This is a genomic window from Denitrobaculum tricleocarpae, assembly GCF_007004665.1.
Taxonomy (GTDB): Bacteria; Pseudomonadota; Alphaproteobacteria; order Kiloniellales; family Kiloniellaceae; genus Denitrobaculum; species Denitrobaculum tricleocarpae.
In genome coordinates this window covers 506,248-563,448 of the sequence record NZ_ML660054.1, presented here as the reverse complement: position 1 = coordinate 563,448, position 57,201 = coordinate 506,248, and the positions used below count along the sequence as shown (strand labels likewise).

Sequence of the window (57,201 nt, the reverse complement as noted above, 5' to 3'; positions counted from 1 at the left end):
ACCGCGATGCGGACTGTCTTTACGTGACCCATGCCTACAAGGCCAAGCGGGAGACGCCGGTGATCCATGCGGCGGCCCTGAAATCCTGGGGGCGGAGCCTGTCCTGGGCCTGGCCCCACGACGGCCTGCAGCACGACAAGGGCAGCGGGCGCATGCTGGCCGAAGTTTACCGGGATCAGGGACTCGCCATGCTGAAGACGCACGCGCAGTTCCCGGACGGATCGAACGGCGTCGAGGCGGGACTGATGATCCTGCTGGAGCGCATGCAGACCGGCCGTCTGAAGGTTTTTGCCCATCTGAACGAATGGTTCAGCGAGTTTAATCTCTATCACCGCAAGGACGGCAAGGTGGTGAAGGAGTTCGACGACCTGATGGCGGCGACCCGCTACGGCCTGATGAGCCTGCGCTTCGCGGTGCCCTCAATCCGGCGTAAGCGCGCGGCACTGGCGCGAAGCGATTACGATCTGTTCGAGTGACATAACTTTATTTGGAGAGTGAACCATGGGTGGACTGATTTCACCGAAAAAACCCAAAGCACCGCCACCACCGCCGCCGCCACCGGAAAAGGACGATAGCGAAGTTCAGGCAGCGGCGGCCGCGGAGCGGGAACGGCAGCGCAAGGCCCGGGGGCGTGCCTCGACGATCCTGACCGGGGGCGAGGGTCTGACCACCAATGCCAGCACGGCGCGCAAGCGGCTGCTCGGAGAATGAGAGGGCGCTGGCGATCAGGCGCGGTCCGGCGGAGTAGGCAACGAAAGGAATAAGCAAGTATGACACTCAATCTGATCACGAATAACGAGAACGCCGGATGGCGGAACTGGAATGGCGGACGCGGCACGTTTTCCGTCACCGGCGCCTTCGGCGGTGCGGCGGTAACCTTACAATACCTGGGGCCCGACGGAGCGACAGCACTGGATGTGGGGAGCGAGGTGACGCTGGGCAGTCCGGGTCTGGCAAATTTTGAGTTGGGCGCCGGGCGGATTCGCGCCGATGTGACAGGCGGGACCCCAGGTGGTCTCTATGCCCGGGTTTCGCAGATCCCATGACGGTCGCTTTCGCAGCGACGACACCCGCGTCTGGCGAGTGCGCCTGGCGCGTTGACGAACGGCCCGGCTATCGCGGCGGCGCGCGGGCGCCTTATGTCGCCGATGCGGTGATACAGACGGAAGCGGGCAGCAATCTGACCACCGAGGCCGGCATGAATTTTACAACGGAGTAAAGCATGACGAAGTTTTCCGAGCTCGCCACGACGAGCGTTCTGGGCGATACGGATTTGATCGCGCTGACCCAGGGCGGTCAGTCCAGAGCTATGACCGGGCAATCCCTGAAGACCGCGATTCCGATCAATCTGGCGGGTCAGAAGGCCGCGGTCAGCTACTTCGAACCCAATCCAGGCGGGGGCGAAGTGACACTGGTTTTCAAAATGCCGGCTGCCGCACGGCTGGATTCCGTCGATTTCGATCTGGCAGCGGGTAACCTGAGCCTGGCGGTCAGGAAAAACGGCGTGGATCTGAGCGGTCTGAATGCAGTGGCGGTGACAACGGCGGGGCAGGCGCCCGCACTGGGAACGGGCAACGACAACGATTTTGCCACAGGCGACAAACTGAGCGTCGCGCTCTCGGCGGTCACCGCAGCCGAAGGCCTGGAGGCCAGCTTCAACTTTACCCGCCTCTGAGAGGTTTCCATCCTATTGCCTTCGTGTTTTCGGTCTCTCCAGGCCGACCGCCGGGCTTCGGGACGTGCGGTTCAGGCGTAGCCCCAAGACGCCGCAGCCACTCCCGGTTTCAAACCAAGACTTCACCGCTTTGACATCACTGGGCAGTGGCATCAGGCGTTGCCGGCCGGCGCGTGCGTTCCGCGCACGGGCGAGGCGTGCCGGTTGCAAGGCTTGCCGTTATCAAATCCAAACCAGATAAGAAAGGAACACAATCATGGTCACACGAATTCCAAATGCCGCTGCGTTGGCGCGCTGCAATGCGCAGGTTGACCGCCTGGATGCCGGCACAGGGCCCGGATACATTGAGCTGCGCAGTGGAACTCAGCCGGCCTTTGGCGACGCGCCGGCGACCGGGATGGTCCTGGTTACGATTCCGCTGCAGACCCCTGCCTTTGGCGACGCCGTCGATCAGAGCCCGGGCGCACGTGCCACCCTCAACGGCGTGCCCAGCGCCAACGCCAGCGCCGCCGGCACCGCCGGCTGGTTCAGAGCTTACGACGGCGACGCTAACCCGGTCCAGGACGGCGCTATTTCAGTCGCCGGCGGAGGCGGCGAGATGGAAATCGACAACCTGGCAATCAGCGCCAACGCCCTGGTGACGATTACCTCGTGGAACGTCGACGAACTTGAATCTGCTTAGGAGTGGGGTGGGATGGCTCTTGAGTTTAATGGTACTTCATCTCGCGTCGTTTACAGCAACGTTGGAAACTTGAACGCTGGTGCAAAATCAATACTTCTAGATTTTTTCTTGCCAGGTAGTGCGTTTCAAATCAACAATGATTTTTTTAGTGCCACCAGAAATAGTGGGCAAGATACCTTCCAAAATTTTCTTCTTCAGCTATCTGATGAAGGCGGTACAAACAATAGTGTTCGCGCCGCTCACTTTGGTGCTGTTACCGGTCAAGCGTATACCGCAAGTGATGTACTAACCGTTGGCCAATGGAATCGAATTGTTTGGACTTGTTCGGACTGTTCAGCGCCTTCTGTGCTAAACACAAAGATTTACGTGAATGGTGTTTCGCAGGCTATTTTTGGTGGTTCAACCGGCTCTAACTTAGGCGCCACTAATGGTGATGTATGTATTGGAAACCGAGCCCATCTTGATAGAGGTATCAATGGACAAATAGCTAGGTTTGCTCTGGTTGATCGCGTTGCAGACGAATCCGAAGTATCTCAGTTTGAGTTAGGATTGCCACCTGATGCAATATTCTCCAACAACGATTTTCTTCTCAAGCCAACTACAACTTACCTCTCCAATTGGAACTCAGTGATAGGCGGCAACACAAATACCGCCAGTCTATCAAATGTAAATCAAGCGCTAGATCCTACCTATGGCTTAGCGTCGACTTCGACTCGTTTGACCTCTTTGAGGCAAACAATATCAGTTACGAACTCCACGCCTTCTGGTCAGAGCGTTCTTTCGGGGCAATCAAGCTTGAGCGTTCCAGCTCAATTGCTGACCTCAACGGTAGTTCCACCAGTTGCTGATGTGGGAGTCAGTGGAGAATTTGACGGCGCGACGCTCGATGCAGGAGCAAGTTCGGTTCAGCTTTCTGGCTTAGATGCCACAGTAACTCTGGTCCCTCGAAAATTCCCATATCGTAACGCCGGAAATGATTGGCTGACGGTGCAGGCGTTAGTCAGTGGTGTTAACAGCGTAAACTCAATTGAGTTCCGATTGTCCGAAACGGACTTCGATTTTGATCAAAAATTTACGCCCGAAACGAAATTATGGTGGCGTCCCGTATTAGGTAGCAAAGAAGAGTGGACTCTCTTCGACAATAACGTGCTAGCGAATGGCACGTTGTCTGCCTCCAATAATTCTAGTTTTAGTACACCGGACATATATGTGGCTGATCAGCCGGGTTATTACTATGGAGATGTTGTTAACGACATAGGTGAGTGGCTGAGCAGTCCATTTGTGACGCCTACGAGCGGGGCCGAAACGGACGGATCGATATCGACTTTGACCTCAATTGAGGATGAAAACGGGCGTATCTCGGGCCCATTGAAGCAACACGCGCTCAGGATTGCAGATGACTCTGTTTTGGTACACCCTAAGATAGGCGCTAAGTTGCGGATACTTGCGTTTGCCAATGTTCATTCTGGTGAAATGGTTGCGAAATGGGCAGTGAAAGGGTTTGTGGATTGGTTGATTGGCTCGAGCAACGAGGCGGCTGACGTCAGGCGAAATTTTGAAGTATTCGTTGTCTGGGTTAATTCGACCGGATTGTTTCTGGGGCATCCAGTTGGTTCGGAGTTCACTGGTACGTTCGCACATAAGAACCTAAATCGTGATTGGGGTGACTTTGATTTAGAGGCGAGTCGCAATGTTAGGAACTGGATTACATCAGATTTGAATAACGAACTCGACTTCATAATCGATTTCCATAACCTGACATGGAGCACGGATGATCGTATCTTTAGAGATCCTACGAGTGTTGCGATTGAGTTCAGCGATGCTGTAGATGCGCGCTACAGCGGAAACATTACACAGCAAGAAAACACTGCACCAAGCGGTTTCACCACGTATTATTATAAGATCAACCATGGTATTGAGGGAGCAACTCTTGAACCGCGTCGCGGCTCTAATAGCTTATCCAACTATCAGCAATTTGGATCGGCGGTGGGTGCGGCATTGCAAGATATGTTAGAAAGTGGCGCGTTTGGCAGGTTTACACGATCAAGCACTCAATTACCTTACCCAGGTATGTTTGGTCGAGTTTCCGTAGTTGGTTTTACAACAGTTCGTAGTGTCATCACTGCCGTTTGGTAAATACCCAGGCATTAGGTTTTTGTTGAGTTGCCTAGTGAAGTTGCTAACCATTTTGCATATGCACTCGTCTGAAAAACAATTCTCGGAGTGATGTAGTCTCCAGAGGAAGGCCCGCGTTCAAAGTAAGATGCCACACTGTCGTTGTTGAAGGAGTTCAAACCCAAAACTTGTTCCGTTTCATCGAGGTTGCCTAAAAAAAGACTTTGCATCTTTAAACGTTGTTCATTTGTCGCCATTCCTCCACTTAACGACCAAATATTCGACGTTCTATAACCAACAATTTTTTGGTAAGTTGGGATAAACGATTTGCGCAATACAGAGTCGATAAGTAACCGTAATTGATTCGACAAACTTGGTGTGATTGGGGCGGTTTCTTCCGAATGGGGAATTTTTGCTAAGTTCGGATACAGCTTCGCCAGTTGTTGGCGTTGCAGATATCGTTCGTCTAGACTAATCCGAGGTAACGAAAACCATATCGACATTAACTTCTCATCGTAGAAAGGCGCAATGACATCATACTTCTGACCGAGCATAGGTAGGTGTCCTGCAATGTATCTGCGCTGCCTGTTTTCGACATCCCACAGGACAGCAGCATGGTATGCCAATCCATCGGATGTCATGTCGTTACGAATTTCGTTGCAGATGGACATGACATCTATATCGGCTCCGACCAGTTCCGATACATATCTGGCATGTGCATCGGACTTTATCATTGAGGATGCCAAGTTGAACGATGCTTGATCGCGGTTCTTCGGTGTGACTCCATTCTTTTGGTCAGAGAATCTAGTGACGGCGACTGCATCGGACATAAATCCGTGTAGCAAAGGCGTACCTGCCGGCGCATTGATACGCATAAGATTTGCGATCTGAACTGAGGTGCTATCCGACTGACCCTCCATTTCAGAAAAAAACAATTCCATTTGATGAAAGTGATTATCTAGAGGATAGGGTAAGATCTTATGCTCAATTCCTAATTCTCTAGAAATTCTTTTTGCTGTCCGGACTTCTCGATGATGCCAATGCCCGTAGGTATAGCCATGTATTGCTTCATTCTGTTTGTGCAGAATGGCAGCTAAAATCCTTGAGTCGAAGCCTCCACTTAACCCAATATTCAATGGGCGAGCAGCGTCCACGGTGTGACGCTTAACACTGTCGGAGATTGCACTATCAATCTCATGAACAGCCTCCAAAAGTCCAGCATCCGATCGTACATCTGCTGAAGGCTTCAGTCGACGTGGCCTTGAACTAGACACTTCTCTTGAGTCTTTTGTCCAACTCAATCGTTCGCCAGTTTCGCTGCGCCTGACCTGAGTGTGGATTGTTCTTGATCTAAATGGATGTCCTGTCAGTATCAGTTGCGCTAGACCAAAACTATCTATGGGTTTGATTAACTCTTCACGTATCCGGAACAAGTCTATTAGTTTTGAAGCAACCAGAGTTCCCTCTTCAAGGGTTGCAACGTAGAATGGCTTTAAACCCAAAATATCAGACTCTATTTCGAGTTTAGTTTTTGAAACTAGTAGTAAATTGTAAAGTTGCGCTTTGTTTGCAGCTTCTCTGTGCCATGAAACCCAGTCGATTCTATCGCTGCAAAACTGGAAATCGCGGGGGGATTTCAGTTTTCCAATGACGGTATCGCAAAGCAAGAAATCTCGAGTTCCTTCAGCTCGCGCTGCGTGATGGGGGGCTTCACATGCGATGAGGTACGGGGCTTTACGCAACACCGTTAGATCTTGATTTCCGCACAAGTCTGTAAACTTGCGAAGAATTTCTGTATCACCTGAGTAGATTTGTGCTGGTACAAATGCCACAAATCTAGTTGTCACAATAGTGCTAATCATCAAAATGTCTCAGTGTTATGACTCATTGACGTGGCAGCCTGTGGTTATGTCCTTCAATTTGCAAAAGGCACGCAAGCAGGTTTGGCTGAAGCCAATCCAAGTCCAATTTGTCTCCAGTAACAAAACTCTTGAGCAGTGAGTAATTCGTTTTCTTTCTATTTAAAACAGTTGGTTTCGTAACGTGCCGTGAGTTATTACGAACCAAATCCAAAGAGAGTTTTCTTAAATATTTTTTATCGATGGTTTGATGTTCTTTCCGAACAAAATATCCAATGTCGCTAAAGTTTTTGTAAGCATTTGATATGACATCTACATGCATGGATGATTCTCGCAGCGAGCTTTTTGGTAAGCCATACACAAAATCGAACAGGTCCAAATCGAGAAAAGGTGTATGAACAGTTGGTATTGAGTTTTGCATTCCGAATGTGAACGTACTTGTTGTCCTTCGAGTGCGGCTCCAGAATTGCGCGGCTGCAACTGGATGAGGACAGTTGGCGTGTATCTTTAACTCCTTGACCAGACGTGCGATCGCGCGTGATCGACAAAAACGTCTGTTTGTCTCGCTTGTGAAGATCACCGAGAACGCGGCTTCAGAGTCTCCAAGTAAATCTGTAGCAAGTGTCTCAAATGCACTCTCCTCGTATAGTCGAGCTCTATGTTCGCTGTACCAAATCGTATTAAAAAAAACATCGAGACCTAGTCCATCAAAACTAGCCTGGGTATTAGCTTTTAGAAAATCGACAAGCGGCACTGCCCAGCCGTGTTCAACTGTACAAAAATTCGTCATGATGTTTTTGCGCTGTTCGTCGGCGATGCCCGGTGGCGGTGGTGGCAGGGTGATGTGGGGGACGCCGACACGGGCGGCGAGTTGGGCGGCGATCTCTCGGTCCTGGTTGGTGAGCGGGGGCGGAAATGAAGCGGTGACGCAGGCTTTAGGCAGAGCGGATTGGCGGTTAAGCTCGAGCAAAATGTGACGGGAGTCTTTGCCGCCGGTCAATGGCAGGTAGAACTCGTCGGTCTGGGGCAAGCGACGGGCAATTGCCTGGGCAAAGAGGTCGATCACGCCGTCGATCATGGCCGAGCGCTTCAAGTGCTGTGGTTTGGGCGCGAAGGCTTTGCCCTCAAGCGTCATGTGGCCGTCTTTCCAGGTCAGCCTTGCGCCCGGCGGTGTCGCGCGGATGTGCTTGAAGGGTGTGTCCTCACCCAGGAACGTCTGCCGGCGAATAAAGACCGCCATGGCGTCGTCATCCCATGCATTGGGAGCACCGAGTTCCAGCAGCTTAGGGATCGAGTTGGAGACGAAAATCTCAGTGTCGCCGCAATAGTAAAAGAGCGGGGACATGCCATAGCGGCAGGTGCCGACTTTCAGCGTGTCGCCGTCCCAAGACCATTCGGAGTATACACCATTGCGGGTGCCGTCGGCCTGTTCGATCGCATTGCCGTGGTAGTAAGTGTGGTCCCCTTCGGCTGTAACACCATCCGGACCCCAGGAAAGCTGAAGAAAGACCGGTTTCATGCACCAATAACACTTCTGAAAATTTCAGATGAAGAACACCAATTGTAGTGTAGCCGCCGAAAAGCAAAGGATTGCCTAAGCTATAAATGTGCATTCGGCAAGCTTTAGCATGACTCGTTTGTGTGCCTCAACACCTCGCTTGCCGTCAGATAAAAGCGAGGTGCTGAATGAGTGCTCGCTTTGTTCGGCAGACGTCATTTTTAAGAGTGTGGGAGGAGGGTGTTATTCACGATTTGAGAGTGTTGGTGGGGTCGAAAGTATCGCTGGCCGCAGAGAACACTCTCTGGTTGGAGTGTGTGACAACAATGGCAGGTGTTGGCGTCAACGGAACCGCTGCACAGCTCATGAGAAGCGGAACTCAGAAACCGCGATAGTCTCGAAGATCAGAGAGTAAAGCGCCCAGGCGCAGGTGCCAGTCTATTTCGCCTGACTAACTACTTTGAGACAGGCAGGGCTTTGATCCACTTGGCATACTCGACAAGCTGAAAGATGAGTCTTGTCGTTTGATAATCACCGTTTTCGGGAGATGACTGGATCAACGCCAGCGTTTCGTCTGAGAGGTTCAACTGAAGATCAAATACCTCTGTCAATAGCTTGCCTCCGTCGCGAATGGAGTCATTCATTTTTTGTATTTGCGATGCGTTGGCCATGCCTTGACCCAGCGACCAGATGGATTCTGGGCGATACCCTTTGACACTGCCGTAGAGCTTTATGAAGGCCTTGCGAGCCAGTGTATCCATAAGGAGCAACAGTTGATTCTTCAGGTTGGGCGTGATCGGGCTTGTCTCCTCATCCCGTGGAATTTTCGCGAGTTCGGGAAACTTGTAAGCCAAATGCTGGCGTTGAAGATATCGCTTGTCGAGGGCGACCCTCGGCATGCTTATCCAGGTCTGTAACATCTCGCGGTCGTAGAAAGGCGCGATGACGTCAAACTTCTGTCCAAGCATCAGCAGATGCGGAGAAATCAATTTCCTTTGCCGGTTCTCGATATCCCACAGTACGGCGGACTGATAGGGTCTCTCCGCAGGACAAAGCTCCGACCGGACCTCGCCCTTGAAGCTGTCCCAGTCAAATTTGAAGTCCAGGATTTTCTGAACGAGTTGAAGTCGTGAATGCGGTGGTGCGAGCGCTCTCACGAGCCGGTCTGCGACCTCGTCCAGACTCTCCAGGTCGTCGTTCGGAAACCAGTCCGTCAGGTGGCTGCCGGCGATGGGGTCGGAGAGGAAACCATGAACAAGGGCCGAGCCCTTGTCCGCCTCGATCTGCAGGAGGTTTGTGATTTGGGTAACTTTGCTCTCGCTCTGTCCCTCAACCGCTGACATAAAGAGAGGCAGTCTCTGGTAATAGTTATCGAGTGGGTAATCCAGGAGTCTGTGCTCGATGCCGATGCTTTTAGCAATCCGCCGGGCTGTTCTCAGCTCGCGATGATGCCACCTGCCATAGGTGAACGCGCGGATAGGATAGTTTTGACTCTTCATGGCCGCCGCAAGTATGCGCGAGTCGAACCCGCCGCTCAGCGCGATGTTGATCGGTTTGCGCGCACCTGAAGAGTGGCGCTCCAAACTTGCGTTTATGGCTCTCTCCACTTGCAACAAAGCGGCATTTAAGTGGATACCGGTCTTGATCTCCTCCGAAACGCTGTAACGCCTCGGTCGTGACAGCTCCAGTCCAGCGGCTCTCGACCATCCAATGCGCTCACCTGTTTCTGTGCGATGCAGGCCCTTGTGAAAACTTCTAGGTCCCAACGCATAGCCCATGAGGAGAAACTGAGCGATGGAATTTCGATCCAAATGCTGTGAGAGTTCCGGAGAAATCGAACAGATGTCCGCAATGCTGCTCGCAACAAGCGTGCCACCTTCTGTCTCAGCTCTGTAGACCGGCTTAATGCCAAGCGGATCAGATTCAAGCGCGAAGCTCTCTTTCTCCGCGTAGATCAGATTGTAGACCTGGGCGTCAGCTTCAGCATGGGCGTGCCACGCATTCCAGTTCGCAGCCGCCTCCTCAAAAGCGAATTCTCGACTGGCGCTAATTTTACCCGGCAGCAAGTCGCAGACGAGGATGGGATGCGCTCTATCGGCAGGCTCCAAAGTTTGGGTCGGATCGCGAGTGAGATCGCAGGCCAGATAATAGTGTTTTGTTTGGAGTGAGGTTAGATTATGGGACGCGCAATAGCGCTCCACTTTGCCCTGCATCCGGCGCGTGCTTGCCATTGAAGCATCTGTTGAGGGGCTATTCACAGGTGACGTGTTTGCAGCGTGGACGGCTGGCAAAAAAACGATAAACCTCGACGTTAATGCGTTGCGGTGCATCTTGTCTCGCTCTGGGTCTGAATTGAGTGCCTGGGCAACTGACAAGAGATGTCAGGTTTCGTATGGCGGTGGGCGCTCGTTGGCTTCGATTCTATTCTATTTTCGTCATCTTTGACCTCCAAGGTGAGACAATTGGGCCCGTAAGCTTTTCCGGGAAACGACATCGCGCTCAACCCGGCATTTCTCTCCATAAAAGGTTCTGCCGTGAACGAATGAGAGTTTCTAATTTGTTGTCTGTGGCGATCCGAACGATTCTATTTGATAAACGCATAGCAACAAATGAGGGTTCAGCCACTCGAGATCGATTTTGTTCCCTGACAGGTAGCTTTTCAAAAGTGAAGGCACTGTGTTTATCCTGTTCAAAACGCTTGGTTGAAAAAAATTGCGCAGACTGTTTCTAAGCAAACCTTGTGAGAAGCTTCGAGGATACCTCTTGTTTACGCGTTGGTCTGCGCCACCGACACTATAGTCAATGTCGTCAAAGTCCTTATATGCGGTTGATATGACATCAATGTGCATGGGCGATTCCCGCAAGGCGCTTTTTGGCAGGCTACTGACAAAATCAAACAGACTGTGATCTAAAAAGGGCGTGTGAACCTGTGGGATCGCGTTTTGCATGCCGAAGGTAAAAGTGCTGGTCGTACGCCGGGTGCGGCTCCAGAACTGAAAGGCTGCGACCGGATGCGGCCTGTCCGGGTGAAGTTTTAACTCGTCAACCAGACGTGCGATAGCACGTTCTCGGCTGAAACGCCCGAAGGATTCACGCGTGAAGATCTTGGAGAAGGCCTCTTCGGAGTTACGCAGCAGGTCGATGGCAAGGGCTTCGAAGGCGCCCTCGTCATAAAGCCGTGCCCTGTGGTCGCTGTACCAGATAGTGTTAAAAAATACGTCCAAGCCCAATCCGTCGTAGCTGACTGGCGCATTGTCAGCAAGAAAGTCGGTAAGCGGGAGCGTCCAGCCATGGTCGAGTGTGCAAAAACTCGTCACGATGTTTTTGCGCTGTTCGTCGGCGATGCCCGGTGGCGGTGGTGGCAGGGTGATGTGGGGGACGCCGACACGGGCGGCGAGTTGGGCGGCGATCTCTCGGTCCTGGTTGGTGAGCGGGGGCGGAAATGAAGCGGTGACGCAGGCTTTAGGCAGAGCGGATTGGCGGTTAAGCTCGAGCAAAATGTGACGGGAGTCTTTGCCGCCGGTCAATGGCAGGTAGAACTCGTCGGTCTGGGGCAAGCGACGGGCAATTGCCTGGGCAAAGAGGTCGATCACGCCGTCGATCATGGCCGAGCGCTTCAAGTGCTGTGGTTTGGGCGCGAAGGCTTTGCCCTCAAGCGTCATGTGGCCGTCTTTCCAGGTCAGCCTTGCGCCCGGCGGTGTCGCGCGGATGTGCTTGAAGGGTGTGTCCTCACCCAGGAACGTCTGCCGGCGAATAAAGACCGCCATGGCGTCGTCATCCCATGCATTGGGAGCACCGAGTTCCAGCAGCTTAGGGATCGAGTTGGAGACGAAAATCTCAGTGTCGCCGCAATAGTAAAAGAGCGGGGACATGCCATAGCGGCAGGTGCCGACTTTCAGCGTGTCGCCGTCCCAAGACCATTCGGAGTATACACCATTGCGGGTGCCGTCGGCCTGTTCGATCGCATTGCCGTGGTAGTAAGTGTGGTCCCCTTCGGCTGTAACACCATCCGGACCCCAGGAAAGTTTTAAATACACAGGTTTCATAAATTCATAGCTACCCTGGGCACGTCAGGCCGTACTTTGGGTGAAATTTAAAATGACTTTAATTTAAAAATACCTGAGTACTAAAACCATTCGACCCAAGCAGCGGTGTGACCAATTTGTGTTCCCTATGCCCCGTGGCAAGCTTATGCAAAAGGAGGCGATCCCAAATCTTTTTTACACGTTAGGGATCAGTTCATTTAAAAGGCAAAAAATATATAGACGTTCGCAGATCAATAAATTTACGCGAAGTCTAGCACCACTGAAACCCTAAAACTATTGTATAGTGAGGGGATTGCGGATTGGGGCCTGCGGGGCGGGGCCCGGGCAGCCTCGAAATCAGGCGGTTTGCCAATCTGCCTGGCGTTTTTCCCTTTGCGGATGGCAGGGGCGCCTTCCGGAGGTCGGGAGAAACTGGGGTGCTCCGGATCGCCGGGTTGAAAATCGACCGGGTAGAGTACAACCTCATGCGGCGGCTTAAGTGGCCTTCAAAGCGCTCCGGAAGGGAAGGATTTTGCCCGTCGCGCTTCGCGCCCGGTTCAGACGTAAGTCGGCGGCGCTGAAACGTGAGGTTAGATCGACCAGTCGGCCGGGAGAATAGTCACAGTCATGGCTGTTTACATTCCTGACGCCATGGTCGCCAAAGGGACGGCGGCCGGGCAGGGGTGGTTTGCGAAAGCCTGCTGGGATTTTTGGTTTTTTCATATCTCGACGGATCTTGATGGTTTTACCGGTTCGAGGCTGAGCGCTGAAAGACCTGTGGCCCGGTCGTTGCCGTTTGTTTTTCCGGCGGGGTTTCCTGGGGCGCTGCGTAGAACATCGGCTCCTGGTCGTCTTCACCTGACTCGGAAGGTCGGCGGATCTTGACGTCGCTTCCCTCGCGCTCCGCACCTTGCTGGGCGGCGTGAAGTTCGCGGGCGGTTTCTTCGGTCCAGGGCAGCACGTAGGATCGTGGCTCGTCGATGCCTGCGACCGCCAGCCAGAGATAGATCGACTCTTCTTCGTCGATCCGCGCGGCCAGCACACTGGCATCCGTCAGATTTTCCGAAGCCCAGTCCATCTCGACCGGTTTCGGTCGGCTGAGCAGAGTCTCGAGACTGATGTAAGCGACCGGCAGGAAAAGAGTCATGGTGACGAGCGCCGTGATCTTGACCCAGAGCCGGCGCGGAGACCAGACGCTGATTTGCGCCAGAATCGCGACCAGGGCCACGGCGATGGGAAAGATAATTCGAATGGTATCCATCAGGATTTCCTTGAGCGTAAAGGCCGCGGAAGGTCGTGCACGCTGCCTGAAATCAGGCGGCCTTTCTCGTCCAGCGAAAAGCGGAAGGCGGTGATTTCCTGACCTTCATGCCGAAGATCGACAGAAGTCGCGAGGATCTGTTTGGCCGGGGCGTCTTCCGAGGGTTTGACGCTGATCACTACGGTGACCGGGATGCTGTCGGCGCCGCTGAGATTCCGGTAGAGGTGAACGTTGACGGTGTATTCCCCATGGGGCACGCCGCGGCTGTAGGACACCTCGTAGTTCATGCGGGTTGCGTCGGCCAGGTTACCGAGATCGTCGCGCAACAGGTTGAAGGAGACGCCGCCCTTGTTGGAGTAACCGACCGGCTTGTCGCCGGGCGCTTCGACCCAGAGATCGACGTCGCTGTTCAGTTCGTCCGGCCAGCGCAGCTCAACGATGACATTGCCGGGGGCGTTCGTCTCGGCTTCCGCCCTGGCCGGAGGATTCAGGTGCGGCAGCAGCAGCAAGACGATCGCGACAAATCCGGCGAGCGCCAGAAAGATGATGTCGCGAAAGACCGTATCGCCGGTGTTGTCGTCGAAGTGATCAAGCCCTTCCATTGCTCTCTCCGAATTCAACCAGCGCGGTGATCAGTTTGACGGTGCCTGCCGCCAGAAGCTGATAGTTGACCATTAGCCAGACGTTCAGGATCGCACCGACGAGTGTGGTATAGAGCGCCGTCGACATGCCCTCGATCAAGGTGGAGACCATGGGGGTGATGGCGCTGACGTCCGAAGCCTGCTCGGGATCGACACCCGAGAGCGCGATTATGAAACCGACCACCGTGCCAATCAGTCCGAGGAGAACGAGGGCATTGGCCACATTGCGAACCACGGCAATGCGATGGGTCAGTTTCATGCGCAGGGACGAAGCCAGGAGCGCCCGGCTGTCGCCTGCACGCCCGCGCAGGCTGGCCAGGTAAGTGGTGGCATGGCTCTGGCGGAGCGGATCGAACGTCTGGACCTGTTCCAGATCGTGGCTGGTTTCCCAGACGCGGCGTGCACAAACGACCAGGCCAGCCAGAAAAACCACAAAGATCGCGACGCTGATGTAGGTCTTGTCGGCGGTCAAAACGCGATCGACCAGACCTTGCTGGTAGGCCGCCCCAAGCAGGCCGACCGCGATGATATTCACCAATGCAAAGCGAAGAATCAGAAGGTGGCTTTTTGAATTGTCGGCTGCGGCTTTGCTCTGCGCAGTGAGCCAGGCGAGTTGCTGCGCGCCGGCTGCATCACCCTGATGTTCAGTGTTTTCAGTAGGTTCGGTATCTAACGAAAAGGGTGATGTTTGCGCGTATGCCATAGTCCATGACTCTCCAGAGTTGACCGTAGTCTTCCAAAGGGCGTGGACAGCTGTTTCGATCTGTTGCGCAGACTTCTCTTAACGACCGGCCTTTTCGCCGCGGACGGCGCCCGACCCTTTATCGAATTCAGCCCGAATCATAGTGCGCGGATGGTTAACATCGGCTTACCAACGAATTTGAATAAAATTTTAGATTTCACTTTTTCCACCGTTGCTCCTACCCAGGCCAAAATAAGGATTCCATCTATGCAAGACAGCAGGGCAGACGAGCTGATTCGTCGCCATCAGGAACTCGCGTCGTCGCGGACGACCTGGGAGAACCACTGGCGTGAGATTGCCGAGCGTATTCTGCCGCGCCAGGATTCCTTCCAGACCAAATGGTCCGAAGGGGCGAAGCGCAACGAAAAGATTTTTGACTCGACCGCGCCCATCGCCCTGGAGCGCTTCGCGGCAGCCATGGAATCCATGCTCACGCCGCGCGCGCAGCGATGGCATCGCTTGCGCGCGACCGACCAGGCGCTGAACGAAGCGGATGGGGTGCGTGACTGGTTCCGGCAGGTCGAGGACATTCTCTTCGCTGCGCGCTACAGTCCCCGCGCCAATTATGCCAGCCAGCAGCACGAGACCTATATGAGCCTCGGCGCTTTTGGCACCGGCGTGCTCTTTGTCGGTGAGGAGGTGGGCAGCGGCCTGCGCTATAAGTCGATCCATCTCTCGGATTGCTGCTTTGCCGAGGACGCCAACGGGCGGATCGATACGGTCTTTCGGAAGTACCGTCTCTCGGCACGCCAGGCTGCGCAACGCTGGCCGGAAAAAGACCTGCCGCGCGGTATCCAACGGGCGCTGGAGAAAGAGCCTGAGCGGCGCTTCGAATTCCTGCATGCGGTTTTGCCGCGTGGAGAGATCAAGCCGGGCAAGGCCGACGCCAAAAACCTGCCCTTTGCCAGCACGCATGTTGCGGTGGAGGACCGGATGATTCTGCAGGAAGGCGGCTTCGAGCAGTTCCCCTATGCGGTCTCGCGCTATGTCACGGCGCCCAATGAAGTCTACGGGCGGTCCCCGGCAATGGCGGTGCTGCCGGACATAAAGATGCTCAACGAAATGAGCCGGACGATCATCCGCGCGGCCCACAAGACCGTCGATCCGCCGGTCCTGATTCACGATGACGGAATCCTGGGCGGCCGTCCCGACCTGCGGCCGAACGCGATCAACTACGGCGGGGTCGACAGTGCCGGCCGCCCCCTGATGCAGCCTTTCCAGAACAACGCCCGGGTCGATATCGGCCTGGACATGATGAACCAGCGCCGAGAGGTCATCAACGACGCCTTCCTGGTCAGCCTCTTCCAGATCCTGGTGCAGGGGCCGGCCATGACCGCGACCGAAGTTCTGGAGCGCGCGCAGGAGAAGGGCGTGCTGCTGGGGCCGACCGTCGGGCGGCAGCAATCGGAATCGCTGGGGCCCATGATCGAGCGTGAGCTCGCGATCCTGGCGCGCGCGGATGCTCTGCCGCCTATGCCGGCGGCTCTGCAAGAGGCGGGTGGTGATTATGAAATCCAGTATGACTCGCCCCTGACCCGGGCGCAGCGGGCGGAAGAGGGATTGGGTGTCATGCGCGCGCTGGAAATCGCCGGGGCGATGGCGGCGGCGGACCCGAGCGTCTTCGACAATTTCGACGCGGACGCAGTGGCCAAGATCGCCGTCGAAGTGCACGGGGTCGAACATATTCTGCGTAAGAAAGAAGAGGTCGAAGCCCTGCGCGGCGAGCGCACACAGCAGGAGGGCCTGAGCCAGACCCTGGCCGCCGGTCCGCAGGTGGCCGACACGGTGAGCAAGCTCTCAAACGTCGAGGGGGGCGGTGCCGGTCTGGAGGCCGTGCTGGAGCAGATCGCAGCCGGAAGTGAAGGCCCGGTTGGCCCAAGTGGTGCAAGGGGCGGACTTCCGCCGGGTGCGGTGCCGCCTCCCGGCAATGGGGAAGGCCTGCCAAATGCGTGAGGTCTTCGCCCGCCTTCTGCGCCGCCGCCGTCTGGCTTACCGGCGCACCTTCGCAAGCCGGGACGGGCAGGCGGTGCTTGCCGATCTGCGCAATTTCTGCTGCGCGACCCGCCCCAGCTTTCAGCCTGGCGATAGCCATGCGACCGCCTTGCGGGAGGGCCGCCGTGAGGTTTGGCTGCGCCTGCAGATGCATCTCAACATGACCGAAAAGCAGATCTGGCAGCTGAGTGATGAGAACGCGCCGGAGTGAGGCCGGGCCCCGGTCTTTCTGCCTAAGAGTAGCCCGAAACTAGATATAGGATGACGCGATGCCGTTAGAGACCACCGAGGGATCGATGCTGCCTGGTGATGATGGCCGGTCCGGAGAAACAAATGGACCTGAAGATATTTCAGACAGTACCCCTGAGCCTGCAAGCGCTGCCGACTGGACCAGCGACTTGAGCGAAGAACAGCGCACACTGTTGGAGACCAAAGGCTGGAAGGGACCGGGCGCGGTGCTGGAGTCCTACCGCCATCTGGAAAAGCTCGTGGGGCGGGACAAGATCGCCATTCCTAAGGCAGGTGACAGCGAGGCCTGGAACGCGGTTTACGACCGTCTGGGTCGACCGGAGTCCGCGGAGGGCTACGAGATTTCCGTCCCGGATGGCGTTCAGCGCGACGCGGCCTTCGAGGAGCAGATGCGCGGGCTCTTCCATTCCGCCGGTCTGACCAAAGCACAGGTGGCGGCACTCTCCGAGGGTTGGCACGGCTATCTGGGCGGTGAAACTGCGCGGGCCGAGCAGGGGCGGATCGAACGCGCCGAGCGGGAAGACGAGGCCTTGCGGTCTGAATGGGGCGGTAGTTTCGACCGCAACATGGAGCAGGCGCGGCGCGCGGCCCGGTCTTTCGGCGATGCCGAGATCATCGACGGCCTGGAAGAGGCCGTAGGCCGCGCCGCCGTCTTCAAGATGTTCGCGCGCATCGGCGCGGCCATGGCCGAGGACAGCCTGGAAGGTGAGGGCGGTGAGAGCTTCTCCCAACCCGGTTCCGTCCGCGCGCAGATCGCATCCCTCAAGGCGGATCCGGCCTTCCGCGAAGCCTGGCTCGAGCATTCCCATCCCGGCCATCAGCAGGCCGTTGCCCGCATGGCCGCCCTGACCGAAAAACTGGAGATCCTGTCGTGAGTGATGTGAAACCTGAAACGCCCGCTGCCGCTTCTGTTCAATCTCGCCATCCGGACTGCGAGATTCAGCGCGAGGATCTGCGGCTGGACTGCCTGCGCCTGGCTGCGCAACGCCAGGGCGCGCGCGATAGCCGCGGCCTGCTGGAGATTGCTGAGGAGTACTACAGCTGGGTGACGGCGGAGAGCGCTCCTGCGAGCGCTGGCGATGACGATCCTCAGGTTGCGCCGGCTGCTGTCGAGTGGACAAGGGTGAGGACAGCGCCCGTCAAGCGTGCTTCGACGCTGTCACTCGGCAAGAAGGCAATCGGTGTCACAACAACGGCCAAACAAGGTGGTCGGAAATCCCGAGCGGCTTCACGTGAATGACCGGAGAGGCGATTGGTTTTGCAAACTGTCGTCGACAGGTGATTTCGATAGCTGATTTTTAACGGACCTCTTCGCGAGGTCTTTTTTTTGCGCCGCGCCGTCCGGATCCACCGGGCCGCGTGGCGTTTTTCGTTTCAGGGCTTTGAGCCCTTCCCAACGTCGCGAGGACCTAGAGCATGTTGCATTTAACTGCAGTCCCAGGCCGATCCGAACGCAGTGTGCTCCGTAAACGCTGCCGCGGATCTGCCCTCGAATACCTCTGTTCCATTGAAAGCGGCAGGCGCTGATATGCCGCGGTTTCCGGTACAGCCGCAGCGGACATCAGCGCCCGCTGCCTTTTCCCGCACGCCCCGCGCCCAGGCCGCCCATTTCGGCGCCGGGATCGGCCGCCATCTCGCCGATCTCGGTGTCGGGGCGGCGGAGCTTGGCCAGGTGATCGAACAGCGGCAATCGCGGCAGGCCGAGCAGCAGATGTCGAACTTCGACCGCGACCTTGCCAAGCGTCGCGCTGAAAGCGACGCGCAAGCACCGCCGGAGGAAGACAGCGAGAGCCGGATCACGCGGCATCAGTCGCTGTTCGAGAGCAGCGCCGATGCAGTGCTGCAACACTACGAAGGTCAGGCTTTGCATGGGCGCTTGAGTGAGGGTATCGAGGCGCGGCGAGATGCTTACCGGCAAAAGCTGTTGGCACGCGAAGCGCATCAACGTTTGCGCACAAGCCTCGACGATACGCAGGCGCTGGTGCAGCAGTGGTCAGAGCGTGTCGCGCAGGATCCGACAGAATTTGCCACTGCGTCCCTGGAACTCTTTGGCGACAAAGCGAGCGGCGAGGCGGGGTTGTTGGCCGGTCTTGGGTTGCGTCCGGAGGCTTTGGCGGCGTGGAAAACCCACAGCCTGAACCAATTGCTGGATGCAAGGGTGACCAGCGACCCGGCGGGTCTGATTGCGGAGTTGGAGACGGGGCGTTGGCAGGATCAGTTGTCGGAGGAGCGGAGGGAGCAGCTACGCGTTGAGGCGGGCGAAGCGCAGCAGCGCCGGGCTTCCGCCGAGGCCATCGAACTCGGGCAGCAGCGTGGCGGCGCAGCGTTGCGGCTTTCCAACGACATCGGTTCCGGCCGTGCCGGGCAGGGAGAGATCCGCCGTGCGGAGGAAGTGGGCACGCTCTCCGCTCCGCAAGCCGAAGCTCTGCGTGCCGAGGTCGAGCGGGCCGAGATCGCGCGTCAAGCGCAACAGGTCGCCGGTGACGAACTGGTCCTGACCTTCAGCACAGGCATCGGGTTCGACCCCGAGAACCCTCAGAACCGCCGGGCGGCGGACGCCTTTTATGAGAAGACCTACAGTCCGGCCCTGCGTGAGGGCGCGGCTGAAGAGGTTGTCGCACAAGTCGTCACGATGGTGGCTAAGACCGGCTACATGCCGCCGCGTCTCGCGAAAGACACCACTGGACTGCTGTTGGGCAGTGACGAAGCGGGTCAGGTTCAGGGCGCCGAACTCTACGGGCGTTTGCGGGAGTTCGCGCCCGAACTTGTTGAGGACAGCATCGATCTCGAGGCGCGCGCCCGGGGTGGGGTGCTCAAGCGGTGGCTCGATGCTGGGTTGGAGCCGGGTGATGCACTTGTCCGGGCCAAAGCGGATCTGATGAGCGAAGGAACCTCCAGTCCGTTTAACCAGGAGAACAAAGAAGCTTTTCGTCAGGATCTGCGCAAGCGCCTGGGCGAACGAATGGGAGGAGTTGTTGCTGCTGAACTCTTGATGCGGCTCGAGAGCAAGTATCTGAAGTTGCTGGGTGAGGGGAGGTCTCCACAAAAAGCAAGAGCGGAGATACAGCGCGATCAGGGCAGGGCCTTCATTCGCCTGGCGCAAACGGATAGCTGGCTGGCGGAGGCCGGCTTCGTCTGGAGCGAGCGGCATGGGGAACGCGTTCTGATCCCGACCGAGCCCCGGCTGCAGAAAATGGCTGTGCCGGCTGTTGTTGGTGCAGGCGCGGCGATTGGATCCGTCATCCTCGTGGCCGCCGCGTACTCCTACACGATCCAGACGGCCAAAGACTGGGGCTTCGAAGTTCCCGAAGTCATGGATGATCTTGATAGCTGGCTCAACGGTCTGTCGGAGGAAACCAGGATCTACGTTTTCGAGACTGTCCCGGACATTGCGGGTTGGCTCGACAAAGCGGTGGTTCGCTTGGGGGACGATCAACCTCGTCTGGCCGATGTCGTCAAGGAAGACGAAGTGACCAACACACGCAGTGTCGCGTTCTTCCTGCCAGGGCATGGCCGCCTGATACTCCACCAGCAGTATGACATCACGGCCGAGCGCTACGACAGTCTCGAAGTCACCTTTTACGACAAAGACAAAAAGCGATGGGTGACCGAGAAGTACGCCAGCAGCCGTTTTAATCAGCCTGCGGGGTCTGTTGGGGGTCAGCCGAAGCCCGGTCGCGGGACGACGGCACCGACTGCAATGGCACCGGACGATTCACGGCAGGAAGGTGGCCAAGCGATTGTCGTTCCATCTGACGAGCATCGCCCGATCATTCAACCCGGACCGTCTGCCGATCCGGTGCCGACATCCCCACTTCCGCCGTCTGAAGCAGGGCCCGGGCGAGAGCTCATGCCCGGTCACACCGGCGGCAATCAGACCGAACTCGGCCCGCGCACTGACCGGATACCAGGCTATCCAGCGCAAGAACAGGAACCGCTGATACTTATAAATCCGGAGCAGAGCGATGAGCTCAACGTTCCTATTGTTTTACTGAGCGAAGACTACACAAAAAACAGCACGCTTACTATTGGGCCATATGCAGGGGAACTTATTCCAGGTTATCGTGGGCGTATCCGAGCGAGAGAGCAGAGGCTCATCGAGCAATTGATGAAGAAGGATGGTTGCCATACTTGTGGTACACACGATCCAGGGACTACAAGCGGAAAAGCAATTGGTGATCATCAACCCTCACAGGCGCTTGAGGAGCCAAAATGGTTTTTACCTCACTGCGTAAATTGTTCTCGACGACAAGGTGGTGAAGTGACGCAAGAAAAGCGTAGACGAAATATGAAAAAAAAGAAGAAAGGTGGAAAATGAACAAGACAATGCTTGTTCCAAACGGCGTAATTTTCTTTTTCGACGACAATCATACAGACGTCATTATTCCAATGCATGATGACGGGTATGTTGTTGATGCCAACGATTCAAGTGTTTCCGTATTCACGAAAATTGATGTTGATGGTGAAGTCTTCATTGAGTTGGCAAATAAGATACCGGGGTCGAAGAAAGAGAATCTGCAGCATGTCTTCGACGGATTAATTGATGCTCCAGGGCGCAAGGTCGCTATGTTCACAAGTGTAGAAGACGTCATCATGGAGGTTGACGTTGCTGACACCAAGGCAAAGCTATCAGTGTGGGTTGATGACTTAGACTCTCCCAATGTCGTTTTGGTCGAGGCGACGTAGCGTTCGATTTTTCGTAAGCGAGATTTAGTGTGTCGTTACTGCGTCTCCCATCGCTATGTCAAAAGAATGCTGTGAAGATCGAGTCGACCGAAGATCGGCGACGGGACTGACGATGAGCCAGTAAAAAGTCCCAAGGTAAAAGTCGTTGGCAATGACTCCCGGAGAAAGTGTTCCGCACCATCAGGATATGAAAACGATGCAGCTTGTGCTGAAGCGGATTCATGATGCTGTGGGGCATAGAGGTGGAATTCTGAATTTCTTTAAGAAGGAAAAAATGTGACCGAGTTGGTCAATAGAGGACCTCACTTGACTAAGGAGAGGCTTGCAGAGTTTGAGACTTCGAACGGTATAAGGCTCCCCTCCGACTATCGAGAATTCCTGCTGACCTACAATGGCGGGCGACCGGTTCCAGATACTTTTCCCTTGGTGGGGCATAAGGAAAGTGAGAGCGGTGTCTCCTTTCTTTACGGCATCGATTACCCGATAGAGTCTCTGGAGCTGCAATGGATGTTCGATTTGAATGATGGATATTTCTCCGATCCGGCATTCAAGAATTTTTTTCAGATCGGAAATGACGGCTTCAATGACAAGATTTGCTTGGACTTGTCCGACGAAAGGTTCGGTGCCGTCATCTTCATCGATATGGTGCCCATGTGGAAAGACCATACAGAAAAAGATATTTATGTCATCGCGGGCAGCTTCACGGAGTTTCTCGAAATGCTCTACGAACCGGAAGATGACGACTGACGGGGGCGTCGGGTCTGATCGTACACCTATGTGTTGAAAAATAGCTGTTGACTCTTCTGCTCTCGTTTTCATAAATGTTCCCTATATGTTCTGTTTGATTGTTGTGAGTTTAGGGGCGAGCAAATTGGCAGAACCTGGGGAGAATTGGCGTGACGGCGTGCGACATCGACATTGACTTCGATTTGGTCTTTCGGGAGGACGATTTTCGACAGAGGTTTCTTAGGGGCGAGGAAGAAAAAAGCGGGTTTGCCGACATTGAAGCGAAGGCTAAAGCCGTTCTTTCCGACGAGCCCTGGTGTCCGCCGACAACAGAGACCTATGTCGCTGCCTATTGTCCGCCGATCGTGGCGGTTTTTCTTTACAGAATTGACACGCAGCACCCGGTCGCGCTCGAAGATGAAGACGGCTTTCTGGAATGGGCCTGGGTTTTGGTTGGTGATTTGCCGCCGCTCTATATTCTGTACATGCCAATCGCGGATGGTCTGGATGCATTACGATGTTACGTTGGCGTATATCAGACTTGGCTTAAGCGATTTGATGCCGGCCTTCCGCTTGAAGAGATTGCGGATCTCAAAGTGCCCCACGATGAGGAACATGCAGAGATGCTTCGCGTTCGCGCAAAGCTTCTTACCGAGTTTTTTCTGGAGAATGAACGTCCACCCTTGTTCCCGGGCTCGCAAGGTTAGTCGGGACAACCGCTCGATTGTCCAGCCCACCGCTGCTGGCTGTTGGCGGTTTGTGACAAGAGCTTTGGGGGAGGAAACGAGAGAATGAATAGAACGCTGTTGGTTCCGCATGGAGTCGTATTCTTTATGGACGATAGTCATCCAGACGTAATTGTTCCAATGCATGACGATGATGGTATTGCAGATGCCAGTTCCTCATGCGTTTCTATCTTTTGCATGATAGATATGGAAGGCGAAGTCTTTGTCGAACTGGCTAATGAAATTGCAGGCTCAAAGAAGGAAAACCTGCAACAAGTGTTCGAGGGCGTGATTGAAGCACCAGGACGCAAGATCGGTATGTCTACCAGCGATGGTGATGTTCTTATGGAAGTGGACGTTGCCGAAACAGAAGCAAGGTTATCAGTCTGGGTCGATCATCCTAAGTGGCCGACAACTGTTTTAGTAGAAGCAAATTGATTATCGCAACATCGCTTAAATCTGGTCCGATATCTGGTTTATCAGAACAGAAACTGGTCGCCTGTTCCATGTTTTGAACCGATTTATAGTGACGGGCTCTTGCAACTTTGCCGAATGACACGTTCGCGTTTCCTTTTGCAACTGACAGCTTTGGCGATCCGATATGCTTTGATTTATCGGAGGAGCGCTATGGTGCTGTGGTTTTTATCGACTTGGTTCCGATGTGGACGGACCACTCTAAGAAGGATCTCTATGTCATTGCGGGCAGCTTCACGGAGTTTCTCGAAATGCTCTACGAACCGGAAGATGACGACTGACGGGGGCGTCCGGTCTGATCGCACACCTATGTGTTGAAAAAAGTGGTTGACTCTTCTTGTCTAGGTTCCTTAAAGGTTCTTTATATGTTCTTTTTTGACTGTTGTGAGTTTACAGTCGAAACAATTCGCGGAACCCAGGGAGAATTGGCGTGACGGCGTGCGACATCGACATTGACTTCGATTTGGTCTTTCGGGAGAACGATTTTCGACAGAGGTTTCTTAGGAGCGAGGAAGAAGAAAGCGGTTTTGCCGACATTGAAGCCAAGGCTCAAGCCGTTCTGTCAGCGGAGCCCTGGTGTCCGCCGACAACAGAGACCTATGTCGCTGCCTATTGTCCGCCGATCGTGGCGGTTTTTCTATACAAGATCGATACACAGCACCCGATCGCACTCGAGGATGAAGACGGCTTTCCGGAGTGGGCCTGGGTTGTGGTTGGTGATTTACCGCCGCTCTACATTCTTTATGTGCCGATTGGGGATGGTGTAGGTGCACTTCGAGTTTACATTGAGATGTATCAGACTTGGCTTAAGCGCTTTGATGCCGGTCTTCCGTTTGAAGAGCTGGATGACCTTGAGATCCCAAAAGATGCAGAGCACGCGGATATGCTCCGTGTTCGCCTAAAACTGCTCACTAAGAATTTTGTAGAGGCCTTGAGGCCTCCATTGTTTCCGGGCCTCCCATTTCAAGTTGAATAAAAGCTTGGTTTTACAGAGCCGCAATGGAGACTTTTGAAGGTAAAATCGAATGGTTCTTTCCATTTGAAGATCTCGTTTGCGAGGTCGCATTTCATGATAACGGCCGTGTCGCTCATACTCATTTATGTGATTGAAACGACGACGACAGGATCGTCAGTTAGGCTTGGCTGTATAATCGGTGCACGGTTCCTGAGGCCGAAAAGTGAGTGAGCATGGAAGAACCTCTACCGCATGCGATGTCCGCAAACTTCACTGAAAACGAAACCGGCTTTTAAACTGCCGGACCGCGCGACCGAGGTTACGGTTTCTTCTTTAACAGCAGATGGATTGCCGCCCTATTTCGCTATCTATTTCGGGGAGGATGATTGGCCTCCTCGATCCCCAGACTCACCCTGGTCGAGCGGCGACTCATTGATAGTCAGAGTCCAGTCACGAGGCTTCTTGGTGACGAGATGCTTTACCTAATCCAATAAGCAATTAGGAGCTAAATCCGATTTTGGTATTTCCCGGTCAGTTGGCAACGCAGGCAAGAACACAAGTGTTTCATTCCTTCTCAGAAGAGACGCAGGTGTTTTCTCGTTTTGAGGTCCTAGATGCTTTCAAGTCATATGACCTGAAAATGGAAATTTGCGCCGTGAGAGTGCTTTGAAGAGCGTGGGGATTGAGTTTGTGAACATGGACTTATCCTCACGATCCAGACAACCGTAACCCTCCGGTCTCTCGGACCTCAGGGTGTCGTTCTGATCCCTAGACATTAACGGACCTCTTCGCGAGGTGTTTTTTATGCGCCGCGCCGTGCGGGTTTTGCCGGGCCGCGTGGCGTTTTTCGTATCTGGCCTTTCAGCCTTTCCCCAACATCGCGAGGAATTTTATGCCGCGGTTTCCGATTTTGCCGCAGCGGACATCTGCGCCCGCTGCCTTTTCCAGCACACCCCGTGCTCAGGCCGCTCATTTCGGTGCTGGGACCGGCCGCCATCTCGCCGATCTCGGTGCCGGGGCGGCGGAGCTTGGCCAGGTGATCGAACAGCGGCAGAAGCGGCAGGCCGAGCAGCAGATGTCGCAGTTCGACCGCGACCTTGCCAAGCGCCGCGCCGAGAGCGATGCGCAAGCACCGCCGGAAGAAGACAGCGAGAGCCGGATCAATCGGTATGAGTCGCTCTTTAAGAGCAGCGCCGATGCGGTGCTGCAACAATATGAAGGCCAGGCTCTGCATGAGCGCTTGAGTGAGGGTATCGAGGCGCGGCGAGATGCTTACCGGCAAAAGCTGTTGGCACGCGAAGCGCAGCAGCGTTTGCGCGCGAGCCTTGATGACACGCAGGCGCTGGTGCAGCAGTGGTCAGAGCGTGTCGCGCAGGATCCAGCAGAATTTATCAATGCGTCCCTGGAACTCTTTGGCGACGAAACCAGCGGCGAAGCGGGGCTGCTGGCCGGTCTCGGCTTGCGCCCGGAGGCTCTCGCTGCCTGGAAAACCCACAGCCTGAACCAATTGCTGGACGCACGAATGACCAGCGACCCGGCGGGTCTGATTGCGGAACTGGAGACCGGGAACTGGCACGACCAGCTGTCGGAGGAGCGCCTCAAGGGCTTACTGGACGACGCACGAGAGGTCCAGCAGCGCCGGGCTTCCGCCGAGGCGCTCGAGCTCGGGCAGCAGAGCGCGGGCACGGCGTTGCAGCTCTCCAACGACATCGGCGCAGGTCGTGCCGGGCAGGCGGAGATCCGCCGCGCGGAGGAAGCGGGCACGCTAAGTGCTTCGCAGGCGAAAGCTCTGCGTGCCGAGGTCGCGCGGGCGGAGATTGCGCGCCAAGCGCAGCAGATCGCCGGTGACGAACTGGCCCTAACCTTAAGCACCGGCATGGGGTTCGACCCTGAGAACCCTCAGAACCGTCGGGCGGTGGACGCCTTTTATGAGAAGGTCTACAGCCAGGCCCTGCGCGCGGGTGCGCCGGAGGAGGTGGTTGCGCAAGTCGTCTCGACGGTGGCCAAGACCGGCTACATGCCGCCCCATCTCGCAAAAGACACAACCGGATTGCTGCACAGCGGCGACGACGAACGACGGCTCGCAGGCGCCACACTCTACGGCGGTTTGCGCGATGCCGCGCCGCTCCTCGCATCCCTGGCCTTTGATCCCGAAACACGCGCACGTGGCGGGATCTTGAAGCGTTGGCTCGACCTTGGCCTTGAGCCGCCGGAAGCTCTGCGCCGCGCCGAAGCGGAATGGCCAGGTGACGGCAACACCCAGATGCTCGAACCCGACGAGATGTTGGCCCTTAAACGCGATCTGGGATCGCTCTTTACCGGTGAGCACTCCGGGCCTCGGGTCGACCAGATCCTGGACCAGCTTGAGCAGAACTATCTGGACGACCTCGGCAAGGGGATGACGCCGCGCCAGGCCCGTCGGCAACTTCGGCGTGATGCCGGTCGGGTGATCGGAAAACTCACCTCAATGAGGGTGAGTGTGGAGGGGAATTTTCCCGACAACGGCCGCTCCCTGCTTTTCGTGCCTGTTCGAGGTGGAGGGGCCAGGCCGCCCGCTCCTGGCGGCGGGAAGAAGTCAGCTTCTCGGCCTGGTGAGTGGTATTTCGGCCCCTTCGGAAACCCTCTGGATGACGAGCTTGCGAACGCCGCCGGCCTTGAGCTTGAGCGTCTGACCCGTGAAGCCGCGGCCTGGATGATCGAGGTCTATCTTTCCCGTTACAGCCTGCCGGGCAGGTTGCGCGCTTCGGTGGCGTCATCCGAAGCAGAAACGGACCTCAGCGGTCCGTCGGTTTCGATCGGCGATGGCGAGAGCATCCCCAGCAAAATTTTAGCAGAGGACAATCACGTCGGGTCACGCACTCTGAAGTTTGAAGACCCAAGGTACGGCGACGTCACCATCCGCCAGTACTACGATCTTGCGACGGGCAGGTACTACAGCGTCGAAGCATACTTCACGGACCCGGAGACCGGGCAAGTCGTCATTGAGACGCTGCCGAGCAGCCGACTGGACCTGAAGGTCGAGGGCAGCAGCGAAGCTGAGCTGCTCTATCGGGCGGATGCGAAAAGAGGGCCCGCGGGCACCTCGGAAGACGCCGGAGAGCGGGGTCAGGCGACCGTCGTTCCATCTGACGAGCATCGTCCGATGATACAACCCGGACCACCTGCCGACCCGGTGCCGACTCTCCCTCTCCCGCCGTCTGAAGCAGGGCCTGGGCAAGAACTCATGCCCAGTCACACCGGCGGCAATCCGACAGATCATGGCCCCCTCCCAGGACAGGCGCCAGGCTTTCCGGCGCAGGAACAGGAGCCGTTGATACTCGCTAGTCCGGATCAGAGTGATGATTTGAGTGGGGTAACCATTCTTCACAGCGAGAGTAGCGACGACGCAAAGAAGAAAGTTCCCAAGCCAGGAGCTGATACCCGCTTAACATCTGGAGTGTCAGAGACTGACACAACAGGCGCACATACGTCGAGAGGTTCGACACAAAGTTCCGATTCGTCCACTGCGGCTTCCGGTTCAGGCACACCGGTTACCTCGACGGAAACGGATCAAGCGAACGCTGATGTTCCTGGAATAAAGCTCACTCGCGGTGGTAAAAGAGAGTTAGGGGCATTGGCTTCGTTGAAAGATACTACGGCACTCGAAGCGGTCAAGATGAGGGGTGGCGGAGCTAAGGAAATTCAGGCTATTCGAACGGACTATCAGCAGAAAACACTAGCTGAACTCGCAAATTTGGCGGCTCTTGATGATGAAGATGCTGATAGAGCTATTAAGATTGTTAAGTCGGCCAAACGCTTGGCGCAGAAAAACCACGGGCAATAAAATCATGAAAAACGACCTGGATAAGGTGATTGGCGAGAGTCGTCGCCTGACACGAGTAACAGCTATTGTAAATGAACACTCACGCAGCAAATACTATGCACTGACTCTCTACTTCGGGGATCTCTGTCTGCATGTCGAAGCGGATCCGGAAAACGATGACATTATCTACAGTGTGAAGAAAGCTGGCGAACCTAATGCAAACTTTTCTCGATTTACGGACGACGAAGATGAAATCGTGGACGTCTCCAACCGGGCGCCATGGACGGAGGTGATTTCGAAGTTCGTTTTGTGGTTTTGGAAGTTGGAAAGCCAGGATGGTGCAAAGGATGCCATTCAGTTCTGGTGGACTGACGGTAGCAAAGGCTCTGACACTATCATTCAGTTTATGGGAATTGCGTCGGCAGTTCGGGTTAGTCGTGTGGAACCGGTAAAGTAAATTGGTACGAAAGCCTTTGCCTTAGGTTGAGGACTCATTCAGATCCACGCAATGATAAGAGCTGCGAGAGCGATTGCGGATAGGTAATTTTGCGCGTGTCGGTCATATCGCGTTGCGATCCGCCGCCAGTTTTTGAGTTTGCAGAACAGACGCTCAATGACATTTCTGCGTCGATAGATTTTTCGATCGAGCGGGTAAGGTGTGCATCGGTTTGCGGTCGGGAAGATGATAATGTCCAGGCCGACAACCCTGATCGGCGTGGAGGTGCCAATACAATCAGTTTGAATGAAGCAAAGGCGACTTTTTCCGCGTACGGTGCAATTTCGCAGTTGTATGTAATGAAGTTAAGAAAGCCACGGCTCGAGGAAATACCGCCGTCTTCTGCATCCGGGATGCCGAACGATAATTGAACGGTAGCGAGACTTTCTAGTTCTCTTGCTTTTTGCGTGAGGTGAAATTGAGCAGGCAGGTCAATGACCGTCATACAAAGGTAGTCTATGACTGACTATAAACGTTATCCCTACCATTGTTGTGGCTACCTCACCATGTGGCATCCTGGGGCCTGCTGCTTCGATATTTGCGCGATCTGTAGATGCGAAGATGACAATGTCCAACTTGGTGACCCCGACTTTACAGGCGGGGCAAATGAAGTCGATCCCGTCGCAGATATCAAGTGGGACTGGGTGCCGAATGAACGTGTCGGGCCGATCAGCTTTGGAGCTCCGATCAATGAGTACATTGCAGATCTTAGTCTTCGCGAGATCCCTGACAAGGAGGCCGCTGACGATTTACAGAAACACTACGAGGTTCCTGGCGCAGGCGTTGATGTATATGTCGTGGATAATCGCGTGGACTGGGTGCGTAGTGAGGAGGTTGTCGAATTTCGGGGTAAAAACCTGATTGGCGCAACCGAGAAGGATGTGGAAGCCTTGTTTGGTGGCAAGGCCGATGAAAGGGAAGAATTCGATTTAAGTGAAGATGATGATGAACCTCCGTATGTCGCATTGGATTACAGTGCTCTGAATGTCCAGGTGTGGATGTTCAAAGGGCGGGTAGAGAGTGTCAGCTGTTCGCATGATGAAAAGGCAAGTGACTGACGATACGCCGAAATCATTCGGCAGTATTCCGCTCGTATGCGAGCCCTCAAAAACTCGGGCGTTTGTGGCATGAATTGAAATTAAACGGGTGGACGGGCTGTAGACCTGGCTGCCCGCCGGATCATCGCAAAGGGTGATTTTGGTTTCTTTCCGCTCACGAGCCTGGATTTTCCACATCGCGGAATGATAACTCGGAAAAGGCCGCAGATCAGTAAACCTGGCGGAATTATAGTTTTTTGCGCCGGTTAATTCCGCAGAAAGCCTGCTCTAAACCGCGCGAGCAACAAGCCGGAGTGGGGTGTTGAAAACACTTTGGTAATCATCCTTGTGCCATTAAGGAGCACAGGCTGACGATCGGAATACCCGGAAATGTTTGTATGTGCGTAAATGCGTGTGGCGCCGGGTGCGATTGTGAGGCTCATCGGCAATATTCCGCTCAGTCGTATCCCGGTCTGGGCGCAGTCGGGTTTTGGGATAAAGGCACGGAGACTGACTTAAATCATTCACGAACGATGTGAATAGCGGTCAGGCTCTTGGCAGGCGTAAAGGGCAAAGGTTGGGATGATGGCAGAGGATGTAAGCACCGAGGAAGTCGATGGCGCGGCTTTCCAGTGGGATTGGGTGCCAAACGAGCGGCTCGGGCCGGTCTCGTTCCGCACACCGATTGCAGACTATACAAAGATGCTCGGCCTGCGGCTTGAGCACTATCCGGAAGTCGCCGGCTACAAGGAAAGCCACTTCAAAGTCAGCGGCGTTGACATCGATATCTACACCCAGGATGGCCTCGTCGATACCATCATTTCGCGCGAAGTCTTTATGTGTAACGACGTCAACGTCATTGAGTCGAGCATGGAAGAGCTGGCCGAGATTCTTGGCGCCGAGCCGGACGAGAATGACGAACTCGACCTCAGCGAAGACGATGAGGCAGCGCCTTACCAGGTGCTTGATTACCACGCTCTGGGCATTCAGGTCTGGCTGCTGGACGGCAAGGTCGAGAGCGTCAGCTGCTCGCATGACGCAGAAGCCGAGGTAGAGCCTGAAGGCGACGAGGCTTAGATTGAGAACGCGTCACGATTTTTACAGCTTGCGGCCAGACTTATCCCCAAGTCGTTGACTTAGAAGTCAGAATTTGCGATTTTTGCGTTGGGCCAATGGGTCCGAATCCCGCAAAGGCATGAGCCCGAGCGGGATTTTTTTATGCCTGATGTTACGCAGTCTGGCGCAATGCGCAGAACGTTCGTGTGTCCTCCTGGACCGCATCACGGCTCCCTCACTTTCCGGCCGATGTGTTTCAGTCGTCTTGGGGACGCTCCAGATCCAGGACGCATAGCTGCCGTGCAGGAAAAACATGTCAGTAATACTGACCTATTAGATATGATTGTTTCCGTTAAGACCATGTTGACGACACAATCATATGATGGGTGAGGAAAATCATGGCAATTATTCCTTTCGACCAGCGTGAAGGCACGATCTGGCTCAACGGGGCTCTGTTGCCCTGGGGCGATGCCAAGGTTCATGTCCTGACCCACGGCCTGCACTACGGCAGCAGCGTATTTGAAGGCGAACGGTTCTACGCTGGCCGGGTCTTTAAGCTGAAGGCCCATGGCGAACGCCTGATCAATTCCTGCCGGATTATGGGCATGGACTGTCCTTACAGCGCCGATGAGCTTGATGAAGCAGCGCAGGAGGTGATCCGGGCGAGCGGGCTTTCCGACGGTTATCTGCGCAGGGTCATCTGGCGGGGCAGCGGAATGATGGGCGTCGCGGCGCAGGACAGCGGACTAAATGTGGCAATGGCGAGTTGGGAGTGGCCGAGCTACTTCACGCCGGATGCCCTGGAAGCCGGCCTTCGTCTGACGATTTCCGACTGGCGCAGGCCGCCTCCCGATTGCGCCCCGACTCAGGCCAAGGCAGCGGGTCTGTATATGATATGTACACTGTCGAAGCATGCGGCGGAGCAAGCCGGCTACGACGATGCCCTGATGTTTGACCACCGCGGCCTCGTCGCGGAGGCGACGGGCGCCAATGTCTTCTTCGTCAAAGATGGAGCCCTGCACACACCGGACCCCGACTGCTTCCTGAATGGGATCACACGGCAGACCGTTATGGAGCTGGCGCAACGGCGTCAGATCCGGGTCATTGAGCGGGCCATCAGGCCTGACGAACTCGAGGGTTTCGAGCAGTGCTTTTTGACCGGGAGTGCGGCCGAAGTCTGTCCGGTCTCGCAGATCGGGCCTTATCGCTTTGATGTGGGCGATATCACCAAACAGATGGTCCGTGACTATCATGACGAGGTCAGGCGCTTGCCCGGCGACAGAAGCGCGGTCGCCTAGCGGGTTGTCATGGCCCCCTGGATGGCTGGGCTGTCGTCAATCGAAGAGACTTTTGATAGCTTCGCCGGCGGACTCGGCGCCTTCGCTGATCGCTTCGCCAGCCTGTTCAGCGCCTTCGCCAATGGCTTCGCCGACGTCGCTGGCGGCCTTGCCGGTTTCTTCAGCCGCGTCCTCGATGACTTCGCCTGCATCTGTCGCGAGATCCTCGGCGCCCCGACGAATGCTATCCAGGTCGACGTCGGCCACGGCCGTCGTGATCCCGCTTCCAACGGCTGCCAGGGTCTGTTCGACGATATCCCCGGGGCTCGCGCCGGCACCGTCCTGACCCACGTCCGTCAGGTGAATATCGGGCAGGGGCACGGCGAGCTGTTCATCAAAGAGGCCGGTTGCCGCCACACTGACAGTGCCGTCGCGCAGATAGAGGTTTTTGATGATGAAAGACCGGCCCGGACCATCGTCGGACGAAGTCCCGGCAGACTGTTGAGATTCTACATTGCCGCGAATGGTGTCGATGTTCGTGCCTTTCTGCCCGATCTCGTAGCGGATACGCGGCTTTTCGACGATAATTTCATCGATCACGACAACGTCGCTCGTGATGGTCGTAAGGTCTACTTGAACGGCAATCAGTTCGAAGGCAAAGGCATCGGTGTCCTCGAAACCGCTGGGGTTGGTCATGTGCAGGCCGTGCAGGCTGCCCCTGCCATCCGTCAAGGAAATCTGGGCGTCATCGAGGCGGACGGTTGTCTGCGTCAGATCTGAGCCAATCTTTTCGACCGCAGCCTTGACCACGGATCCTATAGACGGGAATACGAAGGTGGCCACAACGAACCAGAGAGTGGCAATGACCGCGACAACGCCGCCGCCAATGGTGAGAAATCGTTTCATCTGACTGCTTCCCTCTGTTGGGCTTGCGATACGACCCTGTGGGGCTCGTTGGCTTGCTGCGACTCCAACGGCAAGGGTTAGGCCTCTGACAATTCACTGGAATGAAAGTGGGAGACAGGCGGAAATGCAATGCAAAAAACGCTGCATGTGCTTGTTCGGGCGCATTGGACTGTAGTGGCAGACGAGATCTATTCGAGCAAAAGCGCGGTCTCGCGGTGTCCCTGTTGGGACGCCACCAGGAGCGCGGTTTCACCTGCGGGTGTCTCGTGACCAGGGTTGGCGCCATGCTCCAGAAGAACGCGGACCGCTTCGCTGTGTCCGTTCCAGGCTGCGTTCATAAGCGCTGTCCAGCCCTGCGCGTTGACGGCGTCGACTTTGACACCCTTCTTCAGGAGCGCGCGAACCGTTGAGGCGTGCCCGTTCCAGGCAGCATACATAAGAGCGTTCCAGCCCTCGTTGCTGGTGCTCTCAATCTCCGCGCCACCGTCGAGTAAGATGGACACCAGTGCCGCGTTTCCGTTCCAAGCCGCGGCAAGCAGGGGCGAGCGGCCCATGCTGTTTGTCTTATTGACGTTCGCACCGCGCTCGAGAAGGAGCCTTGTGATGGCTTTGTCGCCGTTGATTGCTGCTGTCAGCAGGGCAGTCTGTTTGCTGGTATTCTGCGCGTCCGGCGAGATGCCGGCATCGATGAGAAGGCCTGTAATTTCGAGGTTTCCAGCTTCGACGGAGCGCAGCAGACTGCGCTCGCTCACCTCGATCCGCAGGGTTTTCAGACGGGCCCGTGCGGCCTCACTCTGCTGTGGATCGGCCTCTCGCTGGACTGCCTCCGCAGTTCTTTCCGGTTTCGGAGCTGCGGGTAACGGAGCCGCGGTAGATGTTGAGGTTGGTCGAGTTCCCTCAAGCGCCGCAATTTGAGCGGCTATCTCCGGATCTTCAGGGAGGACGGAGAGGGCCTTTTTATAATATCGCAACGCCTTTGTGTTGTTACCGTTCTGGACCTCGGCTTTTGCCCAGTCAAGGTAACGACCCGCGATCTTCTCTATGCCTGCAATGGCTCTGGATTGACCAGGATAGCCTTCAAGTATCTGCTGATAAACCTCGTAGGCATTGTTGCCTGCCGGTGTCGTGAGCATATCCTTAAGGTAAAGACGCCGTGCCTTGTGTAGAAGTAAGGCGACCGTGTGGTCGCTAAAGGTTCTTTTCGCGGCTTTCGGGAGCTCGTCGGCCGGCGCGGAGAGCGCGGTGGTTTGCTGTGAGGCGGCATTCAGTTTGTCTGGCGAGGCGTTGCGAGCGTCCGTATCTGTGGCCTGAGGCTGCGTGTCTTCAGTGATTTGGGGGATACCGGCGATAATCGGAGTGTCGTCGTCTTTGATTACAAGACTACTCGTCTCGGTAACAAGTGGATCTGCAGTGTCGCTGATGTAATCCATCGGCTCGTCCGGCGCTACCGGATTCAAGCTTACGATCTCGGTCTCCCGAACTTCGGCCGTTTCGGGCGAAGTGCCCTCCAACTCCTTCACCGATGTCGACGGAGACTGTGCTACGGCGATATCCGCGCTCGTTGCCGTGCCCTCCGGATCTGGCGCCACAGGTTGTGCGACGACGGCGTTTCCGGAAGTACCGACAAACTTGGCAGAACCTTCGCCGCTATCGAGATCATTACCGGGCAGCCTTGCCAGCGCCCGCGCAGTGGTCAGATCGTTCTTCACATCGGCGAGCTGTTTGAGTGTTGCCGCTAGAGTGAGTTCCAGCTGGTCGTGGGCGAATTTGATCTGCGAATTCTTGATTGTCAGATCATCACGTTCCTTGGTTAAGGCCGCGACACGTTTTTGGAGATAATTGCGGTTCGAAGTCGTGGTTTTCAGGTCCAGATCCCGTTGAGCAAGTACAGCGCGCAGCTCAGAAATCTGACTCAGCTGACGACCAGAAGACTCTTCTGCAGCGGTTTGTTCCTCAGAGCTATTCAACGCCTTGCCAGATGCGGTTTCCGATGTTGTGCGTTGAGCTAACTGTTCCGAACCCGGTTCTGGAGCAATCGCGAGCAGGCCGATGAAGGCCGCTATGACGGCAAGTCCCGCCGCAATCCAGGCATGTCGCCGCCGAAGTCTAAAACTTCCTTGCCGCGATAAACCCTGAACCGCGCTGACGCTGCGTGTGAACAAGTGTTTTAGAAGAATTGAAGTGTGGGCCAAGAACTTCCAGAGTTTGGCAATTGCGATGAGCAAGACGATGCCAAGTCTATCAAGTGTTTTCCGGCCCCAGCTCAACATCGGCTTGCCAAGTGACGCGCCGTTGTTCGCAAGTGAGCCGAGAAGGGGCGCTATTCGTTTCGTGACCTGAGTTGCCAGTTGTTTTGGCCCCGTTAGGGCGCCTTTCGGCAAGTTTGGCGTTTTAAGTAACGTGGGTCGGGAGATGCTTTCGGCAGCCTTGCTGATCAAAGTCTTGATCGGCTTTACGGGCGATGGAGTATCCTTTTGTGCCGTTTCCATTTCAAGCCAGGCGGGGCTCGATGTCTGTCTTATGATCTCGCGGGTAACGACCTGAGTTCTCTGGCGGTAGGCAATTTCAAGCGCCTTGTCACAAACCTGATTGATGTCGCGGGGACGGCCGGATGTGGTCTGCGTGATTTCGCGGATCGCCGGCTCGGAGAAAATGTCAGAACGCATACTGCCCGCGACCCGGATTTGGTGATCGATGAAGGCAGCGATTTCGTTCGCAGGAAGACGGTCGAGGCGGGCCTGGACCGCGACAAGTTTCGAAACGGCGGACATCCCGGGGTCTGTAAGCCTGACCGGCAGCTCCGGTGATGCCGACAGCACGATTTGTAAGAGATTTTTGCCGTCTTCCGACTGCAACAGCAAAGGCAGGGCATTCAATGTGTCCGAAGGCAAATTCTGCGCATCGTCAATGAAAAGAACGCAGCCCTGCTGCTGACCCGCCAGGCTCTCCAAATGGTCTCGTAGTTGAATGATCTCGGATTCGATCGCGAGGCGTGTCTGTCCAGCCTCTGCGATACCAAGCTTGTCCAGCAAGCACCCGACCAGGTCCTCAATTGTGAGGTTCGAGTTTTCCAGAAAGACAAGATGAACGGTCTCGTCGAGATCCTGAGCCAGCCGCTTCAGAAGCGTGGTTTTGCCGGTACCGTGTTCCCCGGTTAGCAGGTTCATACCCCGCTGCTCGTCTATTGCGTCCAAAAGACTGCTGTGGGCGTCCAGGAACACTGCGTTCGAATAAAAGAACCCCGAATCAGGTGTTAGTTTAAATGGTGGTTTCCGGAACCCAAAATACTGGGTGTACATCCCTCACAACCTTCTTCAACGATCAGTCTCCAGCATGTCATGCTTTTTCTGGAGGAAGTAATAGAGTGATTGACCGCTCAACTCTTCACGGACCTGCAGGAGAATTTACGAAAATTGGAGTGTCATTGTTGTGACAAATGAGTGTTTTCAAAATATTACGCGCGTTTTTTGTTCGACTGCTCAGCTGATCCCTGTTCAATGTGGGACTTGTTGAGAAAAACGGACGTCACTCGAAGCAGAAGTCATGAAGACTCAAAGAATAAAATTCTTTTTACGGGAATTATTTTGAAAAAACATCAACTCTTGCCTGCCGCGTGATGCCTGTCAGGGCGCTGTCTGGATAACGATGTCCACTCTGCGGTTCTTTGCCTGGCCTTGTGGATCCGGGCTGCCGTCTGGTTTTGTATTGGAGGCGACCGGCCGGGACTCACCATATCCGATCGTTGTAATGCGATCGGCCCGAACCTGGTTAAAAACCAGTTCCTGGCCAACGACTTCGGCGCGTTGCGTGGAGAGCTTAAGATTGTAACTCTCCCGGCCAACGGAATCGGTGTGACCCTCGATGGTCAGAACGCGGGTGTCAAATTCGCTGCTATTGACGATCGTAGCCAGTTTTTGCAGCAGAGATCGTGCCGCAGGTGTGAGAGAAGAGCTGTTGGGAGCAAAAGACACGCCCGCCAGCTCAACAATCAAACCGCGTTCGCTTAAAGTGGCCGGCAGCCTGGCAGACGTGAGCTGGTTTTGGAGAAGCTCGTCGCTTGTCAGCGTCCTTTGCCCCGTGTCAGCCGATGGGTCCTCCGAGGGGGCGGACTGACAGGCAGTTAGGGCCAAAGCGAACAAGAATACAGCGGGTCTAAACATCACGACTCGATACTCCGTGCAGGGAGGCCGTTTAATGGCTCGCGCCATGAATAGCGCGTTTATCCAATTTGTAAAAAAATATTTAGCACATGGAGCGAGGATAAGAGCGGAAGAAGCCTGCCTTAAGAAGTGTGAGTGGAGGCTCGCGAGGGTTGCGGGCTCCGGTGAAATCAGCGGAAGCGCGCAACACCGGTTGCTGCGCTGAGGCGGAACAGCAGAGTGACCGTCTGCAACCTCCGAATCCGAGCAGTGTACTCTCGAAAATCAGGGTGAAATCCCCGGCGCTGCCTGCGTTGCAATGTGGCGTGCAGGTGCCTAAGTGGATCCCCTGTCGACAGCTTGGAGAGACAGCCGCCCCAACAGGCGTAAAAAGTAAGGGGAAGGTCCAGGCGGATCATCCATGCCCGCCGTTCAACAGCGCCACGATGTTGCTGGTGTACGGCGCCGGCGGTGGTCCGTGACGTGGCAACCTCTCCGACAATCACCTCATTCGTAGATTGTTGGAGGACTTAATGTCCGATCAAATTCCGGTTTTTAACTACCAGTCATACAGTACGGGTGTCGAGTTGCTGGCGCAGCAGATGTCGAGCCAGACGCGTCAGGCGGTGCGCGAGGAATCCATGTCGGGCAAGCGGCATGCTTTCGATCAGGTCGGTGCTGTCCGTATGCAGAAAAAAGAGGGGCGGGCGACCGACATTCCACTGGTCAACACGCCCCATGCGAAACGTTGGGTAACGGCGCAGGATTTCTACATCCGCGATTTTGTTGATGAGTTCGACAAGCTGAAAATCCTGAACGACCCCACCAATGCCTATACCCAGGCCTTTGCCGCGGCCGCGTCGCGCGAACTCGACAAGGCGGTCATCGATGCCGCACTTGGGACAGCCTACGTCGGCGAAGACGGCACGGATTCCGTTGCGCTGCCGAACGAACAAAAGGTTGGGGCGGGTGGCACCGGTTTTACGCTTGAGAAGCTTCAGGACGCTTCCGAACGGCTCAAGGCGGCTAATGCCCTGATGCCCGGTGATACCTGTCATGTTTTCTGGACGGCCCGCCAAGAGCGGGAGTTCATCAACACCAACCAGGTCAGCTCAGTCGACTTTAACCGCGAGCGGGTCTTGCCTGACGGCACTGTGAAATACTTTTACGGCTGCCACTTCCATCTGCTTGAGGATGATGCGGAGATCGGTCACCTGCTGCCAAAAAACGGCTCGGTGCGTTCCTGCGTCATGTTCCTGCGTTCCGGTGTCAATCTGGGAACCTGGAAAGCGCCTTATGGACGGGTCGCCTGGATCGACGAGCGCGAGTCCTATCAGGTCATGGCCGGTATGAGTATCGGTGCGGTCCGGATGCAGGACAGCAAGGTGATCGAAATTGGCGTTGAGGAGGTTTGAGTATGGCTGATTTCAATGCAACGAACTATGCGCGCACTCAAAGCGTGCCTATGCGCTCTGTCGATGGCGGTGACTACGGTGGCCGTCAACGCGTGGTCTACGACGAATACGTCACAACCGGAAGCGAGACCAGCGGCGACCGGATCAGGATCGGAACGCTCCGCGCCGGGCAACGTTTCCTGGGCGGACGAATGACCTACGGTGCGATGGGCAGTGGTCGCACCTTGCGACTGGGTGATTCAGAAGATGACGATCGTTTTCTGGCATCGGTATCGGTTTCCTCGGCTGGTCAGTCCACGATCGCGGCTGCGGCGGGTTTCGGCCATAAGCCGGCACAAGACCAGGATCTCTTTCTGACCATCGGTGGCGGGACGCTCGCGAGCGGCCAGACGATCAAGCTGCGTCTCTCGATAGTCTCGGACTGATAGCCTTTCGTGCATCGTCGGCAACCTGGGGCGGCTTCGGCCGCCCCTTTTATTTTGAGGGTTTTATGACATCGCCTGTTGAGATTTGTAACCGCGCCCTGGACAAACTGGGGTCGGCGGCCATTACGTCACTGGATGACAATGTGAAGTCGGCGCGCGCCTGTGCGCGGATGTTCGATGCTGTCCGGGACGCGGAGTTGCGGGATCATCAGTGGAACTTCGCAACGGCGCGCGCGTCATTGCCCGAGCTCGAAGAGGTCCCGGTCTATGGATTTGCCAGGCAATACCAACTGCCCGGCGATTGTTTGAAGGTGGTTGAGGTCGAACCCACCGCAGACTGGAAAATCGAGGGCCGAAGACTTCTGACAAACGTCTCAGCTCCCGTTCGGATCAAATACATTCGGCGTGTCGGTGACACGAGCAGTTTCGATGCCTTGTTTGTCGAGACGCTGGCGGCGCGGATGGCGCAAGAACTCTGCGAGACATTGACGCAATCCAACAGCAAGAAACGGGTGGCGCAGGACGACTATGCTCAGGCAGTGCGGCGGGCGAGGCGAGCCGATGCTATCGAGGGTACGGCAGATGCGCTTGAAGAAACCTCTTGGATAAAGGCGCGATTCTGATGCCCAAGGCTTCTCCCGCACAAACCAATTTCACGGCAGGCGAATTGAGCCCGCGGCTTGAAGGCCGGGTTGATCTGTCAAAGTACTTCAACGGTGCGCGGACGCTTTTGAATATGGTACCGCAGCAGCAGGGCGGTGTTCAGCGACGGAGCGGTTTCAGATATGTCTCGGACGCCAGGCGGAATAGTGGCCCTTCGGCTCTTCTGGCGTTCGAGTTCAATGTGGAGCAGGCCTACATTCTCGAGTTTGGCGATCTAAGCTGCCGTTTTTACCGCAACCATGGCCAGATCGTGGACGGCGAGGGAACGGTTTATGAGATTTCGACCCCCTATGCTCAGAGCGATCTTTTTGACGCGGACGGCCGCTGTTTGATCAAGACCGCGCAGTCCGCTGACCTGCTATATCTCTGCCATCCTTCGTACCCGCCGTACGTTCTGAGCCGCAGCGGTCATACGAACTGGACGATTGAGAAAATAGCATTTCAGGACGGGCCCTATCTCTCCACCAACACAAGCGACATTACGCTCTCCTCATCGGCGGGAAGCATCGGCACCGGTCGAACCTTGATTGCCAGTGCCAGTCTATTTGCTGAAACCGACGTCGGACGGCTTGTCCGCAAAAAAAATGGCGGCGGTTGGGGGTGGGGGATTATCACCGAGTTTATCAGTGCGACGCAGGCGACCTGGGAGATTAAAAGCGCCATTGCATCGTCGCCGAGCAAGGAATGGCGGCTCGGAGTCTGGTCTGAAACAACGGGCTTTCCAACCTGCGTCACCTTTTTTCAAGACCGGCTTTACTTTGCCGGCGCACGGTCGCATCCGCAGCGCCTGGATGGTTCGGTGACAGGCGACTACACCAGCTTTTCACCCAGTAAGTTGGCCGATGCGACCGTTGAAGATACCCATGCCGTCGCCTTCACCCTCAATGCGAACAACGTGAATGTCATCCGTTGGATGATCGATGACGACAAAGGTTTGGTGTTAGGCTCTGTTGGCGGCGAGTGGTTGGTGAGCCCCTCCAGTCTCGGCGAAGCGCTGACACCCTCGAACATCCAGGCCCGCCGTTCCACGACACGCGGTTCCGCCAACTTACAACCCGTCCAGGCGGCCGACGCAATCCTGTTCGTGCAACGCGCCGGTCGAAAGGTGAGGGAGTTGGCCTACGTCTTCGAAGCCGACGGCTTCCGCTCACCCGATATGACTCTACTTGCGGAGCACATTTCCGAGGGCGGCATTTCCGCGCTTTCTTACCAGCAGGAACCGGACAGCGTGGTCTGGGCGGTCAGAAGAGATGGCGCGCTGTTGGGCATGACATACCAGCGCGAGCAGGAGGTTGTTGCGTGGCATCGCCACCAGATCGGTGGGGTCAGCAATCAAGAAGGAACTCTGCCGGCGAAAGTCGAGTCGATAGCGGTTATCCCTGCACCTGACGGCAGCAAAGACGAAGTCTGGGCCGTGGTGCAACGTTGGATCAATGGTCAACTCAAGCGCAGCATCGAATACATGGAAGCGTCATTTAACGCCTCGGCACGAAGTCCCCTGCAGAGCGAGGAGGGCTATAAGGCTGCTATCCTCCAACAGCAGCGCGAAGCGTTTTTTGTTGATAGCGGATTGACCTACCGGGGGGCGCCGGCGTCCATCATCAGCGGCCTAAATCACCTTGAGGGCGAGACGGTTCAAGTCCTGGCCGATGGCGCGACACATCCGGATCTTCAGGTCACCGACGGCAAGATTACTCTGATGGTGCCGGCCGCGGTCGTACAAGTTGGCTTGGGGTATCGCTCGGTCCTGGAGACGGCGCGGCTTGAAGCCGGAGCCGCCGACGGCACGGCTCAGGGTAAGACAAAGAGAATTCATCGTGCCGTCATTCGATTCCATCAAACCCTCGGAGCCCTGTTCGGCCCAGACCCGAGAAATCTCGATCGCATCGAGTTTCGTAGCAGCACCGATCTGATGGATACGCCGCCGCCACTGTTCGACGGTGACAAGCTGGTTGACTGGCCGGGGAACTACGAGACCGAAGGGCGAATGATGGTCGTGCAAGATGAGCCGCTTCCACTCACGGTACTTGCAATATTCCCACAGGTTCATACCCAGGATTCGCGATGAAGATCATCGGTTTTCGTGCCGAGCATCTGGAGAACCTAACGCTGCAACCTGCGCAAAGCGATATGGCCAGGTACATGTCGCAGAGTTACGGAACCGCACTCGCGCAGTCGGGAAATGCCTTTACCGCGATCAAGGGCGGGCGGGTTCTGGGCTGTGCCGGCGTCGAGCTGATTTGGGCCAACCGCGGAATTGCCTGGTCGTTGCTTGGCAAAATGACAGGTCCGGAAATGCTAGGGATTCATCGCCGGGTTTCGGAATTTCTCAATAAACAGTCTTTACGGCGTATCGAGATGACCGTCGATGCGGCTCACACCGCGGGCCATCGCTGGGCTCGAATGCTCGGTTTTCAACTTGAAGGAAGACTGCAGGCCTATACGCCCGAAGGGCGGGACTGTGATCTCTATGCGAGGATAAAAAGATAGATGGGACCAGAAGCTTTTCTTATTTCAGCAGCGGTCGGCGCTTTGGGCGCCATCCAGGAGGCGCGCGCGAGTTCGGCGGCATCCGAGTTCAATGCCAAGATTGCGGACAACAATGCCATTATCGCCGAACAAAATGCCGCCGCCGACGAGACCCGTCAACGACGCGCCGCCGGCCGTCAGGCGGCAGCCAGCCGCGCGGCAATCGGCGCGGCGGGTGTCACTTTGGAAGGCTCTCCAATGGAGGTCCTGGAAGACCAGGCCCTGGAAGCGGAGCTCGATGCCTTGAATATCCGTTACGGCGGTCGCCTGCAGGCCAGCAACTACCGCTCGCAAGCTCAACTCGACCGCTCGGCGGCGCGGAGCGCAAGGACCCAGGGTTTCCTCTCGGCAGGTAGCACATTGCTGAGAGGTGCCGCGCAGTTCGGTGAGGCATAGCTTTTACCCAAGCCCGAGAGGCAGAGAAAAGACGACCTTTTCACCACCCGGGCCGTTTTACCTTCAAACCCTGTCCGGGGCGTACCGCAATTGCAATTTTATCCAGCCCTCGCTTTGGAGGCGATATGACAGTTACCCAACAAGCAAGCAAAGTGACCTACGCTGGGAACGGACAGCAGGTCGAGTTTTTTGTTCCTTTCGTTTTTTACGATCCAGAAGACCTTGAGGTCTTGAAAGTCACGAGTGACGGCTCGGAACTGACCCAGGTTTCCGGCATCGATTATACGGTTTACAGCGGTGACCAGAATGGCGCGGTGACGATGATGGCCGCGCCACTGGATCAGGAGCGCCTGGTTATTGTACGTAAGTTGCCTTTCGAACAACCCGTCGACTACCGGGCCAACGATCCTTTCCCCGCAGAGACGCACGAACGGGGGCTGGATCGTCTTACGCTCTTGTGCCAGCAACTTGACGAGAGGCTTTCTCGAACCTTTGCGCTCTCGCGCGGAAGCATCTCCGACCCGACCCTGCCGCCAGTTTCCGCGGGGGCATTGATTGGCTGGAACGCGGCTGGGGATGGTTTGGAAAACAAGATAATCACGCTCCCCGAGGAGGCGATTATCGCGGGCAGTGGTGTCACAATTTCCAACAACGAACTCTCGATCGATCTGGCGCAAAACTCGGGCCTGGAGATCAATGCAGGCGAGCTGCTGGTTAAAGTCGATGGGGTTACTGTTCAGCGCGGGGTGACTGGGGCGCTCGAGCTTGTTGAGGTTTCTTCGCCATGGGTCACCGGGGACGTGAAAATCACGACGCGTACCAACCCTGATGCCGGCTGGCTGCTGATGAATGGACAAACACTTGGCAGCGCTGACTCAGAGGCCGACCATAAGGGCGGTCAATATCAGGATCTCTACGTCCATCTGTGGACGGTGATGACAAACCAGTGGGCACCTGTGTCGGATGAGCGGGGTGAAACCGCGTTGCAAGACTGGATCGACAACAAGACTCTGCAGATGTCTGCAGCGGCCGGGCGGGCCTTGATCGGTCAGGGTGCAGCACCCCCTTTTACAACCCGTGAATTGGGTGAGACCGGCGGCGAGGAAGCTCACCTTTTGACCCTCGCGGAAATGCCCCGCCATCGCCATAGCATGGATGGTAAGAGAGGAGGTTCTCAGAGCAACGGTGGTGACGCGGCATTCGGCGCTTTTTCAAGCTCCCCGAACCGGAGCAGGAACACTAACTTCACCGGCAATGACCAGCCGCACAACAACATGCCGCCGTTTCTCGCACTCAACGTCATGATCAAAATTTAGGGGAGGCTAAGTTGCTATTGACCATTCACGACGGCCGGATTGATATCGATGGGGTAAAGCTGACGGTCTCCGAACTCGCGATCCTTCGGCCGGCGCTTACCCTTCCATCGGAATACACGACCATCAGATATGATGGCGTGAGGCATGAGCGCAGCGATGGCCGCAACCAAACAGCCGGTCCCGTGCCCTGGGAACCGGGTGATAGTCTCTTGACTGGATTGACCGGGTTGATTCCCGAGATCGAGGCGCTACGGGCGCCGGCGGTGACTCTGGAAAGCGCGAAAACAGCGAAGCGTTTGGCGATCAACGCTCAGCGCGATAACAGGATTTTTGCCGGTTTGAGCTACCTTTTTCCGGACAGTTTGACGGGTAGGGTCGACACGCGCGAGCAATCTGATTTTGATAATCTGCAAGCGCTAACGATGCTCGCCCAGGTGCTTCAGGCAGGCGGCGAGACCGCGGATGTCATTACGTTTGTGGATGCCGAAGATCAAGCGCACAGTCTTACCCCAATCCAGATGATCGAGCTTGGCATTGCTGTGACCCAGCGGGTGGCGGCGATTTACGCCGCGTCCTGGCCGATGAAGTCGGATGTCAAAGCGGCCGCAACGATTGCCCAGGTCGAAGCGATCGATATCTCGTCAGGCTGGCCTTAAGGTTGAGCTTGGCAGCGAGTTTTTAGCGGGCACCAAGGTCCTTATTCTTACCTGAGGAGTAGCATCATGAAACCGAACGGATTTGCCGCCATTCTGGCGGCTTTTTTTATGTCCGCATTTTGGATGTCCAGTGCAGCGGCTGTCTCCAACAGCCTTGAGCGCGAGTGCAGGCCCGTGACGTATTTTATTCAAAATCTTGCGGCCGCTGAGCAGGTAGCGGCGCACCTGGTTGGTACTGAAGCAGTACGCTTCATGGACGTCTATAACGCCGTCCCGCCCAAGACCGTGCTGCCCGGCGACGAAATTCTTGTGCTGACAAAAACGGGTGTACCAAACGTCGCGGTTCTGCGCTTCGTTGCGGGTTGTTTTCAGGACTATGGGGTCCATCCGAGGAAGCTTGCAGATTGGCTTCTGAGACGCTCTGTCGGGCAGCCTTTATGAACCAGGCTGATGCTCACGAGATCGCGGCGGCGGCCGCGGAAGAAGCGGTTGAGCGGACATTTGTAAGGATGGGGCTGGACACGCGCGATCCACGCGAGGCACAGGCTGACATGGCTTATCTGCGGACGCAGCGCAAGGCGTCGGAGCGAGTTGGCCTGGCACTGCGTGTGGCCGTCTACACCACGGCGATCACAGGTTTGCTGAGTATGCTGTGGATCGGCTTCAAGCAGGCCTTCTCCAATGGTTCCTAGCTGCTGCCGACACCTCATTGTTCCTCTCGGATAACTGAAGAAAGGGAGAGATGCTTACCAAATACGATAAAGCCGCCGCGGCTGCGATTGCGAGCGCCATGACAGGTGTAATTGCGGCTTTAACGACATTGGACGCCGAGGTGGTGGCTGCCCTCGGAGTCATTCTAAACAGCCTCGCTGTTTTTCTTGTGCCCAATATGGAGTAGCTACGAATGCATAAGTCGTTTTTAGCCGCCGTTTCGGCGGCTTTTTTGTTGGCAGGTTGCGCGTCCACCGTTCCTCTGCAGGAGAATCTACAGATTGCCTGCCGTGCTTATGCCGCAAGCCTCACATCGCTTGCAGGTTTTCGTGCCGCGGGACGCTTGAGCGAGGAGCAGGTCGCGACGGTCGAGCAGTGGCGTCCGACCTTGAATGAAGCCTGCAGCGGCGAGGTCGAGAACACAGACGATCTGATTGATCTCGTGGAGGCCGGCGTGATCAGCATGATCTTTATTGAGACGGAGGTTCGAAATGAGTCCTGAAACCATACTGGCTTTGGTCCAACTGGGACGTTTCGCGATTGACGCCATTGAGGCTTTACACAGCGGTGAGAAAACCGAAGAGGAAATCGCGGCGGAATGGCAGGCGGTGAGGCTCCGGCTTGATTCTGCGAATGCGCTCTGGGAGGAAGCTGCGCTCGAAACGCCTGCCGAGATCTAGCAGACTTTCGCAAACTGAGTTTTTAGCACCTAGACCTTTTTATCCCGGCGGCCCCCAAATTGGGGGCCGCTTTTTTTTGTATCTGTTATCAGGCGGCCCCTGTTTGGGGGGCGCCCTTTTTTTGTATCTACGAAATGTCATCGACTTCGGCTAACGTGTCGGCCGGACCGGCAATGACCAAGGATACGCCCGTTGAGCGTTCAGAGGTTTCTACTCAGATCTTTTAGATCCGCTTTTTCACCGACCTTTGCGCTCAGAACTGGAGCAGCGTTGTTTGCTGGGGCGGCAGCTTTGCAGCTGTCCGTCGGCTATGCGCAGCAGGCAGATGGCGCGAGCGCGCCGGTCTTAGCATCGAAGCCCGGAGAGATTTTGCTGGAGCCTTCAACCTATCGCTCGATAGCTGTCCGCTGGCCGGTTGTTGGCGATGGCAATCAGACGGCGCGCATTACAGTCAGCTATCGCGAGGCTGCCGTGGATGAATGGACAGAGGGTTATCCGCTGTTCCGCCCTATGCCGGAGAGAATGTCGGCAGATAACCTGGTGCCGGGAGGCTGGCTTTTTGCGGGCAGCGTAGTGGATCTGAAACCCGCAAGCGACTACCTGGTCAGATTGACCCTGACAGATGATGATGGTGTGACCATAGACGGTGGTTCGTCGACTGAACTGGTCAGAGAGATCCAAGTCGCAACTCGCGCGGAGCCCGGCGAGGTCAGGGCATCCCGTACACTCTATGTCATGCCCGGAGACGAGACCGGTGGAGACGGTTCCTCCGAACGTCCTTTTCAGAGCCTTCAGTCCGCCGAAGCCAACGCGCGGCCCGGCGATCTTTTTATCCTCAAACCAGGTCTCTACAGCGTCGCCGGTCATCGCATCACGCAATCAGGAGAGGCCGGCAAACCGATCGTCTATCGGGGAGAGGAGGGTGCTATCCTCGACGGTGCGGGTGCAGAAGTACTGTTGAACGCCAACGGCACAGCGCACCGTTGGTTCGAAGGGCTGGTCTTCCAGAACGCCGACCGACTGCTAAGTGTGGACCAGGCAAGTCATTTAGTTGTTCGGAGGAACCGCTTTAACTTCACGCAGTATGGAGTGACTTCGCGCTGGGCGACCTACGGCGAATCTCAATACAACGCGGTCCTGGATAACGTCTTCCAGGGAGTGACCACGTGGCCGCGGTCCAGAGGGATCGAAGAAACCTACGGCGTTGAGCTTACCGGTTCAGGGCATGTCGTCGCGCACAATCTCTTCCGCAATGTAGGCGATGCCGTGCACAACGGCGATCGGGGAAGATTGTCGGCCTCCGACATCTACGGCAACGAAATCATCACCTGTACGGACGATGGTGTTGAGACTGACTACTCGGATACCAATGTCCGGGTCTTCAGAAACCGGATCACAAATTGTTTCGCCGGGATTACCGGCCAACCGGTGCACGGCGGTCCGGTCTATATCTATCGGAACGTGATCTACAACACCCAGTACGCCCCCTTTAAGTTACATAACCACACCTCTGGTATGCTCCTGTTTCACAATACCTCGGTGCGGGCCGGCATTCCCTTCAACATCCAGCCGGGCCGGGAGACGGTCTCTAACGTTGTCACCCGTAACAACATCTTCGTCGGAACAAAAAGTCCGGCATTGCGCAGCACAGGGCGCATGATCGAAAACGATTTCGACAGTGACGGCTATGCCTGGGGCATAGGGGCCGGGGATTTCGCAGTTTGGAATGACACGCGCTATCGGTCGCTGGAGGACGCCAAAGCTTCAAAGCGCCTCTATCGAACCAAAGGCGCATTCTCTCTCTACAATCACCGGACCTTCGTCGATGGCTTCCTGCCGCCGGCCAAATATCAGAACGAATACGATGCGGCCGATAACCTGCCCCGGCTCCGCCCTGATTCCCAGGCCGTCGACAAGGGTGAGTTCGTGCCTAACTTCAGCGACGGTTTCTCCGGAAAGGCGCCGGATCTGGGTTGCTGCGATCTGGCCCAGGGCTTGCCGGAGTATGGACCAAGGCCGCGGAATTGAAGTGTCGACGTGATGGTGGGCGCGACAGGGATTGAACCTGTGACCCCTGCCGTGTGAAGGCAGTGCTCTCCCGCTGAGCTACGCGCCCTGATAAGCGCCGGACTTTGCATCGGCAGCCATCTCGGTTGCGGCTGTGGTGCCGCTACGCCTGATGTAGGGTAGGGGGATGGGTGGTGTCAAGGCTTGCGCGGACGGTGACGCGGTAAATCGCTTTACTACCCGGGGGCGGACGCGTTCAGCGCCATCAGAACCTTTGGGAGTGCGCTGAAATCCTCGATACGATGATCCGGACCTTCTTTTTCGGCGGCTGTTACGCCGTAGCCGAAGCCGGCCAGAAGGCTCGGAATGCCCGCCCCGCGTGCCGCCCCGATATCTGCGGGGCCATCGCCAAACATCACTGCGTTCTGCGGCGAGGCTTTGATGCCTTCCAAAAGCGTTAAGATATGCCGTGGGTCCGGCTTGCGAAAAGGGTAGGAATCACCGCCCGCGACGGCCTCGAAGAGTGGCGCGAGTTCCAGGGCCTGAAGGATCTCGCGGGACGGTGTTTCGGGCTTGTTAGTACAAACGATTAATCGCCAGCCTTGTTCCTTCAGGCCTGTCAGGGTCTCAAGGGCGCCGGGGTAGGGGCGTGTCTCGACAACCAGCCGGGTATTATAGATCTCGATAAAGCGGGTAACGAGCGCTTCGAATGCTGAAGAATCCGGGCAGCCGCCTGTTGCCGTAAAACCGCGTTCCACCAGCTTGGCGACCCCGTCGCCGATCATGGATTTTACCTGCGCAAGGGAGAGCCCGTCTCTGCCCGCTTCCGCCAAGAGTGTGATCAATGCACCTGCCAGATCAGGGGCCGAGTCGACGAGCGTGCCGTCGAGATCGCAAATCAGTGTGTTACGGTGGCTCTGTCCGTTGACGTGCATAGCTCTACGTGATCCTTGTCGTGTTATGGAATTGCGGTGTTGTTGCCGGGTAAAACGGCCATCAGCTTGGCGATCTCAGCCCTGCAGTTGCGAATGATTGGATGGTAAGTCTCTGAATTTATTGTAACGCACCGCAACAATTGGTGAATTGCACAGAATCCTTAACCTATGGCAAATTCGCTTAAAGTTAATTCTATGTAAAACGCTTATCTGCATCCTGATTGTTCAACTTCTGAAGCCGCCCTATCTAATTTTCAATCATTTGTCTCTTTTCAGAGTTCCGAAGCGAAATGACATCTAACAAACTTGCCGTTGTTGTTCTGGCCGCCGGTCAGGGAACGCGAATGAAATCCGAACTTCCCAAGGTCCTGCATCCGGTTGCGGGCCGCGCCATGCTGCGGCATGTGCTGGATGCGGCCGAAAGCCTTGAACCGGAGCGTATAATCGTGGTGGTCGGCCCGGGCTCCCAAGAGGTCCAGAAGGCTGCCGTTTCGCACCATATCGTTGTCCAGGAAGAGCGTTTGGGAACCGGGCATGCTGTGATGTGCGCCGCAGATGCTCTCTCGGATTACGCCAACGACGACAGCTCGGACGTCCTGGTGATCTACGGCGATACGCCTCTGCTGACCGGTGAAACTCTGAAGCAAATGCTTGATCTTCGCCGCGAAACGCCGTCGACCAAGCTGGTTGGGCTGGCCTTCCGGCCCGCGGATCCGGCGCAATACGGCCGTTTCCTGCTCGATGCTTCGGGTGTTGTCGAAGGGATTGTCGAGTTCGCCGACGCCGATGAGGAGATTCGGAAGATCGATCTCTGCAATGCCGGGCCATTGATCGGCGAGGGGCGTACGTTCCTCGAATTGGTCAAGGGTCTTCAAAACGATAATGCCCAGGGCGAGTACTATCTCACGGACCTTTTTGCTGCGGCGCGCAAGGACTCGCTGGAAGCGCGGATTGTCGAGGCGCCTGTGGACGACGTTCATGGCGTGAATTCCCGCGCCGAACTGGCGGTGGCCGAATCCGTGATGCAGGACCGCCTGCGCGCAAAGGCGATGGCCGGCGGAGCAACTCTTATTGCCCCTGAAACGGTCTGGTTCTCCTGCGATACGGTGGTTGGCCGTGATGTCGTGATCGAGCCCAATGTGATCTTTGGTCCGAGCGTGGTGATCAGCGACAACGTCCAGATTCGTGCTTTTTCGCATGTCGAGGGCGCCAAGATCGAGAATGGCGCCATTATCGGTCCCTATGCGCGGCTGCGGCCGGGAACCGAAATCGGGGTTGGTGTGAAGATCGGCAACTTCGTCGAGTGCAAGAACGCGATCTTTGGCACTGGCTCCAAGGCAAATCACCTGAGTTACGTCGGGGATTCGACTGTAGGCCCGAAAGCCAATATCGGCGCAGGCACGATCACCTGCAATTACGACGGATTCAACAAGTCCAGGACCGTTATTGGTGCAGGTGCCTTCATCGGGTCGAACTCGGCGTTGGTGGCACCGGTGACGATCGGTGAGGGCGCGCTTGTGGGCGCGGGCAGCACGATCGTTGAAGAAGTGCCGAAGGATTCAATGGCGCTGGGGCGCGGCCGTCAGGTCGTCTTTCCCGAGCGCGCCGCGTTCTTTCGGGAACTCAAGAAAAAAGACTAACCGCCAGGGCGGTATAAGGAAGGCTGAATAACTATGTGTGGCATCATCGGGATTATCGGAAATGCGCCAGTGGCACCCTTGCTGCTGGATGGTCTGAAGCGCCTGGAGTACCGCGGCTACGATTCCGCAGGGATCGCGACCTTGGTCAACGGATCGATGGACCGGCGCCGGGCGGAGGGTAAGCTCCATAACCTGGCGACCCTCCTTGAGAGCGAGCCGGTCGAAGGCACCATCGGGATCGGCCACACCCGCTGGGCCACACATGGCCGCCCCACGGAAGCCAATGCGCATCCCCACGCCAGTGAGCTTGTATCCGTCGTTCACAACGGAATTATCGAGAATTTTCAAGAGCTCAGGGCCGAACTCTCAGACGCGAACCACGTTTTCGAGACCGAGACGGACACCGAAGTCGTGGTCCATCTGGTCTCCGAATACCTCAAACAGCAGATGAGCCCCCAGGATGCTGTGGCCAAGGCACTGGCGCGTCTTGAAGGCGCTTTCGCCCTCGCCATCATTTTCACCGGCCGTCATGACCTGATGATCGGGGCGCGGCGCGGCAGCCCGCTGGCCGTTGGCTATGGCGATGGCGAGATGTACCTGGGATCCGACGCTCTGGCGCTCGCGCCGCTGACCGACCGAATCAGCTACCTTGAAGAGGGTGACTGGGTCGAGTTGACCCGCGACAGCGCCGTGGTGCATGACAGCAGCAACGCGGTGGTGGAGCGCGAAGTCAAGCAGACCGCCATGTCAGGCGCGATGATCGGCAAGGGCCAATACCGGCACTTCATGCAGAAGGAAATCTTCGAGCAGCCGGCCGTGATCGGCGATACCCTGCACAGTTTCCTGAATCCGGCCACCCTCTCGGTTCAGTTGCCGAACCTTCCTTTCGATCTTTCAAAGGTTTCGCGCTTCACCTTCATCGCCTGCGGTACCGCCTTCTACGCGGGCATGGTGGCAAAATACTGGTTCGAGCAAGTTGCGCGTCAGCCGGTCGAGATCGATATCGCGTCCGAGTTCCGGTATCGCGAAGCCCCGATGCCGGACGACGGTGTCAGCGTCTACATCTCGCAGTCGGGAGAGACCATCGATACCCTGGCAGCCCTGAAGTATGCCCAATCGCAGGACCAGAAGATCCTCTCGGTCGTCAACGTTCCCGAGTCTGCAATCGCCCGCAGTTCCGATGCCGTGATGCCGACGCAGGCCGGGCCGGAGATCGGCGTGGCCTCGACTAAGGCTTTCACCACGCAGTTGACGGTCCTGGCTTGTCTGGCCATTGCCACGGCGCGGGCACGCGGTGCGATCGACGTCGCGCGGGAGCGGGAACTCTCCGCAGCTCTCACGGAAGTGCCGGCTCGTATTGCCGAGGTCTTGAACCATGACGAGGCGATCCGGGAGATTTCCCACGATATCTCCGAAGCGCGGGATGTCTTGTATCTCGGCCGGGGAACACTCTATCCGATTGCCATGGAAGGGGCGCTAAAACTCAAAGAAATCAGCTATATACATGCTGAAGGTTATGCTGCAGGCGAGATGAAGCATGGTCCGATCGCCTTGATCGACGAAGCGGTGCCGATCATTGCCTGCGCGCCGAGCGGCCCTCTGTTCGAAAAGACGGCTTCCAATCTGCAGGAAGTGCATGCCCGCGGCGGTAAGATCGTGTTGCTCTCGGATAAGGAGGGGCTCGCCAGGGCCGGAGAGCTCGCGGTCCACACTGTCGAGTTACCGAAGATCGATCCCTTTGTCGCGCCGATTCTTTACTCCATCCCTATCCAGCTTCTGGCCTATCACACCGCCGTTCTAAAAGGCACGGATGTGGATCAGCCAAGGAACCTGGCGAAGTCGGTGACGGTGGAATAGGGGCGAATGTAAAATAGGGGCAGCGCGGGCAAACCGCGTGTCCCGCTCTGCAAGCCGGCGCTTGCGGGATAAGCCCTCCGAGACAGCCCTGGAGTTGTCGTTAAAGCTTTGTTGTTCTCTTTTCGGTCGATTAGATTTTTTCGACACTTGAATCTAAATGTGATCCCTTGAGCACCTATGACTGTCGAGAGCGAGAAAAGAACAAGATTTTTTCGGCTGTGGACAGTCATCACCGATGCCCAGGGCGTGTTTCGCGCAATGCGTTCCGTCCAATACGTCGCGTTCTATTTGACTTTCAGCTACCTGCTTCAGACCATCTTGCTGCTTCTGCAAGGGGAGACGCAATACACATCACCGCCGGCAAATAGCGAACAACTCTATTTCGAGTTGGGTCTCTATTCGGGTATTTCGGTTCTCTCGCTATGGCTGGGCGTAAGGATCAGGAACGGGAAATACGGCGCAGTCCCTTATGTCGCGGGCTGGATGCTGGTTGAAATTGTGTTCAGTATTGTCACAGCGCCCTGGTACGGCGGGGTGGGTGCCGTCATTTTCGGTGTGATTGCTGTCAGCGGCTTAAGAGGCTGGTTCTCGAGAAAAAAGTACGGAGTTGCGAGCCTAGCGCGGAAGAGAAGCTGGCTCCTTATCGGATGCGGAACGGTCTTCGGAAGCGCTTTGCTTGCCCTATGCGCTTTCGGCCTCTTGATTGAGGTGGGCGTTTTTCCCGATTTGAAAGTCGTTTCGGGGGAAAACCTCTCCAGTTATCACATCCAAACTCTGCTTGATCGCGGTATTCTCGATGAAAGTGACTCAATTGAGTATTTCTATTCCTATGGACTGTTCAGCGTCGCCGACGGCGGACAGTTTCTCACCCCGACCAAGTTGGTCATCTACGAGGAAATAGAGGGCGTACTGAGCGTTTACGAACTGCCCTACTCGAAAATCGACAGTGTCGAGCTGGTAACTCAAGGGGGTTTTCTTGAGGACAGCCTTTACCTCATCTACGGCAACTCCAGGTCGGAGTGGGAGTATGTCGCGATGTTTTTGGGCGTTGAAAACGGCGGGGATCAGACTTTTATTGATCGCCTGAATAAACATATCGCCGACTACAAAGCGATCTAATCCAGTGGCCCTACGCGTGACGAGAGCGCGTCGGAGACAATGCTGCTTCTTCCTGGCCTCTTCCAAGTATCATCAGCAAGATCCGCCTTCGCTCCGGTCTAGCCGTGGCTTCTTGAGTAGCTCGAAGCGGCAGGCGGCTCCCAGCCCTCGAGGGCCTGCGAGTTGGATTTGAAGATTTCGACCTCGAGGGGGAAGCAGGCGGCCTCGTCGGACGAATGCTTCGCAGAGCAATCGCCACCCGGGCAGGCCGACAGGCCCCCCAGGAGATCGGTTTCCGCGAAGAACTCCAGATAGTCGCCGGGCCGCACCGGGCTGGCCTTCATGAAGTACTGATGTGTGTCCAGGGTGAAGCCTGTGCACATGAAGACGTTCAGCACATCGTGGACATAGGGCTCGGCCTCATCGCGGGTCATTTCCTTGTAATCTGCCAGGGCTCGGATCAGGTTGGAATGACAGCAATAGTGGTAGTCGACGCCTGACAGGAGTTTCGCCGTGTAGGGATCGCAGCGTGTGCCGATCACATCGTGCACAGATCCGCCGAATTTATCCCAGCCATACCAATCCAGCGTGTCATAGGTGACGGTTGCGAGCGGCCGCAGATAAGGGAAGCCCGACCACATCCTGTCGCCGGTCGAGAGGTGCGTCCCGTGAAGCGCCCTGGTCTTGCCGCTGTAGAATTTTTCATGGAGGTTGTCGCGTGCCCAGAGGTTGAGGTCTCCGACCTGGGCGCCGTCGCGGCTGACGATCCGGAAGAAGTGGCCGGCAGGAACTTCAAAGCAGCGGGCGTCGCGCGGTGGGACGGTGACCTGCGCAACCTTCTCCAGATCTTGCCGCGCTGCGCGCAGACGCTCCATCTCGGCGGGCACGAGGCTCTCGACCGGATAGCAGACTACCGGCTCGATAGCCCGGCGTTCGCGTGAATCCTGTGGCTCGTTCTCGGGATTGTAGTGTTTCATGTTGTGTGAACTCTGAGGGTCATCTGACTGAAATGCTGAGTAATTATCTCTGTCAGGTTCCGCCTTCAGTGACAAGGGCGACATTGCGCTTTTCGCACTGGACCCCGCTTGTCTATACTCCCGCCGCCTTTACTTAAAAATGCCGGCTGGTTGCTGACTTCAAGAGATGCCGCGCTTCGGGAGAACAACGAGATGACCGTCCAACTTAAAGACCCGTCCCTTTTCCGCCAGCAGTGCTACATCGATGGCAAGTGGGTCGAAGCGGATGGCGGTGAAACGATCGAAGTGACCAATCCGGCCAATGATGAGGTGATCGCAAGGATTCCCAAGATGGGCGCTGACGAGACCCGTGCGGCGATCGAGGCTGCGAACCGGGCCTGGCCGGCCTGGCGCGCGCTGACCGCCAAGGAGCGCTGCACAATCCTCAGAAACTGGTTCAACCTGATCACCGAGAACGCCGACGACCTCGCGCTTCTGATGACCTCCGAACAGGGCAAGCCCCTCGCGGAAGCGAAAGGCGAGGTGACCTACGGCGCATCCTTCATCGAATGGTTTGCGGAAGAAGCGCGCCGGGTTTACGGCGACACCATCCCCCAGCATCAGGCCGACAAGCGGATCGTGGTCATCAAGCAGCCGATCGGTGTTGTCGCCTCCATCACCCCCTGGAATTTCCCGATTGCCATGATCACCCGTAAGTGCGCGCCGGCGCTGGCAGCGGGCTGCCCCGTCGTGATCAAGCCTGCGGAGCTTACGCCGCTCTCGGCTTTTGCGCTTGCCGAGCTCGCGGAGCGCGCGGGCATTCCGGCCGGGATCATCAACGTTGTTACGGGTGTCGCCAGCGAGATCGGCGGCGAAATGACGTCCAATCCAACGGTGCGAAAGCTCTCCTTCACCGGTTCAACCCGGGTCGGTAAGCTCCTGATGGAACAGTGCGCCGGTACGGTGAAGAAGGTCTCCATGGAGTTGGGTGGTAATGCGCCCTTTATCGTCTTTGACGATGCCGATCTTGATGCGGCGGTCGAAGGCGCGATGATCAGTAAGTTCCGCAATGCAGGCCAGACCTGTGTCTGTGCCAACCGGATCTTCGTCCAGGACGCTGTTTACGATGCTTTTGCTGAGAAACTGGCGGCCGCAGTGGAGAAGATCTCTGTCGGTGCCGGCACCGAGGCAGGCGTGAACCAGGGCCCGCTCATCAATCTCGCCGCGATCGCCAAGGTCGAGGACCATGTGGCCGATGCCACGGCAAAAGGTGCCAAGGTCGCCGTCGGCGGCGGGCGTCACGCCTTGGGGGGAACCTTCTTCGAGCCCACGGTTCTGACCGAAGTGACCACCGATATGAAGGTGACGCATGAAGAGACCTTTGGTCCGGTTGCGCCGCTGTTCCGCTTTAAGACAGAAGAACAAGTCATTGAAATGGCGAACGATACGGAATTCGGCTTGGCGGCTTATTTCTACGCTAAAGACCTCGGGCGGGTGTGGCGCGTCGCCGAGGCGCTGGAGACCGGAATGGTTGGCGTCAATACCGGTCTGATCTCAACCGAGGTCGCGCCCTTCGGTGGTGTCAAAGAGAGCGGTATTGGGCGAGAGGGTTCGAAGTACGGCATGGATGACTTCCTGGAAGTCAAATACATCTGCATGGCGACGGGTTAAGTCCGGCAAACACAAAGACGTGAGCGATTAACAGGGTTGCAAGCTTGTCTATGGTAAGCTTCACCCATGATCCTATGTGAAAAGGCCTTGCATCAAAGGTGGCGCATCAAAGGTAGGTGGCACGCCGCCAGATTTTAAATATGGAACTGCTGATATGAGCGCTTATGATTTCGATCTCTTTGTGATCGGTGGCGGATCCGGTGGTGTGCGCGGTGCGCGCATGGCGGCGGCAACCGGGGCGAAGGTAGGTCTGGCGGAATCTTACCGTTATGGGGGAACCTGTGTCATCCGGGGGTGTGTTCCTAAAAAGCTGATGTCATATGCCAGCCATTTTCATGAGGATTTCGAAGATGCTGTGGGCTTTGGCTGGACGGTTGGTGAAACCAGTTTTGACTGGAACAGCCTGATCGCCAACAAAGATAAAGAAATCGACCGGCTCGAGGGTATTTACCAGAAGCTACTCGACAATGCCGGGGTCAAATCCTTCCGCGCGCATGCCGAATTGATTGATCCACACACAGTGCAGGTCGGAGACCAGCGGATCACCGCAGAGACCATCCTGATTGCGACTGGCGGCAGCCCGAGCTTCCCGCCGGGCGAGGGCTGGGAGCACGCGATCAGCTCCAACGAAGCCTTTCATCTGACCGGCTTGCCGAAGCGCGCGCTGGTTTATGGCGGCGGTTTCATTGCCGTGGAATTCGCCGGTATTTTCAATGGTATGGGCAGTGACGTTAAGCTGGTCTATCGGGGCGAGCAGATCCTGCGCGGGTTTGACGATGATGTGCGCAACACCCTTGCGGAAGAGATCGTGAAGAAGGGGATCTCACTCCAGGTCCAGACCACCATCGAGAAGATTGAGAAGGGCGGCGACGGCCTGTTGGTGACGCTCTCTGACGGAACGACCGTCGAGACCGATCTGGTCATGGCGGCCACCGGACGGCGTCCGAATATCAAAAACCTGGGCCTCGAGGCCGCGGGCGTGAAGGTGAGCGAGTCCGGAGCCATCGAGGTCGATGCGCAGTCGAGAACCAGTCAGAGCAACATTTTTGCCGTGGGTGATGTCACGGACCGGATCAACCTGACCCCGGTCGCCATCCAGGAGGCCATGGCTTTCGTGGATACGGTTTACCGTGGCAATCCCAGGGCCATGAACCACGAGGATGTTCCTTCCGCGGTCTTCAGTCATCCGCCGGTTTCGACCGTAGGCCTGTCCGAAGCCGATGCTCGC

Annotated in this window: 55 protein-coding genes, 1 tRNA gene and 1 pseudogene (2 of these 57 cut by a window edge); 43 read left to right on the top strand and 14 right to left on the bottom strand. The window is 56.4% G+C overall.

The features are described 5' to 3' along the window. The 7 genes from FKG95_RS11700 to FKG95_RS11675 all read left to right on the top strand — a co-directional run. A protein-coding gene (locus FKG95_RS11700) for a phage terminase large subunit family protein (RefSeq protein WP_142896521.1) crosses the window boundary here: on the top strand, window positions 1-476 show its 3' portion. Its footprint begins 265 nt before the window's first position; the window shows 476 of its 741 coding nt (coding positions 266-741); its start codon lies beyond the left edge, outside the window; its stop codon occupies window positions 474-476. A 25-nt stretch (window positions 477-501) separates the two neighbouring features. Further along, complete coding sequence (locus FKG95_RS11695) at window positions 502-711, top strand: hypothetical protein (RefSeq protein WP_142896520.1); 210 nt, start codon at window positions 502-504, stop codon at window positions 709-711. A 59-nt stretch (window positions 712-770) separates the two neighbouring features. Beyond that, complete coding sequence (locus FKG95_RS11690; protein ID WP_142896519.1) at window positions 771-1,046, top strand: hypothetical protein; 276 nt, start codon at window positions 771-773, stop codon at window positions 1,044-1,046. Next, window positions 1,043-1,219 (top strand): hypothetical protein, encoded by a 177-nt coding sequence (locus FKG95_RS29645; protein ID WP_179954064.1) that lies wholly within the window; start codon window positions 1,043-1,045, stop codon window positions 1,217-1,219. Before FKG95_RS11690 ends, FKG95_RS29645 begins: the two co-directional genes overlap by 4 nt. A gap of 3 nt (window positions 1,220-1,222) precedes the next feature. Next, window positions 1,223-1,675 (top strand): hypothetical protein, encoded by a 453-nt coding sequence (locus tag FKG95_RS11685; RefSeq protein ID WP_142896518.1) that lies wholly within the window; start codon window positions 1,223-1,225, stop codon window positions 1,673-1,675. A 256-nt stretch (window positions 1,676-1,931) separates the two neighbouring features. Beyond that, window positions 1,932-2,357, top strand: a complete 426-nt coding sequence (locus FKG95_RS11680) for a hypothetical protein (protein WP_142896517.1) — start codon at window positions 1,932-1,934, stop codon at window positions 2,355-2,357. Window positions 2,358-2,369: 12 nt separating this feature from the next. Further along, complete coding sequence (locus tag FKG95_RS11675) at window positions 2,370-4,493, top strand: LamG-like jellyroll fold domain-containing protein (RefSeq protein WP_142896516.1); 2,124 nt, start codon at window positions 2,370-2,372, stop codon at window positions 4,491-4,493. Between the two features lie 11 nt (window positions 4,494-4,504). On the opposite strand, the gene FKG95_RS11670 is transcribed toward FKG95_RS11675, so the two are convergent. The 7 genes from FKG95_RS11670 to FKG95_RS30160 form a co-directional block, all read right to left on the bottom strand. After that, entirely contained in the window at window positions 4,505-6,334 is a 1,830-nt protein-coding gene (locus FKG95_RS11670) for an asparagine synthase-related protein (RefSeq protein WP_142896515.1), read from the bottom strand. Window positions 6,335-6,356: 22 nt separating this feature from the next. Further along, entirely contained in the window at window positions 6,357-7,850 is a 1,494-nt protein-coding gene (locus tag FKG95_RS11665; protein ID WP_142896514.1) for an asparagine synthase-related protein, read from the bottom strand. Between the two features lie 434 nt (window positions 7,851-8,284). After that, complete coding sequence (locus FKG95_RS11660; RefSeq protein ID WP_179954063.1) at window positions 8,285-10,060, bottom strand: asparagine synthase-related protein; 1,776 nt, start codon at window positions 10,058-10,060, stop codon at window positions 8,285-8,287. 321 nt (window positions 10,061-10,381) lie between these two features. Continuing rightward, a complete protein-coding gene (locus FKG95_RS11655; protein ID WP_142896512.1) occupies window positions 10,382-11,875 on the bottom strand; it encodes an asparagine synthase-related protein in 1,494 nt (497 codons plus the stop codon). Between the two features lie 724 nt (window positions 11,876-12,599). Beyond that, window positions 12,600-13,115 (bottom strand): hypothetical protein, encoded by a 516-nt coding sequence (locus FKG95_RS11650; RefSeq protein ID WP_142896511.1) that lies wholly within the window; start codon window positions 13,113-13,115, stop codon window positions 12,600-12,602. Further along, a complete protein-coding gene (locus tag FKG95_RS11645; RefSeq protein WP_142896510.1) occupies window positions 13,115-13,717 on the bottom strand; it encodes a hypothetical protein in 603 nt (200 codons plus the stop codon). Before FKG95_RS11645 ends, FKG95_RS11650 begins: the two co-directional genes overlap by 1 nt. Next, complete coding sequence (locus tag FKG95_RS30160) at window positions 13,704-14,459, bottom strand: MotA/TolQ/ExbB proton channel family protein (protein WP_246116744.1); 756 nt, start codon at window positions 14,457-14,459, stop codon at window positions 13,704-13,706. Before FKG95_RS30160 ends, FKG95_RS11645 begins: the two co-directional genes overlap by 14 nt. 246 nt (window positions 14,460-14,705) lie before the next feature. Here FKG95_RS30160 and FKG95_RS11635 point away from each other — a divergent pair, with 246 nt between their 5' ends. From FKG95_RS11635 to FKG95_RS11570, 14 genes are all read left to right on the top strand, one after another. Continuing rightward, a complete protein-coding gene (locus tag FKG95_RS11635) occupies window positions 14,706-16,451 on the top strand; it encodes a portal protein (RefSeq protein ID WP_179954062.1) in 1,746 nt (581 codons plus the stop codon). After that, window positions 16,444-16,701 carry a Bbp19 family protein gene (locus FKG95_RS11630; protein WP_142896508.1) on the top strand — a complete coding sequence of 86 codons (258 nt, stop codon included), beginning with the start codon at window positions 16,444-16,446 and terminating at the stop codon, window positions 16,699-16,701. The genes FKG95_RS11635 and FKG95_RS11630 overlap by 8 nt, the downstream gene beginning before the upstream one ends. Window positions 16,702-16,759: 58 nt before the next feature. Next, window positions 16,760-17,614: a hypothetical protein gene (locus FKG95_RS11625; RefSeq protein WP_142896507.1), complete on the top strand. Its 855-nt coding sequence runs from the start codon at window positions 16,760-16,762 to the stop codon at window positions 17,612-17,614. Beyond that, the gene (locus tag FKG95_RS11620; protein ID WP_142896506.1) at window positions 17,611-17,979 is read left to right on the top strand and encodes a hypothetical protein; all 369 of its coding nucleotides are present in this window, start codon (window positions 17,611-17,613) and stop codon (window positions 17,977-17,979) included. The genes FKG95_RS11625 and FKG95_RS11620 overlap by 4 nt, the downstream gene beginning before the upstream one ends. 288 nt (window positions 17,980-18,267) lie before the next feature. Then, window positions 18,268-21,057 (top strand): ATP-binding protein, encoded by a 2,790-nt coding sequence (locus tag FKG95_RS11615; protein ID WP_142896505.1) that lies wholly within the window; start codon window positions 18,268-18,270, stop codon window positions 21,055-21,057. Further along, entirely contained in the window at window positions 21,054-21,425 is a 372-nt protein-coding gene (locus FKG95_RS11610; RefSeq protein WP_142896504.1) for a hypothetical protein, read from the top strand. The genes FKG95_RS11615 and FKG95_RS11610 overlap by 4 nt, the downstream gene beginning before the upstream one ends. Before the next feature lie 151 nt (window positions 21,426-21,576). After that, a complete protein-coding gene (locus FKG95_RS30450; protein WP_142896503.1) occupies window positions 21,577-21,705 on the top strand; it encodes an HNH endonuclease in 129 nt (42 codons plus the stop codon). Continuing rightward, a complete protein-coding gene (locus tag FKG95_RS11600) occupies window positions 21,702-22,172 on the top strand; it encodes an SMI1/KNR4 family protein (protein ID WP_142896502.1) in 471 nt (156 codons plus the stop codon). Before FKG95_RS30450 ends, FKG95_RS11600 begins: the two co-directional genes overlap by 4 nt. A 149-nt stretch (window positions 22,173-22,321) precedes the next feature. Next, window positions 22,322-22,858, top strand: a complete 537-nt coding sequence (locus FKG95_RS11595) for a hypothetical protein (protein ID WP_142896501.1) — start codon at window positions 22,322-22,324, stop codon at window positions 22,856-22,858. 84 nt (window positions 22,859-22,942) lie between these two features. After that, on the top strand, window positions 22,943-23,314 hold the full coding sequence (locus tag FKG95_RS11590; RefSeq protein WP_142896500.1) for a hypothetical protein: 372 nt from the start codon (window positions 22,943-22,945) through the stop codon (window positions 23,312-23,314). 107 nt (window positions 23,315-23,421) lie between these two features. Continuing rightward, window positions 23,422-23,631: an SMI1/KNR4 family protein gene (locus FKG95_RS11585; protein WP_142896499.1), complete on the top strand. Its 210-nt coding sequence runs from the start codon at window positions 23,422-23,424 to the stop codon at window positions 23,629-23,631. Window positions 23,632-23,780: 149 nt separating this feature from the next. Continuing rightward, window positions 23,781-24,326 carry a hypothetical protein gene (locus FKG95_RS11580; protein ID WP_142896498.1) on the top strand — a complete coding sequence of 182 codons (546 nt, stop codon included), beginning with the start codon at window positions 23,781-23,783 and terminating at the stop codon, window positions 24,324-24,326. An 871-nt stretch (window positions 24,327-25,197) separates the two neighbouring features. Next, window positions 25,198-28,128, top strand: coding sequence for a coiled-coil domain-containing protein (locus FKG95_RS11575; RefSeq protein ID WP_142896497.1), 2,931 nt, complete (start codon window positions 25,198-25,200; stop codon window positions 28,126-28,128). A 4-nt stretch (window positions 28,129-28,132) separates the two neighbouring features. Continuing rightward, window positions 28,133-28,564, top strand: coding sequence for a DUF6334 family protein (locus tag FKG95_RS11570; RefSeq protein WP_142896496.1), 432 nt, complete (start codon window positions 28,133-28,135; stop codon window positions 28,562-28,564). 38 nt (window positions 28,565-28,602) lie between these two features. On the opposite strand, the pseudogene FKG95_RS30155 reads toward FKG95_RS11570, so the two are convergent. Continuing rightward, window positions 28,603-28,743 (bottom strand): annotated as a pseudogene (locus FKG95_RS30155) (transposase); the annotation flags it as partial. Between the two features lie 318 nt (window positions 28,744-29,061). On the opposite strand from FKG95_RS30155, the gene FKG95_RS11555 reads away from it, so the two are divergent. The 3 genes from FKG95_RS11555 (at window position 29,062) to FKG95_RS11545 (ending at window position 31,994) form a co-directional block, all read left to right on the top strand. After that, on the top strand, window positions 29,062-29,661 hold the full coding sequence (locus FKG95_RS11555; protein WP_142896495.1) for a CPCC family cysteine-rich protein: 600 nt from the start codon (window positions 29,062-29,064) through the stop codon (window positions 29,659-29,661). Window positions 29,662-30,222: 561 nt separating this feature from the next. After that, complete coding sequence (locus FKG95_RS11550) at window positions 30,223-30,717, top strand: hypothetical protein (RefSeq protein ID WP_142896494.1); 495 nt, start codon at window positions 30,223-30,225, stop codon at window positions 30,715-30,717. A gap of 377 nt (window positions 30,718-31,094) precedes the next feature. After that, the gene (locus FKG95_RS11545) at window positions 31,095-31,994 is read left to right on the top strand and encodes a branched-chain amino acid aminotransferase (protein ID WP_142896493.1); all 900 of its coding nucleotides are present in this window, start codon (window positions 31,095-31,097) and stop codon (window positions 31,992-31,994) included. 36 nt (window positions 31,995-32,030) lie between these two features. Here the strand turns inward: FKG95_RS11545 and FKG95_RS11540 are convergent, their stop codons facing one another. From FKG95_RS11540 to FKG95_RS29640, 3 genes are all read right to left on the bottom strand, one after another. Then, a complete protein-coding gene (locus FKG95_RS11540) occupies window positions 32,031-32,879 on the bottom strand; it encodes an AsmA family protein (RefSeq protein ID WP_142896492.1) in 849 nt (282 codons plus the stop codon). Between the two features lie 188 nt (window positions 32,880-33,067). Further along, a complete protein-coding gene (locus FKG95_RS11535; protein ID WP_142896491.1) occupies window positions 33,068-36,178 on the bottom strand; it encodes an ankyrin repeat domain-containing protein in 3,111 nt (1,036 codons plus the stop codon). A 324-nt stretch (window positions 36,179-36,502) separates the two neighbouring features. Next, window positions 36,503-36,850, bottom strand: a complete 348-nt coding sequence (locus tag FKG95_RS29640) for an OmpA family protein (protein ID WP_179954059.1) — start codon at window positions 36,848-36,850, stop codon at window positions 36,503-36,505. A gap of 701 nt (window positions 36,851-37,551) precedes the next feature. Between FKG95_RS29640 and FKG95_RS11525 the strand changes: the two genes are divergently transcribed. The 14 genes from FKG95_RS11525 (at window position 37,552) to FKG95_RS11465 (ending at window position 47,837) form a co-directional block, all read left to right on the top strand. Then, complete coding sequence (locus FKG95_RS11525) at window positions 37,552-38,433, top strand: phage capsid protein (RefSeq protein ID WP_142896489.1); 882 nt, start codon at window positions 37,552-37,554, stop codon at window positions 38,431-38,433. Window positions 38,434-38,435: 2 nt separating this feature from the next. Next, a complete protein-coding gene (locus tag FKG95_RS11520) occupies window positions 38,436-38,858 on the top strand; it encodes a hypothetical protein (RefSeq protein WP_142896488.1) in 423 nt (140 codons plus the stop codon). A gap of 65 nt (window positions 38,859-38,923) precedes the next feature. Next, on the top strand, window positions 38,924-39,481 hold the full coding sequence (locus FKG95_RS11515) for a phage connector family protein (protein WP_142896487.1): 558 nt from the start codon (window positions 38,924-38,926) through the stop codon (window positions 39,479-39,481). Window positions 39,482-39,702: 221 nt separating this feature from the next. Beyond that, window positions 39,703-41,589 carry a phage tail protein gene (locus FKG95_RS11510; protein ID WP_142896486.1) on the top strand — a complete coding sequence of 629 codons (1,887 nt, stop codon included), beginning with the start codon at window positions 39,703-39,705 and terminating at the stop codon, window positions 41,587-41,589. Beyond that, entirely contained in the window at window positions 41,586-42,011 is a 426-nt protein-coding gene (locus FKG95_RS11505; protein WP_142896485.1) for a GNAT family N-acetyltransferase, read from the top strand. The genes FKG95_RS11510 and FKG95_RS11505 overlap by 4 nt, the downstream gene beginning before the upstream one ends. Beyond that, the gene (locus FKG95_RS11500; RefSeq protein WP_142896484.1) at window positions 42,012-42,446 is read left to right on the top strand and encodes a hypothetical protein; all 435 of its coding nucleotides are present in this window, start codon (window positions 42,012-42,014) and stop codon (window positions 42,444-42,446) included. It abuts the gene before it with no gap. 125 nt (window positions 42,447-42,571) lie between these two features. Further along, window positions 42,572-43,762: a hypothetical protein gene (locus tag FKG95_RS11495; RefSeq protein WP_142896483.1), complete on the top strand. Its 1,191-nt coding sequence runs from the start codon at window positions 42,572-42,574 to the stop codon at window positions 43,760-43,762. Between the two features lie 11 nt (window positions 43,763-43,773). Next, complete coding sequence (locus tag FKG95_RS11490) at window positions 43,774-44,418, top strand: DUF4376 domain-containing protein (protein ID WP_142896482.1); 645 nt, start codon at window positions 43,774-43,776, stop codon at window positions 44,416-44,418. 66 nt (window positions 44,419-44,484) lie between these two features. Further along, window positions 44,485-44,859, top strand: a complete 375-nt coding sequence (locus FKG95_RS11485; protein ID WP_142896481.1) for a hypothetical protein — start codon at window positions 44,485-44,487, stop codon at window positions 44,857-44,859. Beyond that, window positions 44,856-45,110, top strand: coding sequence for a hypothetical protein (locus FKG95_RS11480; RefSeq protein ID WP_142896480.1), 255 nt, complete (start codon window positions 44,856-44,858; stop codon window positions 45,108-45,110). Before FKG95_RS11485 ends, FKG95_RS11480 begins: the two co-directional genes overlap by 4 nt. 50 nt (window positions 45,111-45,160) lie before the next feature. Then, complete coding sequence (locus FKG95_RS29635) at window positions 45,161-45,316, top strand: hypothetical protein (RefSeq protein WP_179954058.1); 156 nt, start codon at window positions 45,161-45,163, stop codon at window positions 45,314-45,316. Between the two features lie 6 nt (window positions 45,317-45,322). Then, the gene (locus tag FKG95_RS11475; RefSeq protein ID WP_142896479.1) at window positions 45,323-45,631 is read left to right on the top strand and encodes a hypothetical protein; all 309 of its coding nucleotides are present in this window, start codon (window positions 45,323-45,325) and stop codon (window positions 45,629-45,631) included. Next, window positions 45,621-45,809, top strand: a complete 189-nt coding sequence (locus FKG95_RS11470; RefSeq protein ID WP_142896478.1) for a hypothetical protein — start codon at window positions 45,621-45,623, stop codon at window positions 45,807-45,809. Before FKG95_RS11475 ends, FKG95_RS11470 begins: the two co-directional genes overlap by 11 nt. A gap of 291 nt (window positions 45,810-46,100) precedes the next feature. Continuing rightward, on the top strand, window positions 46,101-47,837 hold the full coding sequence (locus FKG95_RS11465; RefSeq protein ID WP_142896477.1) for a right-handed parallel beta-helix repeat-containing protein: 1,737 nt from the start codon (window positions 46,101-46,103) through the stop codon (window positions 47,835-47,837). 13 nt (window positions 47,838-47,850) lie between these two features. Here FKG95_RS11465 and FKG95_RS11460 read toward each other — a convergent pair. Both FKG95_RS11460 and FKG95_RS11455 read right to left on the bottom strand, forming a co-directional pair. Then, window positions 47,851-47,925 (bottom strand) — tRNA-Val (locus FKG95_RS11460). 127 nt (window positions 47,926-48,052) lie between these two features. Further along, entirely contained in the window at window positions 48,053-48,751 is a 699-nt protein-coding gene (locus FKG95_RS11455; RefSeq protein ID WP_142896476.1) for an HAD-IA family hydrolase, read from the bottom strand. Window positions 48,752-49,041: 290 nt separating this feature from the next. Here FKG95_RS11455 and glmU point away from each other — a divergent pair, with 290 nt between their 5' ends. The 3 genes from glmU (at window position 49,042) to FKG95_RS11440 (ending at window position 53,367) form a co-directional block, all read left to right on the top strand. Further along, a complete protein-coding gene (glmU, locus tag FKG95_RS11450; RefSeq protein WP_142896475.1) occupies window positions 49,042-50,391 on the top strand; it encodes a bifunctional UDP-N-acetylglucosamine diphosphorylase/glucosamine-1-phosphate N-acetyltransferase GlmU in 1,350 nt (449 codons plus the stop codon). 33 nt (window positions 50,392-50,424) lie between these two features. Continuing rightward, window positions 50,425-52,248 carry a glutamine--fructose-6-phosphate transaminase (isomerizing) gene (gene glmS / locus FKG95_RS11445; protein WP_142896474.1) on the top strand — a complete coding sequence of 608 codons (1,824 nt, stop codon included), beginning with the start codon at window positions 50,425-50,427 and terminating at the stop codon, window positions 52,246-52,248. Window positions 52,249-52,425: 177 nt separating this feature from the next. Further along, window positions 52,426-53,367: a hypothetical protein gene (locus tag FKG95_RS11440; protein WP_142896473.1), complete on the top strand. Its 942-nt coding sequence runs from the start codon at window positions 52,426-52,428 to the stop codon at window positions 53,365-53,367. 98 nt (window positions 53,368-53,465) lie between these two features. Here FKG95_RS11440 and FKG95_RS11435 read toward each other — a convergent pair whose 3' ends face one another. Beyond that, window positions 53,466-54,323, bottom strand: coding sequence for an urea carboxylase-associated family protein (locus FKG95_RS11435; RefSeq protein WP_142896472.1), 858 nt, complete (start codon window positions 54,321-54,323; stop codon window positions 53,466-53,468). 192 nt (window positions 54,324-54,515) lie between these two features. On the opposite strand from FKG95_RS11435, the gene gabD reads away from it, so the two are divergent. Both gabD and gor read left to right on the top strand, forming a co-directional pair. Next, a complete protein-coding gene (gene gabD, locus FKG95_RS11430; protein WP_142896471.1) occupies window positions 54,516-55,973 on the top strand; it encodes an NADP-dependent succinate-semialdehyde dehydrogenase in 1,458 nt (485 codons plus the stop codon). A 154-nt stretch (window positions 55,974-56,127) separates the two neighbouring features. Then, window positions 56,128-57,201, top strand: the 5' portion of a protein-coding gene (gene gor, locus FKG95_RS11425; RefSeq protein WP_142896470.1) for a glutathione-disulfide reductase. 303 nt of this gene lie beyond the right edge of the window; only the first 1,074 of its 1,377 coding nucleotides appear in the window; it begins with the start codon at window positions 56,128-56,130; the stop codon falls past the right edge of the window.

Bases quoted from the DNA above. Each gene is read 5' to 3' on its own strand.
- FKG95_RS11695 (WP_142896520.1), top strand. From the start codon at position 502: ATGGGTGGACTGATTTCACCGAAAAAACCCAAAGCACCGCCACCACCG.
- FKG95_RS11690 (WP_142896519.1), top strand. From the start codon at position 771: ATGACACTCAATCTGATCACGAATAACGAGAACGCCGGATGGCGGAAC.
- FKG95_RS29645 (WP_179954064.1), top strand. From the start codon at position 1,043: ATGACGGTCGCTTTCGCAGCGACGACACCCGCGTCTGGCGAGTGCGCC.
- FKG95_RS11685 (WP_142896518.1), top strand. From the start codon at position 1,223: ATGACGAAGTTTTCCGAGCTCGCCACGACGAGCGTTCTGGGCGATACG.
- FKG95_RS11680 (WP_142896517.1), top strand. From the start codon at position 1,932: ATGGTCACACGAATTCCAAATGCCGCTGCGTTGGCGCGCTGCAATGCG.
- FKG95_RS11675 (WP_142896516.1), top strand. From the start codon at position 2,370: ATGGCTCTTGAGTTTAATGGTACTTCATCTCGCGTCGTTTACAGCAAC.
- FKG95_RS11670 (WP_142896515.1), bottom strand. From the start codon at position 6,334: ATGATTAGCACTATTGTGACAACTAGATTTGTGGCATTTGTACCAGCA.
- FKG95_RS11665 (WP_142896514.1), bottom strand. From the start codon at position 7,850: ATGAAACCGGTCTTTCTTCAGCTTTCCTGGGGTCCGGATGGTGTTACA.
- FKG95_RS11660 (WP_179954063.1), bottom strand. From the start codon at position 10,060: ATGGCAAGCACGCGCCGGATGCAGGGCAAAGTGGAGCGCTATTGCGCG.
- FKG95_RS11655 (WP_142896512.1), bottom strand. From the start codon at position 11,875: ATGAAACCTGTGTATTTAAAACTTTCCTGGGGTCCGGATGGTGTTACA.
- FKG95_RS11650 (WP_142896511.1), bottom strand. From the start codon at position 13,115: ATGGATACCATTCGAATTATCTTTCCCATCGCCGTGGCCCTGGTCGCG.
- FKG95_RS11645 (WP_142896510.1), bottom strand. From the start codon at position 13,717: ATGGAAGGGCTTGATCACTTCGACGACAACACCGGCGATACGGTCTTT.
- FKG95_RS30160 (WP_246116744.1), bottom strand. From the start codon at position 14,459: ATGGCATACGCGCAAACATCACCCTTTTCGTTAGATACCGAACCTACT.
- FKG95_RS11635 (WP_179954062.1), top strand. From the start codon at position 14,706: ATGCAAGACAGCAGGGCAGACGAGCTGATTCGTCGCCATCAGGAACTC.
- FKG95_RS11630 (WP_142896508.1), top strand. From the start codon at position 16,444: ATGCGTGAGGTCTTCGCCCGCCTTCTGCGCCGCCGCCGTCTGGCTTAC.
- FKG95_RS11625 (WP_142896507.1), top strand. From the start codon at position 16,760: ATGCCGTTAGAGACCACCGAGGGATCGATGCTGCCTGGTGATGATGGC.
- FKG95_RS11615 (WP_142896505.1), top strand. From the start codon at position 18,268: ATGCCGCGGTTTCCGGTACAGCCGCAGCGGACATCAGCGCCCGCTGCC.
- FKG95_RS11610 (WP_142896504.1), top strand. From the start codon at position 21,054: ATGAACAAGACAATGCTTGTTCCAAACGGCGTAATTTTCTTTTTCGAC.
- FKG95_RS30450 (WP_142896503.1), top strand. From the start codon at position 21,577: ATGACTCCCGGAGAAAGTGTTCCGCACCATCAGGATATGAAAACGATG.
- FKG95_RS11590 (WP_142896500.1), top strand. From the start codon at position 22,943: ATGAATAGAACGCTGTTGGTTCCGCATGGAGTCGTATTCTTTATGGAC.
- FKG95_RS11575 (WP_142896497.1), top strand. From the start codon at position 25,198: ATGCCGCGGTTTCCGATTTTGCCGCAGCGGACATCTGCGCCCGCTGCC.
- FKG95_RS11570 (WP_142896496.1), top strand. From the start codon at position 28,133: ATGAAAAACGACCTGGATAAGGTGATTGGCGAGAGTCGTCGCCTGACA.
- FKG95_RS11555 (WP_142896495.1), top strand. From the start codon at position 29,062: ATGACTGACTATAAACGTTATCCCTACCATTGTTGTGGCTACCTCACC.
- FKG95_RS11550 (WP_142896494.1), top strand. From the start codon at position 30,223: ATGATGGCAGAGGATGTAAGCACCGAGGAAGTCGATGGCGCGGCTTTC.
- FKG95_RS11545 (WP_142896493.1), top strand. From the start codon at position 31,095: ATGGCAATTATTCCTTTCGACCAGCGTGAAGGCACGATCTGGCTCAAC.
- FKG95_RS11540 (WP_142896492.1), bottom strand. From the start codon at position 32,879: ATGAAACGATTTCTCACCATTGGCGGCGGCGTTGTCGCGGTCATTGCC.
- FKG95_RS11535 (WP_142896491.1), bottom strand. From the start codon at position 36,178: ATGTACACCCAGTATTTTGGGTTCCGGAAACCACCATTTAAACTAACA.
- FKG95_RS11525 (WP_142896489.1), top strand. From the start codon at position 37,552: ATGTCCGATCAAATTCCGGTTTTTAACTACCAGTCATACAGTACGGGT.
- FKG95_RS11520 (WP_142896488.1), top strand. From the start codon at position 38,436: ATGGCTGATTTCAATGCAACGAACTATGCGCGCACTCAAAGCGTGCCT.
- FKG95_RS11515 (WP_142896487.1), top strand. From the start codon at position 38,924: ATGACATCGCCTGTTGAGATTTGTAACCGCGCCCTGGACAAACTGGGG.
- FKG95_RS11505 (WP_142896485.1), top strand. From the start codon at position 41,586: ATGAAGATCATCGGTTTTCGTGCCGAGCATCTGGAGAACCTAACGCTG.
- FKG95_RS11500 (WP_142896484.1), top strand. From the start codon at position 42,012: ATGGGACCAGAAGCTTTTCTTATTTCAGCAGCGGTCGGCGCTTTGGGC.
- FKG95_RS11495 (WP_142896483.1), top strand. From the start codon at position 42,572: ATGACAGTTACCCAACAAGCAAGCAAAGTGACCTACGCTGGGAACGGA.
- FKG95_RS11485 (WP_142896481.1), top strand. From the start codon at position 44,485: ATGAAACCGAACGGATTTGCCGCCATTCTGGCGGCTTTTTTTATGTCC.
- FKG95_RS11480 (WP_142896480.1), top strand. From the start codon at position 44,856: ATGAACCAGGCTGATGCTCACGAGATCGCGGCGGCGGCCGCGGAAGAA.
- FKG95_RS29635 (WP_179954058.1), top strand. From the start codon at position 45,161: ATGCTTACCAAATACGATAAAGCCGCCGCGGCTGCGATTGCGAGCGCC.
- FKG95_RS11475 (WP_142896479.1), top strand. From the start codon at position 45,323: ATGCATAAGTCGTTTTTAGCCGCCGTTTCGGCGGCTTTTTTGTTGGCA.
- FKG95_RS11470 (WP_142896478.1), top strand. From the start codon at position 45,621: ATGAGTCCTGAAACCATACTGGCTTTGGTCCAACTGGGACGTTTCGCG.
- FKG95_RS11455 (WP_142896476.1), bottom strand. From the start codon at position 48,751: ATGCACGTCAACGGACAGAGCCACCGTAACACACTGATTTGCGATCTC.
- glmU (WP_142896475.1), top strand. From the start codon at position 49,042: ATGACATCTAACAAACTTGCCGTTGTTGTTCTGGCCGCCGGTCAGGGA.
- glmS (WP_142896474.1), top strand. From the start codon at position 50,425: ATGTGTGGCATCATCGGGATTATCGGAAATGCGCCAGTGGCACCCTTG.
- FKG95_RS11440 (WP_142896473.1), top strand. From the start codon at position 52,426: ATGACTGTCGAGAGCGAGAAAAGAACAAGATTTTTTCGGCTGTGGACA.
- FKG95_RS11435 (WP_142896472.1), bottom strand. From the start codon at position 54,323: ATGAAACACTACAATCCCGAGAACGAGCCACAGGATTCACGCGAACGC.
- gabD (WP_142896471.1), top strand. From the start codon at position 54,516: ATGACCGTCCAACTTAAAGACCCGTCCCTTTTCCGCCAGCAGTGCTAC.